Source organism: Dokdonella sp. (assembly GCF_035511235.1).
GTDB lineage: Bacteria > Pseudomonadota > Gammaproteobacteria > Xanthomonadales > Rhodanobacteraceae > Dokdonella.
On sequence record NZ_DATKFQ010000030.1, the window covers coordinates 1 to 56902 of the forward strand.

At 70.3% G+C, this 56902-nt stretch carries 48 protein-coding genes; 20 read left to right on the forward strand and 28 right to left on the reverse strand.

Going from position 1 to position 56902, the window contains the following annotated elements; all coding sequences use genetic code 11:
- Positions 1-300: 300 nt before the first annotated feature.
- Positions 301-2346: an Ig-like domain-containing protein gene (locus VMR06_RS12620; RefSeq protein WP_325376828.1), complete on the reverse strand. Its 2046-nt coding sequence runs from the start codon at positions 2344-2346 to the stop codon at positions 301-303.
- Positions 2347-2624: 278 nt separating this feature from the next.
- Between VMR06_RS12620 and grxD the strand changes: the two genes are divergently transcribed.
- The 7 genes from grxD to VMR06_RS12655 all read left to right on the forward strand — a co-directional run bounded on the left by grxD (position 2625) and on the right by VMR06_RS12655 (position 12942).
- The gene (gene grxD / locus VMR06_RS12625; protein WP_325376829.1) at positions 2625-3539 is read left to right on the forward strand and encodes a Grx4 family monothiol glutaredoxin; all 915 of its coding nucleotides are present in this window, start codon (positions 2625-2627) and stop codon (positions 3537-3539) included.
- Positions 3540-3828: 289 nt separating this feature from the next.
- Entirely contained in the window at positions 3829-6588 is a 2760-nt protein-coding gene (locus tag VMR06_RS12630) for a C25 family cysteine peptidase (protein WP_325376830.1), read from the forward strand.
- Between the two features lie 6 nt (positions 6589-6594).
- Positions 6595-7494, forward strand: a complete 900-nt coding sequence (locus tag VMR06_RS12635; RefSeq protein WP_325376831.1) for a UbiA prenyltransferase family protein — start codon at positions 6595-6597, stop codon at positions 7492-7494.
- Positions 7495-7505: 11 nt separating this feature from the next.
- Entirely contained in the window at positions 7506-8762 is a 1257-nt protein-coding gene (locus VMR06_RS12640) for a mechanosensitive ion channel family protein (protein WP_325376832.1), read from the forward strand.
- 110 nt (positions 8763-8872) lie between these two features.
- Entirely contained in the window at positions 8873-10030 is a 1158-nt protein-coding gene (locus tag VMR06_RS12645; RefSeq protein WP_325376833.1) for a PLP-dependent aspartate aminotransferase family protein, read from the forward strand.
- A 108-nt stretch (positions 10031-10138) separates the two neighbouring features.
- A complete protein-coding gene (locus tag VMR06_RS12650; RefSeq protein ID WP_325376834.1) occupies positions 10139-12232 on the forward strand; it encodes a hypothetical protein in 2094 nt (697 codons plus the stop codon).
- Positions 12229-12942 carry a class I SAM-dependent methyltransferase gene (locus VMR06_RS12655; RefSeq protein WP_325376835.1) on the forward strand — a complete coding sequence of 238 codons (714 nt, stop codon included), beginning with the start codon at positions 12229-12231 and terminating at the stop codon, positions 12940-12942. Before VMR06_RS12650 ends, VMR06_RS12655 begins: the two co-directional genes overlap by 4 nt.
- Positions 12943-13002: 60 nt before the next feature.
- On the opposite strand, the gene VMR06_RS12660 is transcribed toward VMR06_RS12655, so the two are convergent.
- From VMR06_RS12660 to VMR06_RS12690, 7 genes are all read right to left on the reverse strand, one after another.
- Entirely contained in the window at positions 13003-13770 is a 768-nt protein-coding gene (locus VMR06_RS12660; RefSeq protein WP_325376836.1) for a class I SAM-dependent methyltransferase, read from the reverse strand.
- Positions 13771-13864: 94 nt separating this feature from the next.
- Positions 13865-15040: an ABC transporter permease gene (locus VMR06_RS12665; RefSeq protein WP_325376837.1), complete on the reverse strand. Its 1176-nt coding sequence runs from the start codon at positions 15038-15040 to the stop codon at positions 13865-13867.
- On the reverse strand, positions 15037-15771 hold the full coding sequence (locus tag VMR06_RS12670) for an ATP-binding cassette domain-containing protein (RefSeq protein ID WP_325376838.1): 735 nt from the start codon (positions 15769-15771) through the stop codon (positions 15037-15039). Before VMR06_RS12670 ends, VMR06_RS12665 begins: the two co-directional genes overlap by 4 nt.
- Positions 15768-17306, reverse strand: coding sequence for an alpha/beta hydrolase (locus VMR06_RS12675; RefSeq protein WP_325376839.1), 1539 nt, complete (start codon positions 17304-17306; stop codon positions 15768-15770). Before VMR06_RS12675 ends, VMR06_RS12670 begins: the two co-directional genes overlap by 4 nt.
- Before the next feature lie 88 nt (positions 17307-17394).
- On the reverse strand, positions 17395-17820 hold the full coding sequence (locus VMR06_RS12680; protein ID WP_325376840.1) for a hypothetical protein: 426 nt from the start codon (positions 17818-17820) through the stop codon (positions 17395-17397).
- Between the two features lie 17 nt (positions 17821-17837).
- Positions 17838-18041: a helix-turn-helix transcriptional regulator gene (locus VMR06_RS12685; RefSeq protein WP_325376841.1), complete on the reverse strand. Its 204-nt coding sequence runs from the start codon at positions 18039-18041 to the stop codon at positions 17838-17840.
- Entirely contained in the window at positions 18038-18433 is a 396-nt protein-coding gene (locus tag VMR06_RS12690; RefSeq protein ID WP_325376842.1) for a hypothetical protein, read from the reverse strand. Before VMR06_RS12690 ends, VMR06_RS12685 begins: the two co-directional genes overlap by 4 nt.
- 248 nt (positions 18434-18681) lie before the next feature.
- On the opposite strand from VMR06_RS12690, the gene VMR06_RS12695 reads away from it, so the two are divergent.
- From VMR06_RS12695 to VMR06_RS12710, 4 genes are read left to right on the forward strand one after another with little or no spacing between them, the layout of a single operon-like run.
- Entirely contained in the window at positions 18682-19185 is a 504-nt protein-coding gene (locus tag VMR06_RS12695; RefSeq protein ID WP_325376923.1) for a spore coat U domain-containing protein, read from the forward strand.
- 18 nt (positions 19186-19203) lie between these two features.
- On the forward strand, positions 19204-19920 hold the full coding sequence (locus VMR06_RS12700; RefSeq protein WP_325376843.1) for a molecular chaperone: 717 nt from the start codon (positions 19204-19206) through the stop codon (positions 19918-19920).
- Positions 19877-22183: a fimbria/pilus outer membrane usher protein gene (locus VMR06_RS12705; RefSeq protein WP_325376844.1), complete on the forward strand. Its 2307-nt coding sequence runs from the start codon at positions 19877-19879 to the stop codon at positions 22181-22183. Before VMR06_RS12700 ends, VMR06_RS12705 begins: the two co-directional genes overlap by 44 nt.
- On the forward strand, positions 22174-23175 hold the full coding sequence (locus VMR06_RS12710; protein WP_325376845.1) for a spore coat U domain-containing protein: 1002 nt from the start codon (positions 22174-22176) through the stop codon (positions 23173-23175). The genes VMR06_RS12705 and VMR06_RS12710 overlap by 10 nt, the downstream gene beginning before the upstream one ends.
- 247 nt (positions 23176-23422) lie before the next feature.
- On the opposite strand, the gene VMR06_RS12715 is transcribed toward VMR06_RS12710, so the two are convergent.
- Positions 23423-24169, reverse strand: coding sequence for an FAD-binding oxidoreductase (locus VMR06_RS12715; protein ID WP_325376846.1), 747 nt, complete (start codon positions 24167-24169; stop codon positions 23423-23425).
- An 88-nt stretch (positions 24170-24257) separates the two neighbouring features.
- Here VMR06_RS12715 and VMR06_RS12720 point away from each other — a divergent pair, with 88 nt between their 5' ends.
- Together VMR06_RS12720 and VMR06_RS12725 are read left to right on the forward strand one after the other, a co-directional pair.
- A complete protein-coding gene (locus tag VMR06_RS12720) occupies positions 24258-25193 on the forward strand; it encodes an ABC transporter ATP-binding protein (protein WP_325376847.1) in 936 nt (311 codons plus the stop codon).
- Positions 25190-25972: an ABC transporter permease gene (locus tag VMR06_RS12725; RefSeq protein ID WP_325376848.1), complete on the forward strand. Its 783-nt coding sequence runs from the start codon at positions 25190-25192 to the stop codon at positions 25970-25972. The genes VMR06_RS12720 and VMR06_RS12725 overlap by 4 nt, the downstream gene beginning before the upstream one ends.
- A gap of 135 nt (positions 25973-26107) precedes the next feature.
- Here VMR06_RS12725 and VMR06_RS12730 read toward each other — a convergent pair whose 3' ends face one another.
- The 11 genes from VMR06_RS12730 to VMR06_RS12780 all read right to left on the reverse strand — a co-directional run bounded on the left by VMR06_RS12730 (position 26108) and on the right by VMR06_RS12780 (position 37537).
- Positions 26108-26818, reverse strand: a complete 711-nt coding sequence (locus VMR06_RS12730; protein ID WP_325376849.1) for a c-type cytochrome — start codon at positions 26816-26818, stop codon at positions 26108-26110.
- An 8-nt stretch (positions 26819-26826) separates the two neighbouring features.
- Positions 26827-29391, reverse strand: a complete 2565-nt coding sequence (locus VMR06_RS12735) for an MtrB/PioB family outer membrane beta-barrel protein (protein WP_325376850.1) — start codon at positions 29389-29391, stop codon at positions 26827-26829.
- 10 nt (positions 29392-29401) lie between these two features.
- Positions 29402-30466, reverse strand: a complete 1065-nt coding sequence (locus VMR06_RS12740; RefSeq protein WP_325376851.1) for a DmsE family decaheme c-type cytochrome — start codon at positions 30464-30466, stop codon at positions 29402-29404.
- A 328-nt stretch (positions 30467-30794) separates the two neighbouring features.
- Positions 30795-31388: a lysophospholipid acyltransferase family protein gene (locus tag VMR06_RS12745; protein ID WP_325376852.1), complete on the reverse strand. Its 594-nt coding sequence runs from the start codon at positions 31386-31388 to the stop codon at positions 30795-30797.
- Positions 31385-31810 carry an alternative ribosome rescue aminoacyl-tRNA hydrolase ArfB gene (gene arfB, locus VMR06_RS12750; protein ID WP_325376853.1) on the reverse strand — a complete coding sequence of 142 codons (426 nt, stop codon included), beginning with the start codon at positions 31808-31810 and terminating at the stop codon, positions 31385-31387. Before arfB ends, VMR06_RS12745 begins: the two co-directional genes overlap by 4 nt.
- An 18-nt stretch (positions 31811-31828) precedes the next feature.
- Positions 31829-32311: a YajQ family cyclic di-GMP-binding protein gene (locus tag VMR06_RS12755; protein WP_325376854.1), complete on the reverse strand. Its 483-nt coding sequence runs from the start codon at positions 32309-32311 to the stop codon at positions 31829-31831.
- 164 nt (positions 32312-32475) lie between these two features.
- Positions 32476-33240, reverse strand: coding sequence for a pseudouridine synthase (locus VMR06_RS12760; protein ID WP_325376855.1), 765 nt, complete (start codon positions 33238-33240; stop codon positions 32476-32478).
- A complete protein-coding gene (locus VMR06_RS12765) occupies positions 33237-33983 on the reverse strand; it encodes a hypothetical protein (RefSeq protein WP_325376856.1) in 747 nt (248 codons plus the stop codon). Before VMR06_RS12765 ends, VMR06_RS12760 begins: the two co-directional genes overlap by 4 nt.
- Before the next feature lie 11 nt (positions 33984-33994).
- Positions 33995-35653, reverse strand: a complete 1659-nt coding sequence (ubiB, locus tag VMR06_RS12770; RefSeq protein ID WP_325376925.1) for a ubiquinone biosynthesis regulatory protein kinase UbiB — start codon at positions 35651-35653, stop codon at positions 33995-33997.
- 5 nt (positions 35654-35658) lie between these two features.
- Positions 35659-36315, reverse strand: coding sequence for a ubiquinone biosynthesis accessory factor UbiJ (locus VMR06_RS12775; RefSeq protein WP_325376857.1), 657 nt, complete (start codon positions 36313-36315; stop codon positions 35659-35661).
- 226 nt (positions 36316-36541) lie between these two features.
- Positions 36542-37537 carry an NAD-dependent epimerase/dehydratase family protein gene (locus VMR06_RS12780; protein ID WP_325376858.1) on the reverse strand — a complete coding sequence of 332 codons (996 nt, stop codon included), beginning with the start codon at positions 37535-37537 and terminating at the stop codon, positions 36542-36544.
- A gap of 105 nt (positions 37538-37642) precedes the next feature.
- Here VMR06_RS12780 and VMR06_RS12785 point away from each other — a divergent pair, with 105 nt between their 5' ends.
- Positions 37643-39691: a hypothetical protein gene (locus tag VMR06_RS12785; protein ID WP_325376859.1), complete on the forward strand. Its 2049-nt coding sequence runs from the start codon at positions 37643-37645 to the stop codon at positions 39689-39691.
- A 115-nt stretch (positions 39692-39806) separates the two neighbouring features.
- Here VMR06_RS12785 and panE read toward each other — a convergent pair whose 3' ends face one another.
- The 3 genes from panE to VMR06_RS12800 form a co-directional block, all read right to left on the reverse strand.
- Positions 39807-40748 (reverse strand): 2-dehydropantoate 2-reductase, encoded by a 942-nt coding sequence (gene panE / locus VMR06_RS12790; protein ID WP_325376860.1) that lies wholly within the window; start codon positions 40746-40748, stop codon positions 39807-39809.
- 243 nt (positions 40749-40991) lie between these two features.
- Entirely contained in the window at positions 40992-41399 is a 408-nt protein-coding gene (locus tag VMR06_RS12795; RefSeq protein ID WP_325376861.1) for a DUF4156 domain-containing protein, read from the reverse strand.
- 62 nt (positions 41400-41461) lie between these two features.
- Positions 41462-44302 (reverse strand): pitrilysin family protein, encoded by a 2841-nt coding sequence (locus tag VMR06_RS12800; protein WP_325376862.1) that lies wholly within the window; start codon positions 44300-44302, stop codon positions 41462-41464.
- Positions 44303-44620: 318 nt separating this feature from the next.
- Between VMR06_RS12800 and VMR06_RS12805 the strand changes: the two genes are divergently transcribed.
- A complete protein-coding gene (locus VMR06_RS12805) occupies positions 44621-44770 on the forward strand; it encodes a hypothetical protein (protein WP_325376863.1) in 150 nt (49 codons plus the stop codon).
- 139 nt (positions 44771-44909) lie between these two features.
- Entirely contained in the window at positions 44910-45380 is a 471-nt protein-coding gene (gene trmL / locus VMR06_RS12810) for a tRNA (uridine(34)/cytosine(34)/5-carboxymethylaminomethyluridine(34)-2'-O)-methyltransferase TrmL (RefSeq protein ID WP_325376864.1), read from the forward strand.
- Between the two features lie 16 nt (positions 45381-45396).
- Here trmL and VMR06_RS12815 read toward each other — a convergent pair whose 3' ends face one another.
- The 3 genes from VMR06_RS12815 to VMR06_RS18210 form a co-directional block, all read right to left on the reverse strand.
- On the reverse strand, positions 45397-46404 hold the full coding sequence (locus VMR06_RS12815) for an NAD(P)H-dependent glycerol-3-phosphate dehydrogenase (protein ID WP_325376865.1): 1008 nt from the start codon (positions 46402-46404) through the stop codon (positions 45397-45399).
- A 7-nt stretch (positions 46405-46411) separates the two neighbouring features.
- The gene (gene secB, locus VMR06_RS12820) at positions 46412-46915 is read right to left on the reverse strand and encodes a protein-export chaperone SecB (RefSeq protein WP_325376866.1); all 504 of its coding nucleotides are present in this window, start codon (positions 46913-46915) and stop codon (positions 46412-46414) included.
- A 283-nt stretch (positions 46916-47198) separates the two neighbouring features.
- On the reverse strand, positions 47199-47930 hold the full coding sequence (locus VMR06_RS18210) for a rhodanese-like domain-containing protein (protein WP_414648129.1): 732 nt from the start codon (positions 47928-47930) through the stop codon (positions 47199-47201).
- On the opposite strand from VMR06_RS18210, the gene VMR06_RS12830 reads away from it, so the two are divergent.
- Together VMR06_RS12830 and VMR06_RS12835 are read left to right on the forward strand one after the other, a co-directional pair.
- Positions 47902-48807 carry an AEC family transporter gene (locus tag VMR06_RS12830; RefSeq protein WP_325376867.1) on the forward strand — a complete coding sequence of 302 codons (906 nt, stop codon included), beginning with the start codon at positions 47902-47904 and terminating at the stop codon, positions 48805-48807. The two genes, VMR06_RS18210 and VMR06_RS12830, sit on opposite strands and share 29 nt — an antisense overlap.
- A 202-nt stretch (positions 48808-49009) precedes the next feature.
- Positions 49010-51214, forward strand: coding sequence for a winged helix-turn-helix domain-containing protein (locus tag VMR06_RS12835; protein WP_325376868.1), 2205 nt, complete (start codon positions 49010-49012; stop codon positions 51212-51214).
- A 72-nt stretch (positions 51215-51286) separates the two neighbouring features.
- On the opposite strand, the gene VMR06_RS12840 is transcribed toward VMR06_RS12835, so the two are convergent.
- A complete protein-coding gene (locus tag VMR06_RS12840; RefSeq protein ID WP_325376869.1) occupies positions 51287-51976 on the reverse strand; it encodes a class I SAM-dependent methyltransferase in 690 nt (229 codons plus the stop codon).
- A 387-nt stretch (positions 51977-52363) separates the two neighbouring features.
- Between VMR06_RS12840 and VMR06_RS12845 the strand changes: the two genes are divergently transcribed.
- Positions 52364-53317 (forward strand): AraC family transcriptional regulator, encoded by a 954-nt coding sequence (locus tag VMR06_RS12845; protein WP_325376870.1) that lies wholly within the window; start codon positions 52364-52366, stop codon positions 53315-53317.
- 29 nt (positions 53318-53346) lie between these two features.
- Positions 53347-56418, forward strand: coding sequence for a TonB-dependent receptor (locus VMR06_RS12850; protein WP_325376871.1), 3072 nt, complete (start codon positions 53347-53349; stop codon positions 56416-56418).
- Between the two features lie 51 nt (positions 56419-56469).
- Here VMR06_RS12850 and VMR06_RS12855 read toward each other — a convergent pair whose 3' ends face one another.
- Positions 56470-56796, reverse strand: a complete 327-nt coding sequence (locus VMR06_RS12855) for a PGPGW domain-containing protein (RefSeq protein WP_325376872.1) — start codon at positions 56794-56796, stop codon at positions 56470-56472.
- Positions 56797-56902 lie beyond the last annotated feature (106 nt).

Sequence of the window (56902 nt, forward strand, 5' to 3'; positions counted from 1 at the left end):
CCACCCGCTCCAGGCGATAGCCGGTCCAGCAGCCCAGCGCCTGCAGCGTCTTGCGATCGAACACGTCCGACCCCCGACTCTGGCCAAGAAAGCACCAGGATAGGGCCTCAAACGGTCCACGGTTTTCTGCGATGAACCAAAAAAAAACCGTCACAGCTTGGGCGCGTCCGACTCCAATCCGCTGGAGCGCGCTTCGCCCTCGTCCGGCGAGAAAGCGGTACGGGCGTCGGGCTGAAATGAAAAAAGCCCGCGGCGCGAGCCGCGGGCTTTCGTGTCGTCGATGTGGCTGCCGCCGCCCGATCAGGGCTCCCACGGGAACTGCGTCACCATGACCTCGACGCGGCCGGTCGAGGAGATGCCGCGCGAGTCGGTCACCGTGTAGTCGAACCAGTCCAGGCCGACGTAGCCGGCGATCGCGCGGTACAGGACGCGGCTGTCGGCCAGGATCGACACCTCGCCGTGGCCGGGGCCGGTGTGCTGCACGTCGGTGATCGTCATCGCATAGCCGCCCGGCGAGACCACATGCGAGAGCACGTCGATGACGACCTCGCCGCGCTTGAACGCGCCGACCCGGAACGTCGTCGTGATCGGCGCGCCGTCGCCGCCGCCCGAGCCGACCGTGATGCTGACGGTCGCCGTATCGACGCCGCCGTGGCCGTCGCTGACGGTGTAGGTGAAGCTGTCGGCGCCGAGATAGCCGGCGCTCGGCGTGTAGCTGATCGCGCTGCCCGAGATCGCCGCGCTGCCGTGGGCGGGTGCCGACACCGTGGTGATCGTCAGCGGGTGGCCGTCCGGGCTCGAATCGTTGGCGAGCACGTCGATGCGGTTGTCGGCCGAGTTCTGCGCGACCTGGGCGCTGTCGTCCTGCGCGAGCGGCGGCCGCGGATCGTAGATCTTCGGGCCGAGCGTCGTCGTCGTGCTCGATTCCTCGTAGTGGTACACGTCGACGGTGCGCTTGTGCTCGGCCGGGTTGCGCAGCGCCCGATCGATCCAGGCCGGCGACGCCTTGACCGGCTCGCGGACCCATTCGACGACGCTGCGCGGTTCCGGCGCGGGCGCCGGCACGACGGTCTCCTCGATCGTCAGGAACTCGACGTCGACGCGGCGGTTCTTCTGCCGGTTCTCGGCCGTGTCGTTCGGGAAGCTCGGGTTGAGTTCGCCCTCGCCGCGCGCATCGATCTGGTCGGCCGGGATGCCATGGCCGGCCAGATAGTCGCGCGCGCTGGCGGCGCGGCGCTCGGACAGGCGCTGGTTGTAGGCCTCGCTGCCGATCGAGTCAGTGTGGCCGACCACGGCGATGCGGCTGACGCGCTGGTCCGAGCCGAGCTTGGCCAGCAGCGCGTCGAGCGCGGCGACTGCGTCGGGGCGCAGCGTCGAGGCGTCGAAATCGAAGAACGCGTCGCCGTCCAGGCGCACCTCGTTGCGGATCAGCTGCGGCTCGGCGGCCGGCGCCGCGTCGACCACTTCGCGCTGGACCTCGACTTCGCGGAACGGCTCGACCGGACGGAAGCTCTGCCCGCCGAAGGCGTAGCGCAGCATCAGCCAGCCGCGCGTGTCGTCGCGGTCGCGCTCGAACTTGCCGTCCTTGCGCAGGTATTCGCCGTCCAGCGACAGGCTGAAGCCGCTGTTGCGGAAATACTTGTCGAGGCCGATCGAAACGGTCTGCTGATCCGAATCGTGCTTGCCGCGTTCGTAGTCGAGACCGCCGCGCAGGCGCAGCAGCGGCTGCTCGAAGTAGCGGCCGAAGCGCGCGCCGATGCCGTTGTCGTAGGGCCGGTCGAAGAAGCGCGTGATCGTCTCGACGGTCTCCACCTGCGAGTAGCTGCCGTCGCCGTCGCTGCCGCGGATGATGTTCTCGACGACGTCGGTGGTGGTATTGACCAGGCGCTCGTCGGTGACCGCATGGCTGAGGTAGCCGTCGATGAAGAAATGTTCCTTCTCGAGGCCGAGGCCGATGCTGACCTTGCGGTCCTTCCAGCGGTTCTGGTCGCCGGCCGCGAACACCTTGAGCACGCCCTTGCCGTCGACGACGCCGTCCTCGCGCGTGGCGCCGTACAGCCAGTGGTAGCCGAGCTGCACGCCGCCGGCCCCGCCGTCGCCGAGCCAGAGCTGGCCGGCCCAGGCCGAGTCGTCCTTCTTGCCGAAGATGCCGAGCACCTCGCCGAGCATGTCGCCCTCGTCGTCGATGCCGAGCGACACGCGCGCATTGGTGCCGACGTAGGTCAGCGGAATCGTGGCCGAGCCCGTGGCGGGGGCGTCGGCGGGGGGCTGGGCGGCGACCGTCGCGGCGGCGAACAGGCCGCTCAGCGCGAGGCGCGACAACGGTGACACGAGACGCTGTTTCATGGGCTCCCTCTCGATATGACTGCGATACGTGTTCCGGAAACGAACGCCCCCGCGAGGCTCTCGCCGGACGGTCCAAGAAGACGACGCGCCGCGCGATGCGTGCACGGCCGCCGGTCATTCCCGGTGACCGCCGGCGGGCCTGGCCATGTACCCCGTACCGGGTGCACGCTAACCCCTTGAAACGATTATGGGCCAAGCATACGTCCCAAACCAAGCCGGACCGCACGCTTCGCTGCCGTATCATCCGCCGGCTCCCGCTCCCGTCCAGGATTCAGCCGATGTCCGCCGTCCGCACCCGTATCGAGGCCTTGCTGGCCGCCCACCCGGTCATTCTCTTCATGAAGGGCACGCGCGAGGCGCCGCGCTGCGGCTTCTCGGCCGCGGCCGTCGAGCGGCTCGACGAGGTGCTCGAGGACTACCTCGGCGTCGACGTGCTCGAGGACGAGGCGATCCGCCAGGGCATCAAGGAATACGGCAACTGGCCGACGATCCCGCAGCTCTACGTCAACGGCGAGCTGGTCGGCGGGTCGGACATCATCCAGAGCCTCTACGACAGCGGCGAGCTGCACCGCCTGTTCGGCCGGCCCGAGCCGGACCGCTCGCCGCCGGACCTGGCGATCTCCGACCGCGCGGTCGCGGCGATCCGCGAGGCGATGGCCGACGTCGGCGACGCCAAGCTGTTCCTGGCGATCGACGGCCGGTTCCAGCCGCAGTTCCAGTTCCGCGAGGCCGGCAGCGCCGACATCGCGGTCGAGGCCAACGGACTGGAGGTCCGCTTCGACGTCGCCAGTGCGCAGCGCGCACGCGGTGCGCGCATCGACTGGGTCGAGACCGAACATGGCAGCGGCCTGTCGATCCAGCTGCCGCTGGCACCCAAGGGCGTGCGCGACCTGGACGTGCATGCGCTGCGCGAGCGTCTGGCCGCCGGCGACATCACGGTGATCGACGTGCGTCCGGCCGCCGACCGCGCCGCCGCGCCGTTCGCGGCGGCCGAGGTACTCGACGCCGATTCACACGCGCGTCTGCTCGGCCTCGACAAGGGCACGCCGATCGCGTTCCTGTGCCACCACGGCAACTCCAGCCGCCAGGCCGCCGAATACTTCCGCGAACGCGGCTTCCGCGATCTGTACAACGTCAGCGGCGGCATCGACGCCTGGTCGCGCGAGATCGATCCGTCGATCCCGCGCTACTGAGGCCCGGGCCGGTCCAGCCGCCGCCGCGCGCGGCGGAACCCCGGCCGCGGCGCGCGGTCATGCCTCTGCGGTCCGGCCGCGACGGCGGTGCGGCGGTTGCCGCATCGCGCCACGGCCGGTAGCCTTGGCGGTCGGCCGGGCGCACCGGCCGCGGACGGCGAAGCGGGTTCACGGCCGTCGTGACGGTCCTGCCGGGCCGGACATCTTCGCGTACCCGACGCTCCGGACGAGCGCCGGCGTGCTGCGAGTCGTTTCCATTGCCGCCCCGCGGCACCAAGCGGTCGTCTTCATGCGTCCTATTCGTTCCATTCGCCGTTTCGGTCTCCGTCTGCTCGCCCTTTCGTGCCTGACCGCGCCGGTCGCCGCTCTGGCCTGTTCGGGACGCGCCCACATCGAGATCATGCAGTCGGGCGTCTATGCGCTCGACCACGCGGCCCTGGTCGCCGCCCAGCCGAGCCTGGCCGACTGCGCCGCCGACGATCTGGTGCTGATGCACCGCGACGGCGAGGTGCCGATCCGCATCGTCGGCGCGGCCGACGGCCGTTTCGGTGCCGGTGCACGGATCGAATGGGTCGGCCATCAGCTGCACGGACCGGAAAGCTGGAACGACGCCTACAGCATCCACAACGTCTATCTGCTCGGCGCGGCACCGGGCCCGCACCGGCGCATCGCCGACGCGGCACCGGCAGCGCAGAACGGTGCGAGTGCCGGCCTGCAGCGCACGCTGCACCTCGAGCAGGACAATCTGATGATCCGGCTCGATCCTTCGCAGCAGAAGCCGTGGCAGGAGCCCGACGTCTGGCAGTGGGCCAAGCTGACCCACGTCGATCCCGATCCGTTCAAGGCCGATTTCGATCTTCCGGACCTCGCCGCGCGCGGTCCGGACGTTGCGATGACGCTGAACTTCCGCGGCCTGTCCTCGCTGTTCGCGCCGATGAACCAGAAGGCCAACAAGCCGGCCGATCACCAGGTGGAGCTGCGCGTCAACGGCCGGCTGCTGACGACGCTGGACTGGAATTCGCGCGACGAGGTCCGCAAGGACCTGACCGTGCCGCTGAGCCTGCTCAAGGCCCGCGGCAATACGCTGGAGATGCGCATTCCGAAACGGCCGGTGCCGTGGCAGGCGCAGAACGACATCGTCGACGTGGTGATGTTCAACTGGGCCGAGCTGCGCTATCCGATCGCCGGCGATCTGGACGCCGGCGTGTTCGCGCTGTCGGTCCGCGACGGCCAGCACGGCGATCAGACGCTGCGTTTCGCCGGCGAGGGCACGCCGGTGCTGTTCGGCGACGACGGCGTGCGCCGGCCCGGCGTCGCGGCCGGCGATGCCTACCGGTTCGCCGCGGCGCCTGCCGGCGTCGACCAGTACCCGGCGCTGGACGGCCAGCTGGCCGCGCCGGTCGCGGTGCGCGCGGCGGCCGACCAGACCGATTGGCGCAAGCCCGGCGAAGGCTACGATTACCTGATCGTCAGCCACGCCACGTTGATGGATGCGGTGCGCCCGCTGGCCGAGTTCCATCGCCAGCGCGGCCTCAAGGTCGCGATGATCGATCCGCAGGAGGCCTACGATCAGTTCAACGGCGGCATCAGCCATCCGCAGGCGATCCGCCGGCTGGTCGACGTCGCCTGGAACGAATGGCCCGAGCCGCGGCCGCGTTTCCTGCTGCTGGTCGGCAAGGCGAGTTTCGACATCCGCCACGACACCTACGACGACGGCCGCTACGCGAAGTGGACCAATCTGGAGCTGCTGTACCCGAACCAGTTCGGCGGCATCGCCAGCACGGCCAATCCGAACCGGACCGAGAAGCTGGCCGACAGCAATCTGATTCCGACCTGGCAGTTTCCGTCGCCGGAGGGCCAGTCGGCGAGCGACAACGGCTTCGTCACGGTCGGCCGCGAGAAGCTGCCCAAGGGCGAGGAGGAATGGAAGCCGGTGCTCGCGGTCGGCCGCTTCCCGGTCGTCAAGCCCGAGGAAGTCACCGCGATCGTCAACAAGACGATCCGCTACATGACCGACCCGCCGATCGGCCGCTGGCGCCGCGAGGCGATGATGATCACCGACGACAGCACGTACTTCCACACGCTGTCCGATCAGCTCGCCGACGAGCTGGACGAGCTGGGCTTCGCGACCTCGCGCATCTACGCGCACAAGGAAGAGGAGCACAACGTCGCGCACCAGTCGGCGATCCGCGACGGCCTCAACGAAGGACAGCTGCTGGTGCACTTCATCGGTCACGGCGGTCGCTACATCTGGCGCACCGGCGCGCCGGACGTGCGCAAGAACCACGACCTGTTCACGCTCGACGACGTGTCGGGCCTGACCAACGGCGGCCGCCTGCCGGTGATCCTGTCGATGACCTGCTATTCGGCGCCGTTCGACAATCCGAGCGAGGACTCGATCGGCGAGCGCTTCCTGCGCGAGGCCGACCGCGGGGCGGTCGCGGTGTTCGCGGCGTCGTGGCGCAATACGCCGTCGGCGGCCTTCAGCAAGGCGCTGATGACCGAGATGCTCGAACCGGGCCAGACCATCGGCGAGGGCATCGTCAAGGCCAAGAACAGCATCAACAGCCGGATCCTGGTCGAGATGTACAACCTGCTCGGCGACCCGGCGCTGGTCATGGAGCTGCCGCGCGATCCGCTGCAGATCGCGCGCAGCGACGATCGCTGGAGCCGCGACCTGCTGATCTCGCTGCCGATGCAGCGGTTCGACGGCGAGATCGTCGTCGACTGGGTCGACGCCGACGGCAAGACGCAGACCAGCGCAACCTATCGCACCGATCAGCCGCGCTTCCGCCTGCCGATTCCGCGGCTGGCCGGCGGCGAGCCGGCGAAGCTGCGCGCCTATGCCTACGACACGACCACCGGCAAGGACGCGCTCGGCACGTTCGTTCTGCATGCACCGCCGCCCGAAGCGTCCGCCGATGCGGCACAGGCTGCCAAGACCGCCAGTGGCACGCCCTCGGTCGTGATCGGTCAGCCGGCGACCGGCGTCGCGCCGTCTTCGCCGTCGGCACCCGCCTCGGCGCCCGCGCCCGCGCCTGCGCGCTGAAGCGTCATGAGCGTCGCCGCGCGCGCCCGCTCTCGCCCCTGGCAGGCCGCGCGCGCCTTGCTCGAGCTGGCGCGGCCCGAGCAGTGGATCAAGAACGGATTCGTGCTGCTGCCGCTGATCTTCGCTCATGCGGCCTTCGATCCGGTCGCCGTGCGCGGTGCGCTGATCGCGGTCCTGGCGTTCTGCTTGGCTTCGTCGGCGGTGTACGCCGGCAACGATCTGGTCGACATCGAGCGCGACCGGCGTCACCCCGAGAAATGCCGGCGCCCGCTCGCGCGCTGCGCGATCGGACCTCGCCCGGCCCGGCTGTTCGCGATCCTCGCCGCCGCGGCCGGCCTGGCGGTCGCGGCGATCGACGGCTGGCCGCTGGTCGTGGTGATCGCGCTCTATCTGGCCCTGCAGGTCGCCTACACGCTGGCGCTCAAGCGCATCGCCTACCTCGACGCGATCGTGCTGGCCTGCGGCTTCCTGTTGCGCATCGTCGGCGGCGGCGTCGGCCCGGACATTCCGCTGACGCCGTGGATCGTCGTGGTCGGCTTTCTCGTCGCCCTGCTGCTGGCGCTCGGCAAGCGGCAGGGCGACCTCGCCCAGGCCGTCGATCCGGCCGCGCGCGCGACCCGCGGCTACCGGCTCGCATCGCTCAACCGCGCGCTGATCGTCGTCGCGATCGCGACGCTCGGCGCCTACGTGCTCTACACGCTGTCCGCCGACGTCATCGCGCGCCATGGCTCGCATCCGCTGTACGGGTCGACGCCCTGGGTCGCGCTGGGTCTGCTGCGCTATCTGTGGCTCGCGCTGCGGCGCGGCGCCGGCGGCAATCCGAGCCGTCTGGTGCTGCGCGACCGCTGGCTGCTGCTCGCGGTCGCCGGCTGGCTGGTCACGCTCGGGCTGATCCTCTACGGCTGAAGGAGGCGACGATGGACATCATCCAGTCACTGACCACGATCCCCGAGGCCCGCGCGGCCGCCGGCCTCGGCGCCCTGCTGCTGGCGGCCTGGCTGGCGGGCCGCCTGGCGCGGATCGCGGTGACGCGCGGCGCGCGCGCGATCGCGGCACGCACCGTCTGGCGCTGGGACGATGCGCTGATCGAGCGCGGCGTGTTCACGCGCGTCGCACAGATGGTGCCGACCGTGATCGTCCAGCTCGGCATCGGCCTGATCCCCGATCTGCCGCCGGCGGTGGCCGTGGTCGGACGCAACGTCGCGCTGGCCTGCACGATCCTGTTCGGCATGCTCGCCGCCGGCGGCGTTCTCTCGGCGGTGCAGGATCTGTACGAACGCAGGCCCGGTGCGAGCGGACGCTCGATCAAGAGCCACGTGCAGCTGCTGAAGCTGGCGATCTACCTGGTCGGCGCGATCATCCTGGTCGCCGCCCTGCTCGATCGCTCGCCGCTGCTGCTGCTGTCGGGCATCGGCGCCCTGTCGGCGGTGCTGCTGCTGGTGTTCAAGGACACCTTGCTCAGCTTCGTGGCCGGCCTGCAGATCAGTTCCAACGACATGCTGCGCGTCGGCGACTGGATCGAGATGCCCTCGGCGCATGCCGACGGCGACGTCATCGACGTCGCGCTGCACACGGTCAAGGTGCGCAACTGGGATCTGACGATCACCACGATCCCGACCTGGCGCCTGATCAGCGATCCGTTCAAGAATTGGCGCGGCATGTCCGAGGCCGGCGGGCGCCGCATCAAGCGGGCGATCGCGATCGACGCGGCCAGCGTCCGCTTCCTGTCGGCCGAGGAGGCCGCGGACCTGGGGCGCTTCCGGCTGCTGCGCGAGTACCTGACCCACAAGCAGTCCGAGCTCGCGCAATGGCACGAGCGCCAGGGCCAGGCGGCGCAGCTGCCGGTCAACCGGAGGCGCCTGACCAATCTGGGCACGTTTCGTGCCTACGCCCTGGCCTATCTGCGTGCGCATCCGGGCATCCATCAGGACATGACGCTGATCGTGCGCCAGCTCGAGACGCAGTCCGAAGGCGTGCCGCTGGAGCTGTACTGCTTCACGCGGACGACCGGCTGGGTCGACTACGAGGGCATCCAGTCGGACATCTTCGATCACCTGATCGCGATCCTGCCGGAGTTCGGCCTGCAGCTGTACCAGCGGCCCGGCGGCGGCGACCTGCGTCAGCTCCTGGCCGCGCCGGTGGCTGCCGCGCGCCGTCCGCAACGCGCCTCCTGACGGCACCGCCGACCGGCCCGGCAGCCGCGCCGGCGCGATTCAGTCCCTGTCGCGGGGATGCGATACTGCGCGGTCGCCGCCATCCGGGCGGCCAACGGACGCGACTCACGATGACCCACCGACGCCCCGCCATCGGCACCCGCGCCATCCACGCCGGCCAGAGCCCCGATCCGTCCACCGGCGCGATCATGGTGCCGATCTATGCGACCTCCACCTACGTCCAGGACGCGCCCGGCGTCCACAAGGGCTACGAGTACTCGCGCACGCAGAACCCGACCCGCATGGCCTACGAACGTTGCGTGGCCGATCTGGAGAGCGGCCGGCAGGGCTATGCGTTTGCCTCCGGTCTGGCCGCTGCCGCGACCGTGCTCGACCTGCTCGACAGCGGCAGCCACGTCATCGCGATGGACGATCTGTACGGCGGCAGCTACCGGTTGTTCGAGCGGGTCCGCCGGCGCTCGGCCGGCCTCGACTTCAGCTTCGTCGACCTCGCCGATTCGCGCGCGCTGGCCGCCGCGCTCAAGCCCAACACGCGGATGATCTGGGCCGAGACGCCGACCAATCCGATGCTCAAGCTGGTCGATCTCGATCGCGTCGCGGCGTTCGCGCGCAAGCACGGGCTGATCCTGGTCGTCGACAACACGTTCTGCTCGCCGATTCTGCAGCGTCCGCTCGAACGCGGCGCGCACCTCGTGCTGCACTCGGCCACCAAGTATCTGAACGGACACTCCGACATCGTCGGCGGCATCGTCGTGGCCGGCGACGACGCGGCGCTGGCCGAGCAGATGGCGTTCCTGCACAACTCGGTCGGTGCGGTCGCCGGCCCGTTCGACGCATTCCTGGCGATGCGCGGCCTGAAGACGCTGCACCTGCGGATGCGCGCCCACTGCGAGAATGCGCTGGCGCTCGCGCAGTGGCTCGAGCGGCATCCGGCGATCGAACGCGTGATCTATCCGGGCCTCAAGTCCCATCCGCAGCACCGCCTGGCGCGGCGCCAGATGGACGGCTTCGGCGGCATCGTCACGATCGAGGTCAAAGGCGGCCTGCGCAAGGCGCAGAAGATGCTCAAGCGCTGTCATCTGTTCGCGCTGGCCGAGTCGCTCGGCGGCGTCGAGAGCCTGGTCGACCACCCGGCGATCATGACGCACGCCTCGATCCCGCCGGCGCAGCGCAAGCGGCTCGGCATCAGCGACGGCCTGATCCGGCTGTCGGTTGGCGTGGAGGATCTGGCCGATCTGCGCGCGGAACTGGAAGCGGCGCTGGCCTGAGCCGAATCCAGCGCGACACCGCATTGTGACATCGCTCGGATGGTGTTCGAGCTCGTCGCGGAGACTCGGGTATCGGAGCCCTCCACGACGCGACCAGAAGGATAGGACATGAGCACACAGCCTGCCGCATGGAATAGTCGGGTCGACGTACGCTGGGAGCGCACGTCCGGCGCATCGATCCATGCGTGGTTTCGCTGTTTGGTCTTCCTGATCCTGCTTTCGACGACCGGCGTTCTGCTTCTCTACGTCGGCCATTTCTTCAAGCCGGATTTCAGCAGCGACGACGCCGTGCTCAATCTGCTCGCCGAAGCGATGCACGCGCAGGGCCGGCTGTTCCCTCATGGCTGGGTGACCAACAACGGCGATCTGATGGTGCCGTCCGGCGCGCTGCTGATCGCGCCGCTGCTGACCTGGTGGCCGAACGGTTTCGCGGTGCATGCGGTCGCCAGCGTCGTGCTCAGCTTGATGTTGCTGGGGATCGTCGCCTGGTTCCTCAGGGTCGCCCGAATCTCCTGGCTGGCGGTGGCGATCACGCTGACGGTCCTGGCGTCCGGGTTCACGATCTACTTCACCGCGATGGTGTTCGCCCAGACCACGTACTTCTGGTGGCCTGCCGGATTTATCGCGGGAGCCGCCCTGCTGACGCGACATCATCTATCGCGCGCGGCGGCAGATGGCGGTCGATCGCAGTGGCCGCTCGTGGCGCTGTTCGTTCTGGTGGCGTCGGTGGCGTTCGCCAATCCGGGTCGCGTCGGGGTGATGATGCTCCTGCCGTTGTACGCGTTCGATCGGACCTTGGCTTGGTCCACGGCGGCGCCGCCCGGTGGGCTTCGTTCCGCGTTGATGCGACTGCTGCCGTTCGCGACTGCGCCCATCGTCCTGATCGCGGCCTGGATGGTCGCTTTTGTGGTCTATCGGCTGCTGATGAATGCCGAGATCGTCGCCACGCGGCATTCGGTATCCCAGTTGCGGCTGACTGATTGGCCGGGCTTCGCCGACCATGTGCGGATATTCGCGAACGGCTGGTTCGACTACCTGGGCGGCTCGTCCTACGGCGTCAACCAGAAGCCCTGGGAACCTTTCATGCGCACGTTCCGTACGAGCCTGGCCGTCGCGATCACCGCAGTCGCCGTCGTCGAGCTGCGTGACCTGCGCCGGCAGCACGATCCGGTCTGCCGCGCGCTGTTCTTTGCGTTCCTCGCCGCGCTGTTGCCGGTGCTGGCGCTGTTCCTGGCGTTCGAGCCGCTGGCGCAGGATTCGAGCATCAGTCTTCGCTATTTCAGTGTTGCCTATTTCATCCTGTTGCTGCTGTGCGCCTGGACGATCGAGCGCTGGCTCAGGAACGCGTCGCGCTTAACGACCGGCTTGCTGGCAGCCGGCTGCGTCATGCTCGCCGTGAGCGCCGTGCACCGCATGATCCCGTTCGGCGAGACGTTCTGGATGACGCGCACGTCGATGACGATGCACCTCAGCCGCATCCTCCAGCGCGAAGGCCTGACTTGGGGCTACGCGACCTGGTGGAACGCGGGCGCGACGACGGTGCTGTCCGAAGGCGCGGTCCGCGTTCATCCAGTCGAGATGTATTCGCAGACGGTTCGCCCACATCCGGCCATGGTCGATCGGCACTGGTATGCGCCTTCGGCTCATCGCGGCAGGACCTTCCTGGCGATGAGGTCCGCGGAAGCCACGCCGGCGCAGCGGGCGCATCTGGAGGCGAGGTTCGGTCCGCCGGAGGCCGTGATCGAAGAATCGGACTACCGCATCCAGATCTATCCGCGCAACATCGCCGCAGACCTGTCGTGTGCCGAGGCGGTCGTGACGATCGATACGCCCCTGACCGAGCAGGAATTCGACCGGTTGCGGATTCTATCGGCCGAGCCGTTCGAGACCCGGCCCGGCGTCACCGGCCTGCGAGTGCGCATTCGCAACGACACCGCGCGAACGATCGCCTCCGCAGGCGCCCATCCGGTGACGATCGGCGTGCACCTGCACGACGCGCAGGGCGCGATGGTGTCCTACGACTGGCTGCACGCGCCACTCGACTGCGCGCTGACGGCGGGCGAAGAGCGCGTGCTGCTGGTGCATCTGCCCGAAGCCCCTCACGGGTCGTATCGGATGACCGTCGACCTGGTGCAGGAAGGCATCGCCTGGTTCGCCGACAAGGGCGCCGACACGATCACGCTGCCGCTGGAGACGCCATGAGCGACACCCCCGACAACCGCTGGGCGACCGACGCCTATCCGGACGAGTACAAGCAGGACATCGAGCGCGCGCTGGCATTCACCGGGCTCGAGATGGATCTGTTCACGCGCGGCAAGGCCGACAGCATCGTCGAGGTGCTCGAGCGCCTGCATCGGGGCGGCGCGAAGGCTGCCGACTGCCTCGACATCGGCTGCGGCATCGGCAATCTGCATCCGTTCCTGCGCACGCGCGTGGGCCGGCTGCGCGGGGCCGACATCTCGTCCGATGCGATCGCGACCGCGCGCCAGCTCAATCCGGCGATCGACTACCGCGTCTACGACGGACACCGGCTGCCGTACGACGAGAACACGTTCGACTTCTGCTCGACCGCCTGCGTGATGCACCACGTGCCGCCGCCGCAGTGGCCTCACTTCGTCGCCGACGCCTGGCGCGTGACGCGGCCCGGCGGCCTGTTCGCGGTCTATGAGCACAATCCGCTCAATCCGATGACTCGCATCGTGGTCTGCCGCTGCCCGTTCGATCACGACGCCGTCCTGCTGCGTGCCCGGCGCGTGCTCGCGCTGATGCGCGAGGCGGGCTTCGAGCCGGTGCTCAGGCAGTATCTGTTCTTCGTGCCGATCGATGCCCCGTGGGCGCGCCGCGTCGATGGTCTGCTCGGACGGCTGCCGATCGGCGCGCAGTACGTGGTGTGCGGGCGCAAGCCGGCCTGAGCGCGCGGCCGCCGATCGTCCGGCTGGCCGCGGCGCGGCCAGGACCACAGATGCGAGCGGTCAGACCCAGGCCGCGACCATCACGCGCTTGCGGTGGACCAGCTGCTCGTAGCCGTCCGCGGGTACCGGCAGCACCTCGACGCGGCTGAAGCCGATGCGCTCGAGGATCCAGCACAGCGCCTCGACGCTCGGCACCAGGCAGATGCCGGTGGTCGAGGCTTCCGGTCCGTGCGTCTCGCCGGTCTCGTCGATGATGCCGAAGCTGCCCTTGAGCGGACGCACGAAGCGGTAGCTGCCGTAGTCGACCCAGCCGGTCAGCCCCGGCACGACCTGGGTCTCGATCACGCACAGGCGCCGCGTCAGCGCACGGGCGACGCGCAGCGCGCCGACCGGATTCTCCAGGTGATAGATCAGGCCGAAGCACAGCACCAGATCGTGCACGCCGAGCTCGGCGGCGTTCAGCGCATGGACGTCGGACAGGTGCAGTTCGATCTGCGACAGGCCGAGCGCGTCGCGGATCAGGCTCGCATCGGCGACGTGCTCGGGGCGCGCGTCGATACCGACGACACGGCCGAAGCCGCTCTGCGCGAGCTGGGCCGAGAACCAGCCCTGGTGGCAGGCGAGGTCGACCGCGGACGAGCCGCCGCGATCGCCCGGGAACTCGCGTGCGAGCAGATCGCCGAGCATCTGCGTGCGCGTGTGATGGACCGCGTCGAGCTCGCCCTGGCCGTAGGTGGGCGTGACGCGGCCGGATGGCAGGCGAAACGGGTAGAACCAGGTCTTGGCAAGGGCCTGCGCTTCGAGCGCGGCGGGATCGGGCAGGGACATCGGAGGGAGGCGGGCCGCAGGGCGCGCCAGTGTAGCCGAGCCCTGCCGCGATGGCAGCCGGCGGCGCGAAGCGTACGCCGGCCGCCGGACCGTCTCAGGCTGAGATCGCGAGCCGCTCGCTGCGGTAGACCCGAGCCGTCACCAGATAGGCCAGGATCGCCACCGCCGCCGTCGCGACGAAGCACAGCGCGATCTCGCTCATCGCCACCGGATCGCCGCGCATCAGGCGCGTGATCGTGACCTGCTGGCCGACCAGCGGCACCGCGTACATCCAGGTCTGCGTCTTGAACGGGAACAGCGACATCATCAGCGTCGGGATGATCGGCACGAACATCAGCAGCGACAGATAGGTCTGCGCCTCGCGGTAGCTCTTCGCGAACGCCGCCGCCAGCGTCTGCAGCGACGCCAGCAGGAACACCAGTGGCAGCATCACGATCAGCGTCAGCAGCGCGAAGCGCGGACCGATCTGCAGGCTCATGCCGAGCTTGCCGGTCGGCAGGAACAGCGCGGCGACCGAGAACGCGAGGATGCTCAGCACCAGCGTCGTGAACGCGAAGCTGGTCGTCGCGCCGAGCTTGCCGAGCAGGATCTGCGAACGCGGCACCGGATTGGCGAACAGCGGCTCGAGCGACTGCCGCTCGCGCTCGCCGGCGGTGGTGTCGATCGCCAGCGCCATGCCGCCGATGAACGCGCCGAGGATGAAGAAGTACGGCAGCATCGCGAACATCATGCCGCCGCGCGCCTGCGCGGTGGACTGGTCGCGCGAGGCGACGACGACCGGCTTCATCAGCGTCGGCGACAAACCGCGCGCGACCACGCGCATCGTCGCGGTGCGCTGCCCGTAGCTTTCGAGCATGCCGCGCAGCCGCGCGACCGAGCCGCTGGCGTCGCGCTGGGACTGGTCGAAGATCAGCTCGACCTGGGCCGGCTCGCCCTTGCGCCAGGCCTCGGCGTAGCTGGCCGGAATCTTCAGCACCAGATCGGCGTCCTGCTCGCGCACGGCGCGCTCCGGATCGGCCGGCGCGTCCTTGATCTGCGCGCCCTGCTGCTTGAGCGCCTCGATCAGGTTCGGCGCGTGCTCGGCGCCGATGACCGGCACCGGCAGCGGCTTCTCGGCCTTGTCGAGCTCGCGAGAGATCACCGCGTTGATGATCAGCACGAACATCAGCGGCGCCATCAGCGGGCCGGTCAGCAGCGTGTTGAGCACGGTGCGGCGGTCGCGCAGGTTCTCGCGCACTTCCTTGAGGAAGACGGTCAGGATGGATTTCATGCGGCGAGCCCCTCTGCGGAACCGATGACCTTGACGAAGGCATCTTCGAGATTGTGGGTGCCGGCCTGCGCGCGCAGCGCCTCCGGCGAAGCGTCGGCGACGACACGGCCGCGTGCGATCACGACGATGCGGTCGCACAGCGCACCGACCTCCTGCATGATGTGGCTCGAGAACAGCACGCAGCGGCCCTCGTCGCGCAGGTGGCGCAGGAAATCGCGCATCGCGCGCGTGGCCATGACGTCCAGGCCATTGGTCGGCTCGTCGAGGATGCAGTTCTTCGGATCGTGGATCAGCGCGCGGGCGATCGCGGTCTTGACGCGCTGACCCTGCGAGAAGCCCTCGGTGCGGCGGTCGGCGATGTCGGCCATTTCCAGCGCCTTGATCAGCGCCTCGCGCCGTTCGGCGATCGCCGCCTCGTCCATGCCGTGCAGGCGGCCGAAGTAGTCGATGTTCTCGCGCGAGGTCAGCCGCTTGTACAGACCGCGCGCGTCGGGCAGCACGCCCAGGCGCCGCCGTACCGCGGCCGGGTCGACCGCCGCGTCGATGCCGTCGACCAGCACCTGACCGCTGTCGGGCTTCATCAGCGTATAGAGCATGCGCAGCGTGGTGGTCTTGCCGGCGCCGTTGGGGCCGAGCAGGCCGGTGATCTCGCCGTCGCGCGCGATGAACGAGACGCCGTCGACGGCCTTGACCTGACCGAACGCCTTGTGGAGGTCCTTCAGCTCGATCATGGGGCGGCTCCGTTGAAGTCGATGAAGAGGGGAGTCGGCCCGAACGCGTCGGCACAGCTCGCGTCGAGGCCGGCCGGGTCGAGGCGGTCCATGAACTGGCCGACCAGCTTGGGCAGGCAGCCGCGGCCCATGACCGAATGGCCCTGGCCCTTGGCGACGATCAGGCGCGCACGGCCGAGGTGCTCGGCGATCTGCTCGCCGTAGCGCGGCGGCGTGACCGGATCGAACTCGCCGGCCAGGATCAGCACCGGCGTGTCGCCCGAGGCCGGTTCGTTGAAGTCGGCGGGACGCTCGCCGCGCGGCCAGATCGCGCACTGGGTCCTGATCAGGTCGGTCATCATCGAGCCGAGCAGGCGGCCCGAATCGGCCGGATCGGGCACGATGCGGTCGGCATCCTCGGCGCAGATCACCGACAGCTGCATGCCGTTGCCGGCCAGTTCGGACAGCGAGTCGGTCATGATCTTGACCTGGCCCATCAGCGGCGCGTACTGGCCGTCGAGCGCGCGGCCGACCGACAGCGGGATCAGCGACGCGGTCTCGGGCGCATACGCGAACATGCGGACCAGTCCGGCCAGCGTGATCTCGTCCAGGCGCCGCTCGACGGTCTCGAAGCTGACCGGATCGGGGTAGCGCACCTCGCGCGGCTCGGCGCGCAGCGCGTCGCGCAGGCGCAGCAGGTTCGCGTAGGGGTCGCCGTAGGCTTTCGTGCAGGCCGGATCGAGATTGCAGCGTCCGAGCTGGGCCTGCAGCGAGTCCTCCAGATTGCGTGCGAACTCGCCGCCGAGCGTCAGCGCGTTCGGCACCGGGCTGTCGAGCACGACACTGCGCACGCCCTCCGGATAGCGTTTCAGATACTGCTGCGCCATCCGCGTGCCGTACGAGACGCCGACCAGATCGAGCTTCGGTCCGCCGAGCGCCTGGCGCAGTGCCTCCAGATCGCGCGCGGCGACGGTGGTCGTGTAGTAGCGCGGATCGGCACGCTCGCTGACCGCCTCCAGGCAGCGGCGCGTCGCCTGTTCGATGCGAGTCAGGTCGAGTGTGGCCACGTCGGCTTCGTCGCCGTCCGGACAGGTCAGCGCGTTGGAGCCGCCGGTGCCGCGCTGGTCGAGCAGCAGCACGTGACGGCGTTTGCGCGCCGGTTCGAACGCGGCGGCGATCTGCGGCCAGGTCTCGATCGCGGCCTGACCGGGACCGCCGGCGAGGAACACGATGAAGTCGTCGTCGGCGGCCTGGGCGCTCTTGAGCAGCGCCAGATTCAGTCGGATCTTGCGTCCGTCCGGCGCGTCCCAGTTCTCGGGCACCTCGAACGGCGCGCAGAACGCGGCCGTGGTCGCGGCGCTGCGCTTCTGCGGCAGCTCGCAGGCGCTGAACTCGAGCGTGCCGAGGCGAAAGCCGGCCGTGCCGGCCGGCACGGCGAAGCGTCCGGTCGTGCTCGGCGGCGCCTCGCTCGGATCGGGCCGGTCGCGGAACCGGCCGTAGGCGATCACCCCGAGGGCGACCAGCACCGCCACCGCGATGCGCAGATTCTTCTTCATGTCAGCCTCTACTTCCTTACGATGTGGAGCGAATGTCGGACGCGCCCGGCCGGTACCCGACGGACCGGTAATCCCGGCGACGCGTCGGTCACGACGGTTCGTCGCGATCCGATTGCAGCCATCCGTAGCGATAGCGCGCCCTGACCCAGATTTGCGCGCCGATCCAGCACGCGGCCATGACGAACGCCGCAACATGCAGCGGAATGTTCACGCCGCCGTGCAGGTCGAGAAAGACCAGCGCGACGACGACGGCGAACGAGACGCCGAAGCCGATCGTCATCGCCTCCAGCTCGATGCGCTGGCGCAGCTCGTCGCGGCGGCGCAGGCGCTTCCATTCGGCATAGGCCAGCCAGGCGATCGCCGGCACCGGCAGCGCGGCCACCAGCATCCGCCAGGGACCGGGCGGCATGCGCTGCGCGAACAGGGCCGAGCCCAGCACCGAGAGCAGATAAGCGAGCATCGGCAGGCCGACGTCGGCGAGATAGCGCGTCCATTGTCGATGGCTGATCCGCATCTGTCCTATGCCTTTCCTCACGACGCCCTGGCGTCCGGGTCGAAGATCGATTCGATCGTCATGGCGAACAGGCGCGCGATCGCGAACGCGAGCGGAAGGCTCGGATCGTATTTGCCGGTCTCGATCGCATTGACGGTCTGGCGCGAGACGCCGAGGCGTTCGGCCAGTTCGCCCTGCGACCAGTCGCGGGCCGTGCGCAGCTCGCGGACGCGGTTGATCATGAGCAGCGATAGCGCCACTGGATCCAGCACCGCACCACGCCGAAGACGCCGGCCAGAACCGGAAACACCCACAGCAGCACGTCGCCGCCGAGCACGATGACCTTGGCCGCCGCGAGAAAGCCCAATGCCATGCTGACCAGGCTGACTGCACTGGCCGAGATTGCCAGCGCCTCCAGATGCAGGCGGCGCTGCAGCTCGTCGCTGTCGCGCACGTGCCGGTAGATCGCACGCAGCATCAGGGCCGCCGGCAGCACCGGCAGCAGCGCCAGCACGGCGCGCAGGCTCGCCGCATCGGTGCGCAGCGCGAGCGGCCAGGCGGTCAGCATCGCCGCCACGTACAGCACCGCGGCCAGGGCCATCTCGCGGCCGTAGCGTCTTTCTAGGGCGTGCATCGAAACACCTGTCAAGTGAGCTTGACACAAGCCTACGGCGGCGAGATCGCACCTGTCAAGCGTCCTTTACATGACGATTTTCGGCTGAACGATTGACAGCGCGTGTAATAACCCGCCGCGAAAAAAATGAAACGGCGCGTCCGTTCAGATTCGTCCGTCGACTGTTTCGCATTTTCCATTGGCATGTCTTATGCGTAATGCCGGAATGGAAGTTTCTTCCACCTTTTAATCAGGAGATTAACGTGAACATGTTCAGGATTGCCCCGCTTGCCGCGATTATCGGTCTGACGGCCGCCTTCACCGCACCCGCGCAGGCCGATACGGTCACCAGCTCGTTCGAGGTGCGCATCACCATACAGAAGGCCTGCGACGTCACGACGACCGCGCCGACCGATCTGGACTTCGGCGCGCATTCGTCGCTGGCCACCGCGATCAGCGGCACCTCGACGATCAGCGTGACCTGTACGCCGGGCTCGGCGTATACGATCGGTCTCGATGCCGGGCTGCATCCGGGAACGGCCGGGGATATCGCCACGCGGCGCATGAGCGACGGCGCCTCGCACTACGTCGCCTACCAGCTGTACCAGGATCCGGGCCACACCACGCCCTGGGGACAGACGATCGGTACCGATACGCTGGCGGCGGTCGGCACCGGCGCAGCGCAGATCACCAGCGTCCATGGCCTCGTCGCGAGCGCGAACGCCCAAGCCGGCAGCTACGCCGACACGATCGGCGTTACCGTGACCTACTGACGGCCCGGAGCGCACGTCATGCTGCGCCTCCGCCCCTGGCTGGCCGTCCTCGCCCTGGGTCTCGGACCGGCGGCTTCGGCCGCCGGTCTCCAGGTCACACCGATCATGCTCGAGATCGCGCGCAAGGATGCCAGCGCGGTGCTCTGGCTCGCCAATACCGGCAGTGACGCGCTGCATGCGCAGGTGCGCGTCGTCGAATGGACGCAGACCGATCACGAGGATCGGCTCGACACCACGCGCGATCTGGTGGCCAGTCCGCCGCTGCTGGAGGTGGCCGCCGGCGCGCGCCAGCTGGTGCGCATCGTGCGTACCTCCGAGGCGACGCCGGACGCGCGCGAGCGCAGCTTCCGGCTGCTGGTCGACGAACTGCCCGGACAGGACCGGCGCGGCCAAGGCGGCGTGCAGTTCCTGATGCGCTACTCGGTGCCGGTCTTCATCGCAGCGGACGATCCGCAGCCGGCGCCGCGGCTCGAATGGCGCCTGCGCGCCGAGCCGCCCGCGCTCGAAGCCGTCAACACCGGCAGCGCGCGCGCGCAGCTCAGCGAGGTCGCGATCGTCGATGCGGCCGGCCAGCGCACCGTGCTGAGCGATGGTCTGCTCGGCTACGTGCTGGCCGGCGCGCAGATGCGCTGGCCGCTGCCGCCCGGTCGTCCGCTGCCGGCGGACGCGCGATTGCACGCAAGGATCAACGGTGAGCCACTGGATCGGCCGATCGCGATCGTGGACGGTCGCTAGCCTGCTCGTCGCGCTGATCGCCGCGGGAAGCGGCGCTGGTGCATCCGGGACCGCGCCGGCGGCCACGCTGTATCTGGAGGTCGTCCTCAATGGCACCGTCCAGCCCGGCCTGGTGGCGTTCGAACTGCGCGAAGGCCATCTATGGGCCGATGCGCAGACCCTGCGCGGCCTGCGTTTTCGTACCGAGGCCGGTCCGGATACGGCCTGGGTCGACCTCGGCGGCCTGCCCGGCGTGACGGTCGACTACGACGCCTTGCGCCAGCGCGTCGCGCTGGACGTGCCGGTGCGCCTGCTCGACCTCGCGCCGGCCGTGCTCGGCGCACCGACCGAGGCGGTCCCGACGGCGACCGCCTCGCCCGGCCTGTTGCTGAACTACGATCTGTACGCCTCGGCCGCACACGGCGGCATGCGCACGCTCAGCGGCTACGGCGAACTGCGCGCGTTCTCGGCCGGCGGCATCTGGAGTCATTCGGGTCTCGTGCAGGGCTCGGATCCGGACCGGCACTGGCGCCACGCGGCCGTGCGGCTCGATTCGGTCTGGTCCAAGGCCCTGCCCGAGCGCATGCTGGCGATCCATGTCGGCGACACGCTGACGCGCGGACCGGACTGGGCGCGGCCGACCTACATCGGCGGCATCCAGCTCACGCGCGACTTCAGCCTGCAGCCGTACCGGCTGACGATGCCGCTGCCGTCGTTCTACGGCGAGGCGGCCGCGCCGTCGGCGGTCGAGCTCTATGTCGATGGCATGCGCCAGTACGGCGGCCAGCTGACGGCCGGTCCGTTCCAGCTCAATGCCGCGCCGACGGTGTCCGGCGCCGGAATCGCCCAGATCGTGCTGACCGATGCGCTCGGGCGCGTCACGACGTTCGACTTCCCGTTCTACGCGACGCCGCTGCTGCTGCAGCGCGGACTGAGCGACTTCTCGATCGAGGCCGGCTTCGTGCGCCGCGACCGCGGCCAGACCTCGTTCGACTACGCCGGCGACCCGATGGCCAGCGGCCTGTACCGCTACGGCCTGACCGACCGCGTGACCGTCGAGGCCCACGCCGAGACGCGCGAGGGCACCACGGTCGCCGGCGGCGGCTTCAACCTGCTGCTCGGCATGGCCGGCGTGCTGTCGGCGTCACAGGCGCACAGCCGGCACCAGGGGCGCGCCGGATCGCTGACCAGCCTCGGCTACGTGCTGCGCGAACGGCGCTTCCAGTTCGGCGTGCAGGGCACCGTCACCGACGGCGCCTACCGCGACGTCGCCAGCGCGTTCGGGCGGCCGCCGCCGCGCACCAGCGCACGCGCGCTGCTCGGCCTCGACGCCGGCGCCGGCGGCAACTTCGGCCTCGTATACGCGCATCTGCGCTATCCGGACGAGTCCGCGTCACGCTACGCGAGCCTGTCCTGGTCGCGCTCGATCGCCGGCACTGCGGCGCTGAACCTCAATCTCAACCGCAACCTCGACGACGCGGCCGATCGCAGTGTCTTCGTCGGTGTCACGATGAGTCTGGGCCGTGCGCAGCTGGGCACCTCGTTGCAGCACGAGCGCGGCGCCGACACGCTCAGCGTCGACGCGACGCGGCCGATCCCGGGCGACGGCGGCGTCGGCTGGCGCGTCCAGGCGCGCGGTGGCGAGTCCGGCGGCGGCATCGCCGAGGTCGGCTGGCGCGGGCCGTGGGCACAGCTGCTGGGCGGCGTGCAGGCACTGGGCGACACGCGCTACGCCTACGCCGGGATGGGCGGCGCGCTGGTATGGATCGCCGGCCACACGTTCGCGACGCGGCGCGTCGACGATGCGTTCGCGGTCGTCTCGATCGCCGGCATGGCCGACGTCCCGGTCCTGCTCGAGAACCGGCCGATCGGCCGTACCGATGAGGACGGCGTGCTGCTGGTGACGCCGCTCAATGCGTATCAGCGCAATCGCGTCGGCATCTCGCCATTGAACCTGCCGGCCGACGTGCGCATTGACGATATCGAGCGCAGCGTCGTGCCGATGCGCGGTACCGGCACGCACGTGCATTTCGCGCTGGAAAGCCTGCACAGCCTGTCGCTGTCCCTGGTCGACGCCGCCGGCCGGCCGCTGCCGGCCGGCAGCCGGATCCGCCGCCAGGGCCGCGCGGACGGCGTGGTCGGCTACGACGGGCAGGTCTATCTGGAGCGGGTCGAGGCCGATGCGCTGCTCGAGATCGATCTTCCGAGCGGCCCCTGCCGCGTCCGCGTCGCGCGCCCCGCGCCGCCGGCGTCATCGATCGCGGAGCCGCTGACATGCCGCTGAGGCGCCTTTCCGCGCGGGCCTGCCTGCTCGCACTGGCCGTTCTGCCGCCCGTTGCGGCACACGCCGTGACGACCTGCAGCGCGACGATGACGAACCTCAGCTTCGGTCCGGTCGATCCGCTCGGCGGACTGGTCGACACCACCGCGACGATCCACTATCAGTGCACCTACAGCAGCGGCCTGCTCGGCAATCTGTACGGCGTCTATGCCCGGCTCTGCCTGAGCATCGGAACCGGCATGCAGGGCAGCAGCGTACAGCCGCGCCAGATGACCAGCGCCAGCGGCGACGCGATGACGTTCCAGATCTACCGCGATGCCGCGCGCAGCCAGGTATGGGGTTCGGTCGACACGCCCGGCACGCCGCCGCTGCAGCGCGATCTGCAGTTCACGATCCTGGGCGTCGGCACCACGCAGAGCGGATCGGCGACGGTCTACGGGCGCGTACCGGCCGGGCAGACCGGCCTGGGCATCGGCGCGTACGCCAACAGCTTCGGTGGCATCCACACGCGCCTGTCGTTCCGCTACAACGAGGCGCTGCTGAGCCTCGGCACGTATCCGTCCGACTGCGGCACCGCCAGCAACGGCAGCTTCGCGTTCACCGCGAGCGCCAGCGTCGCGCCGGCCTGCACGGTCAGCGCGACGACGCAGGATTTCGGCGCGGTCAGCGGCCTGCTGCGCGTGGCCCAGGACGCGACCTCCACGGTCAGCCTGCGCTGCACCTACCGCGCGCCGTGGCAGGTGGGCCTCGGCGCCGGGCAGAACGCGGCCGGCAGTGTACGCCGCATGACCGGCCCCGGCGGCCTGATCGACTACGAGCTCTATCGCGACCTCGGCCGCACGCAGCGCTGGGGCACGACGCTGAACACCGACACCGTGACCGGCACCGGCACGGGCGCCACGCAGAGCCTGACGGTCTACGGACGCGTCCCGGCGCAGGCACCGCGCACTGCCGGCACCTACACCGACACGATCGTGGTGACGGTCACGTATTGAGCGGACCACTCGGCGAGCGGTCCGATCGCGGCGCGCCGATGCTTCGCGTCCGCGACGCGCCCAGTGCATGGCGGTCCAGGCGACGGCTCGATCGCCCGGCTATCGCGACGCCGGCGCGGCGATGCGCCAGCCGCTCGAGGCAGGATCCGTGGATTCGGGCGGCATGTGGGACGCCACCGGTCGCGGCGGCGGCGACCGGGCAGGCGCCCGACGCTCGCCCTGATGCGAACGCGTCGAGGAGGTTTCGCTAGCGCGAGGACAGGTACTTCTCGCGACGGATCTGCCGCACCGGCAGGCCCGCCTGCTGCAGCAGCGCGAAGCTCTCGTCGACCATGTCCGGATTGCCGCACAGGTAGGCGATGTCGCGCAACGGATCGGGCGCCAGCTCGGTCAGCGCGGCCTGGACGCGCCCGGTGCGGTCGCCCGGCCGTGCCGGGTGGCGCGGCACCCGGCTGAAGCATGGATGGAAGCCGAACCCGGGCGTGCGCGCCGCGAACGCCTCGAATTCTCCGGCATAGAGCAATTCGGCCTCGCTGCGCGCGCCGTAGATCAGGGCGACCTCGCACGGCCGGCCGGCGATGTGGCGGGCCAGATCCGGCAGCATCGCCCGGTACGGCGTCACGCCGGTGCCGGTCGCGACCAGCAGATAGCGCGCGTTGCGGTCGGCGTCGTGCAGGCAGAAGCGGCCGTACGGCCCGCTGGCGTCGATCCTCTCGCCTTCGCGCAGCGCGGCGAGTCGTTCGGTAGCCGCGCCGCCGGCGACGTAGGACACCGCGATCTCGATCAGACCGGCCGTGGCCGGATCGTCGCGGCGCGTCGCGATCGAGTAGCTGCGCTTGGTCGGCGTGCCGTCGGCGTAGTCGAAGTGGAACTGGATGAACTGGCCCGGCACGAAGGCCGTCGCCTCGCCGTCGGCACGCTCGAACGCCAGATGCCGCACGCTCGGCGCGAGCATGCGGCTGGCGACGAGGCGCAGCGGAAACAGCCTGATCACGGCACGCAAACCCTCCGGCGGTCGCGCCGGCTATACTAGCAGGGCCATGTCGGCTCCCCTCGCTGCACCGCATCCCGCCCCGAATCCGATGACCTCAGTACCCGCGCTCGAGCTCACCGAGCTGCGCAAGATCTACGCGACCGGCGTCGAAGCGCTCAAGGGCGTGACGCTCAGCGTGCAGCCGGGCGACTTCTTCGCCCTGCTCGGCCCCAACGGCGCCGGCAAGTCGACCCTGATCGGCATCGTCAGCTCGCTCGTCAACGCCTCCAGCGGCCGCGTGCGCGTGTTCGGCACCGACCTGCACGAACAGCGCGGCGCGGCGATGCGGATGATCGGGCTGGTGCCGCAGGAAATGAACTTCAACCTGTTCGAGAAGCCGTTCGACATCCTCGTCAACTACGCCGGCTTCTACGGAATCGCGCGCGACGAGGCAGTCGCCTGCGCCGAGCAGGAGCTCAAGCGCGCCCAGCTCTGGGACAAGGCGCAGACGATGTCGCGCAACCTGTCCGGCGGCATGAAGCGGCGCCTGATGATCGCGCGCGCGATGATGACGCGGCCGCGTCTGCTGATCCTCGACGAGCCGACCGCCGGCGTCGACATCGAGATCCGCCGCGGCATGTGGCGCACGCTGCGCGAAGTCAATGCGGCCGGCACCACGGTGATCCTGACCACGCACTATCTCGAGGAAGCCGAGAGCCTGTGCCGCAATCTGGCGATCATCGACGGCGGGCGCATCATCGAGCAAGGGCCGATGAAGGCGCTGCTGGCCAAGCTCGACGTCGAAGGTTTCCTGCTCGACATCGACGGACCGCTGCCCGAGCGGCTGCCCGACATCGAGGGCGTGACCCTGATCGCCGCGGACAGCCACACGCTCGATCTGGAGATGCCGCGGGCGATGGATCTGAACCGCGTGTTCGCGACGCTCGACGCGGCCGGCATCCGGGTGCGCTCGATGCGCACCAAGTCCAATCGTCTGGAGGAACTGTTCGTGCGCCTGACCGGCCATCGCGAGGACGCGGCATGAGCACGCCGTCCCAGCATCCGAACTTCGTCGCGTTCTACACGATCGTACGGCGCGAGGTCGTGCGCATCCTGCGCATCTGGGGCCAGACCCTGGTCCCGCCGGCGATCACGATGACGCTGTACTTCCTGATCTTCGGCAGCCTGATCGGCCGCCGCATCGGCGACATGGGCGGGCACGACTACATGGATTTCATCGTGCCGGGCCTGGTCATGATGTCGATCATCCAGAACAGCTACGGCAATATCTCCTCGAGCTTCTTCGGCGCCAAGTTCGGCCGCCACGTCGAGGAGCTGCTGGTCAGTCCGATGCCCAATATCGTGATCCTGTCCGGCTACGTGCTCGGCGCGGTGCTGCGCGGCCTGATGGTCGGCGCGATCGTGCTCGCCATCGCGATGCTGTTCACGCACGTGCGCGTGCCGCACCCGCTGGTCACGCTGTCGACGGTGGTGCTCGGCGCGACGATCTTCTCGCTGGCCGGTTTCGTCAACGCGGTCTACGCGAAGAAGTTCGACGACATCGCGATCGTGCCGACCTTCATCCTGACGCCGCTGACCTATCTCGGCGGCGTGTTCTACTCGGTCAAGCTGCTGCCGGAATGGGCGCAGACGTTGACCTATGCCAATCCGATCTTCTACATGGTCAACGCGTTCCGTTACGGCCTGCTCGGCGAGAGCGACGTGTCGCTCGGCATCGCCTATGCGCTGATGATCGGCTTCACGGTCGCGCTGACCGCGCTCGGGCTCTGGCTGCTGCGCACCGGCACCGGCCTGCGCTCCTGAGCGCTGCCCGTCACGCGGCGCCCGATGCGGCGCCGCCGGATCGAGGCGCGTGATCGATGCATCCGCATCGGAAGCCGCGGCGCAATCGTCGCGCGCGGCATCGACGCGCTGCGGCCGCGAGCCGGACGCGGCGTCTCAGCGCGCCTGACGCTCGGCCGGCAGATTCCCGAGCCAGGCCGCCAGCGCGTCGATCGAGGCATCGTCGAGCCGTTGCGCGACCCCGGTCATGATGAAGTCGTTGCTGGTGTGCGCGAGCGCGCCGCTGCGATAGTCGCGCAGGCGCGTCGCGACATAGGCTGCATGCTGTCCGTACAGCAGCGGATAGGCGCGGTACGGCGACCTCGCCGTGGCGTCGGCGAGCGGATGGCCGTTCGCGTCGGCTCCATGGCAGCCCTGGCATGGCGGCACGCCGCGGCCCGGGTCGCCCTGGCGATACAGCGTGCCGCCGCGCGCGAGCAGGTCCGGTGCCGGCGGCTCGGCCGGTGCCGGCACGTTCGCGGCCAAGGCGGCATAGTGCACCGCCAGGTTGCGCAGATCGGCGTCCTCGAGCGGCTGCACCAGCGCGGTCATCGGCGAGTCGGGCCGGCTGCCGCTCTTGTAGCGCAGCAGCTCCTGATAGAGATAGTCGGCGCGCTGGCCGGCGAGGTTCGGGAACATCGGCACCGGCGAGATGCCGTCGGCGCCGTGACAGGCGAAGCACAGTGCCGCGGCCTTCTGCGCGCCGGCGGCCGCGTCGCCGCTGACCGGCTCGATCCGGCGCAGATCGACGAAATCGGCGGCGGCCGCCGGCGCGCCGAGCACCGCCAGGGCGAGCGCTTGCAGGACGATCAGGCGCAAGGTCTTCATCGGCGTTCTCACAGTTTGACCGTCAGCAGCAGGCCGACCAGGTTCGCCGCGTAGTCGTCCGGTCCGCCGTCGCTGTAGACGCGGTGATCGATCACGTAGCCCTGCTCGAATCCCTGGTAGTGCCAGTCGCTGACGCGGCCGCGCTCGTAGTAGTCGAATACGCGCAGCGACATCTGCTCGTTGATCGGCATCGTGATGCCGACGTTGAGCGAGTTGACCTTGTACTTGGTCGCCGGGAACGCATCACCCGTGTACGCGGCGACGTCCGGCCAGGCCAGCGCAAGTGCCGAGGCGTAGCGGTAGCCGGTGGTGCCGCGCGACCACAGCCAGTTCCACGCCAGGTCCAGCTTGAAGCGCCGGAAGTCGTGCGCGAACACGGTGCCGAAGCTGTGATTGCGCTGCCGATCGTCGACCCACCAGCGCCCGGCCTCCGGATAGGTCGCGCCGCCGAGCGCCGGATCGGTCTGCAGCGCGGTGCCGTCCTCGTTGACGTTGGCGATGCCGAGCGTGGAGCGGTCGTAGGCGTAGTAGACGCTCGCGTTGGTGCGCGGCGAGGGCTGCCATTCCCATTGCAGCGTCGCGCCGAGCGTGTCGAGCCGCTGCCGGCCGAGCCGCGCGTCGTAGTCGTTCCAGTCGCCGCGCAGCGAGGCGCTGAACGTCATGTCGGCGCGCGGCATGAACGTCGCCATCAGGTCGATCTTGTCCTGGTCGCGGCTGGCCATGTCGTACTTGCGCAGCGCCTCGACCGTATGCGCCGGCAGGCCGCCCTCGGGCTCGACGAAGCCGGGCAGGTGCTCGGAGAACGTGAAGCCGTACGGATCGTAGTCGTAGCGGTCGCCCGAGCGGCGCAGATGCACGAGGTTGGCGCGCAGCGTCAGCCAGTCGAACGCGCGGCTGGTCCAGTTGAGCTTGATCGAGACGTCGTCGACGCGGCTGCGCTCGCGATGCGAGGGCTCGTTGCGCGTGAAGCCGAGCGTCGCGCCGAGGGTGTCGCGCACGGACGGCCGCCAGTCGGCGCCGAACGTGGCCTCGGTGTTCTGCGTGTCGAGCGGCAGGCTGCTCACGCGGGTCAGGATCGACGCGCCGGTCAGCGGATTCCAGATGCCGGCCTCGCCGGGCACGACCGTGCCCTGCGATCCGTTCTCGGCGACGTAGCCGTACTCGCCGGTCAGCGGGTTGTAGGCCAGATACGTGTTGCGATAGTCCTCGCGGTAGAAGCGCAGGCCGCCGCGCCAGGTCAGGCGCTCGGTCGGCTGCAGCACGATGCGTGCGTCGACCAGGGTCGTGTCGATGCGCATGTCGGCCGAGCGCCGCGACAGCGAGGCCGGCGTGTTCCAGTCCGAGCACGCATACAGGAACGGATTGGCCGGGCCGACCTGTCCGTTGCCGACCAGGTCGATGCCGAACGTGCCGCTGCAGTTGACCGGCGCGAGCAGATCCTCGTCCTGACGCATGCTGGCGCCCGACACGGTCAGCGAGAACTGGCCGTTCAGCGGCAGGCTGCGGCTCAGCGTGCCGCGCAGGCTGTGGTAGTCGTTGTCGGGCTCGGTCGAGAACTGGCCTTGCGTCAGCTGCGAGTTGCGCACGCCCGGTCCGGTGACGACGTTCCACAGTGCGTACGGCTGCTCGTAGGTGAAGCTCTCGTAGCGATCGCGATAGAACGAGCCCGAATAGCCCAGATCCAGCCGCCAGCGGCTGCCGACGAAGCGCACGCCCGCATTGGTGTTGATCGTGCTGTCGTCGATCGGGCGGATCGTCTCGAAGATGCCGCCGTTGTCGGCGAACGCGAAATTGAAGAAGAACGGCCCGCCGAACGGCCGCGTGCCTTCGCGCTGCTCGTTGCTGACGTTGAGATAGCCGGTCCAGCGCGGGTCGAAGAAGTAGCTCAGGCCCAGGCCCTGCTTGTCGCGGTTGACCTGCAGCACGCGCGTCGGCGCCGCGGCCGAAACCGCGGCCACCTCGGCCGGGGTGCTCGCGCCCGGCACCAGGCCGCCGGCCAGCGTCAGATCGTTGCCGCCGACGCCGTTCCAGATCGAGCGCGCGTTGTCGCTGACGACGTTCTGCGTCGAGCGCGCGTAGGCCTCGACCTTGTAGTGGCCGGCGCGGCCGATCGTGCCCTTGATGTACTGGTCGTGCTCGCTGATGTGGCTGGCGCGCAGATCGATGTAGCTGCCGTCGGCCGGCCGTACGAAATGCAGCTCGAGCAGGCCGAGCACGAAACCCTGGTCCCAGCCGGCGTAGCGGCGCCACAGCGCGCTGTCGGCGTCGCCGCCGATCGCCAGATAGCCGAACTGGATCGAGGCGTCGTACTGCTTCCACGCGCCGCTGCCGTCGAGCCGCGGCGGCTCGGCCGGGCAGGCGTACAACGTGCCGGTCGGCGTGCGCTTCTCGCCGGACCGCAGCCAGCTCGTGCCGCGCGGATCCTTCGGATCGGCGGCCGCGCCGGCGCTGGGGTCGAACTTGTTGGCGATCCACAGATCGACGCCGACGCCGCTGTCGGCGGCGGCGCCGAGCGGCAGCGCGGCGGCGACGGCGAGGACGAGGCGACGCATGCGGTTCGGGCGGATGCGCATCGGAGACCTCCTACTTGTGCAGCCGCGGTCCGGACGGATTGTTCGAGCCGTGCACCTGCGCGTGGCAGGTGATGCAGCCGCGCCCCATGATCCGCTCGTCCGGATGCGGGCCGCCGGCCAGCGACTGCGGCGTCTGCAGATCGTTCGGATGGCGCAGATGCGAATGGCACTGCTGGCACAGGAACGGCACCGGCGCGACCAGCAGGCTCATCTGGTTGGAACCGTGCGGCATGTGGCAGTTGAGGCAGCTGCCGCGGACCGGCGCGTGCTCGAACAGGAACGGGCCCCGCTTCTCGGCATGGCACTGGTAGCAAGTCTCGTTGACGCTGTTGGTCTTGAGCAGCGGCGCGGTCAGCGAGCCGTGCGGATTGTGGCAGTCGGCGCAGGTCATCTGGCCTTCCGGCAGCGGCATGTGCGAGCGCCGGTCGAACTGGGCGCGGATGTCGCGATGGCACTGCGCACAGGTCTCGTTGATCGTCGTGCGCGCCATCGAGCCCTCCGGCGAGACCTTGCCCATCGGGTTGTGGCAGTCGCTGCACGACAGGTCGTTGCGCTGATGGACCGAGCCCAGCCAGTGGTCGCGCGGACCGCCCTGATGACAGGCCAGGCAGGTCTGCGTCTGCACGGCGACCGGTGTCTCGGAGCCGTGCGTGAAGCCGATGATCAGACCCTTGCGATCGGGCTGCGCCGCATGCGCCGAGCCCGGGCCGTGGCAGGTTTCGCAGACCGGCGCGCCGGGATTGGCCGCAGCGGCCGCGCGCAGCCCGAGCGCGTGCACGGTGTGGCTGAAGTGGTCGTTCTCGAGCGAATGACAGGCCGTGCAGACGGCCTCGCCGACCGCGGTCGCGTCCGGGGCGGCCGGATTGGCCGCGACCGCCGCATGCGCGAATCCGGGCGGTGCGTCGCCGGCGACCGGTCCCTCGCCGGACAGGTTCGTCGGCGGCAGCATGTCGGCCAGCTGCTGGCGCGTCTGCTGGGCCGGCAGCGGCGAGGGCATCAGCAGGGCGCCGAGGCTGCCGAGCAGCACCAGAGCGGCCAGCAGCACGCGCAAACGAATCGGTCCGGGCTGCAGCATGGCCGGTCAACTCCAGGAAGCGGAAGCGGGACGAAAGGCACCGGCCGCCGCGGAACGGGGCGGGAAGGCGGCAGCGGACAGGCCCGCCGATACGACGGCGGTCGATGCGTGCCGCCACGCGCATGCGCGGCGGAGCCGCGGCGCGGATGGTGGCAGGGCTGGCGACGGCTGGCCCAAGACGACACCCCTCTGTGGTCGTGACCAGGAGGTCTTGCACCTCATGGTTCGCCCGAAACTAAACCCGCCAGTTCACGCCGGTCAAGCAGATTCGATGCTGCTGCGCATCAGGCCCTGCCGCGCGAATGCGGCGGAGGCTCCTGCGATCGGGTCAGTTCGTACCGCGATGTCGTCCCTGCCAAGGCGCGTAGAACGCGTGCAGCCGGGCGAGGTCCGCGTCGATGTCGGCGCTCGGCGCCAGCAGCGGGCCGACGCCGATCGTCCTGTTTGGATAGTGGAAGTAGATCGGCAGGATCGGCACGCCGGCCTGGCGCGCGATATGCCAGAAGCCGCTCTTCCAGCGCGTGACGCGCCGGCGCGTGCCCTCCGGTGCGATGCCGATCCAGAGACGCTCGGCTTGGCGCAGGCGGTCCACGGTCTGTTCGACGACGCCATGCGTGGCGTCGCGTTGGATCGGTACCCCGCCGAGCCGGCGCAGCACGCTGCCGAGCGGAAAGAAGAACAGCTCGCGCTTGGCCATGAAGCTGATGTCCACGCCGAGCGCGACCTTGGCGAGCAGGCCCCAGACGCCGTCCCACCACGACGAATGCGGCGCGCCGATCAGCACCAGTTTCGGCAGGTCCGGCAGTTCGCCGACGAAGCGCCAACCGGCGACTCCGAACAGCCAGCGTGCCAGCCGTCGCGCCACGCCCGGTCGGAACTGCGGCACCGACGGCGGCAGCTCCGGCCAGTACGGCGCGCTCAATCGCCGCTCCAGTCGCGCCGGCCGCGGCCCTGCTTGATCGCGCCGCGCGACTTCTTCGCATCGACGCGGCGCGCCTTGGCTGCGCGGCTGGGCCGCGTCGCGATGCGCGCCTTGGGCACGTGCAGCGCGCCGCGCAGGATCTCGGCGAGGCGTTCGCGCGCGTCCTCGCGGTTCTTGGACTGGTCGCGGAAGCGGCTGGCCTGGATCACCAGCACGCCGTCGGCGGTCATGCGCCGGTCGCGCCGCGACAGCACGCGCTCGCGTACCGCCTCGGGCAGCGACGGCGAACGCGCCACGTCGAAACGCAGCTCGACCGCGCTGGCGACTTTGTTGACGTTCTGGCCGCCCGGCCCGCCGGCGCGCACGAAGCTCTCGATCAGCTCGTCCTCGCCGATCTGGATGCGGCCGTCGATGTCGAGCATGAGCGCCGCGCCGCCGGACTAGTCGCGGAAGTTGTCGAACTGCAGCGGCATCGCGATGTCGGCCGCACGCAGGAATGCGATCGCCGTCTGCAGGTCGTCGCGCTTCTTGCCCGACACGCGCAGCTTGTCGCCGTTGATCTGCGCCTGCACCTTGAGGCCGGAGTCCTTGAGGCGCTTGACGATGTCCTTGGCGAGCGGCTGATCGATGCCCTGCTTGAGCGTCACGCGCTGGCGCGCCCGTGCCAGATTGACCTCGGGGTCGGCGATCTCGGCGCAGCGGATGTCGATGCCGCGGCCGGCCAGCCGGATCTTGAGGATGTCGAGCATCTGCTTGAGATGGAACTCGGCCGGCGCCGACAGCGTGACGACGGTCTGGTCGAGCTCGAAGCTCGCGTCGCTGCCCTTGAAGTCGAAGCGCTGGCCGATCTCGCGATTGGCCTGGTCGACCGCATTGGTCAGTTCGTGCTCGTTGATTTCGGAAACGACGTCGAAGGAAGGCATGGCCGGATTCTAGCAGGCCGCCGTGCGGCGGCCGTCCGAACGCTGCCGGTCGCGCCGGGGCAAACGGCAGGCAGACGAGCGGGCGCTGCGGGTCGCGGTGCGCACCGGCACTGCGATCGCGCGCGGCCGCGGCGCGCCGCTCAGCGGGTGTCGATCGGCGTTTCCTACTGCGGCGTCGGCCCGGCCGGCATCGGCATCCACGCCTCGGCCTCGTCCGGTGACGCCCAGCCGAGCCGCGCGCACAACCGCAGCCAGTCCGCATCGAGCGGCGCGTGCAGGTCGAGCAGGCGATCGTCGACCGGATGGTGCAGGCTCAGGCGCCAGGCGTGCAGCAACAGCCGGTGCGAGCCCAGGTGCTGCCGGAACAGCCGGTTGTGCTCGCCGCGGCCGTGGCTGGTGTCGCCGATCAGCGGATGGTGGACATGCGAGAAGTGGCGGCGGATCTGCCGGTAGCGACCGGTTTCGGGCTCGACCTCGAGCAGCGCGTAGCGCTGCTGCGGATAGCGGCCGACCGCGATCGGCAGCTCGACGGTCGCCAGACGCCGCCAGCGCGTCACGGCCGGCTTGCGCGGGCCGTTCTCGCGCACGCCCGGCAGCGGATAGTCGATCTGGCCGCTCGCCTCGGGCCAGCCGCGGCAGACCGCGAGATAGCGCTTGCGGACCGTGCGCGCCATCAGCTGCCGCCCGAGCGCCGCAGCGATGTCGGGACTGCGTGCGACCAGCACGATGCCGCTGGTCGCGCGATCGAGGCGGTGCACCAGCTGCAACGGACCGTCGATCTGGGCGCGCAGCCGGTCGATCAAATAGTCCTCGTCGCTGCCGACCAGACGGCTGCGGTGCATCGCCAGCGCTGCCGGCTTGTCGATCGCCAGCAGATGCGCATCGGCATAGAGGATCGGCAGCGGCGCCTCGTCGGCGCCGGCGTTCATCGCTTGGCGTCGGCGGCGCGCTGCGCGTCGCTGACCAGGAGCTGCGCGCTGCGCACCTGCAGCTGCGCCGCCCGGGCCAGCGCCGACTGGCCCCAGCCGCTCTGGTTGGCGGTCTCCGCGCTCATCTGGGCGCGCAGTTCGCCGGCGCTCTGTACGCATTCGTTGACGCGCCGGGTCAGATCGGCATTGGCCAGGCCGGCGCGTTCGATGATCTGCCGCGCCTGCTGGCACAGATAGTCCATCTCCTCGGCGCTGCTGTTGAAGCGCTGCTCGACCGTCTCGCCGACCGGCGTGAACGTATTGGCCGGCGCTGCGGCGGCCGGGGCGGGCGCGGGAGGCGGCGTCGCAGCCGTCGCGTCCGGCTGTGCGTTCGGCAGGGCCGGCAGCGCGGCGAGCAGATCCATCGCGCGGCGCGTCGGCTTGGGCTTGGCCAGATCGGTGAACAGCAACTGCTGTGGATTGCGCGCCGGATCGTCGAGCCAGCCCTGCACGGTGCGACGGCACTCGTCCTTCTGATCGCCCTGGTAGGCGGCCGGCAGACCCTGCTGCAGCGACGCATCGCCCGACCACGCGCGCAGGCAGTCGACCGCGCTCGCGTCGACGCGATAGTCGGGCTGCCCGTCGGTATGCAGCAGCTTCGAGAGCTCGGCATCGGTCAGGCGGTCGGCCTTGCCGCTGCAGCCGGCCAGAACCAGGACGCAGGCGGCAATCGCGCTCGACAGGACGGGACGCAGGTGATTCATCGGACTCTCCATCAGGTATCAGTGGGGCGCAGGGCTGCGAAGAACGCGCCGATCGCGCCGAACAGGGCGGCCCAGGTCGGCCAGGATACGTCGCCGATGCGGGCCGGTGGATCCGGAAACGTGAACAGCAGCGCCGCGGCGACGATCAGCGCGGCGCCGAGCATGCGCCAGACGGCGCTGCGCCGGTCGCCGCGCGAGGCACCGGCCAGCCGCTTCAGATCGGCCGAGGCCAGCCGAAGTTCCAGGCTGCCGGTGGTGGCCTGCTCGAGCAGGCGATGGGTCAGGCTCGGCATGTCCGGCGCCGCGGCCAGCCATTCGGGGATGCGCTTACGCAGACGTGCCAGCAGCGCGCGCGGCCCGTGACGCCGGCGCCAGATCCGTTCGAGTACCGGTTTGGCGGTCGCCCATATGTCGATGTCCGGATCGAGCAGGCGGCCGACGCCTTCGATGTTGAGCAGGGTCTTCTGCAGCAGGATCAGCTGCGGCTGCAGGACCAGCTCGTAGCGCCGCGCGGTCTGGAACAGCTTGACCGTCACCTCGGCCAGCGAGATCTCGCTGAGCGGCCGCGTGAAGTACGGTTCGCAGACGGTGCGTACTGCCGATTCGAGCTCGTCGAGCCGTACGTGCGCGGGCATCCAGCCGGCGCGCAGGTGCAGCTCGGCGATACGCCGGTAGTCCTGGTTGAACAGCGCGATGAAGTTCTCGGCCAGCCAGTACTGGTCGGCCTCGGGCAGGGTGCCCATGATGCCGAAATCGAGCGCGATGAAACGCGGATCCTCGCGTCGCGTGGCGTCGACCCAGATGTTGCCGGCGTGCGCGTCGGCGTGGAAGAAGTTGTCGCGGAAGACCTGGGTGTAGAACAGCTCCACGCCCTTGGCGGCCAGGCGCCTGCGGTCGATGCCGGCCGCGTCGAGTGCGGCCAGGTCGTCGACCGGAATGCCGCTGACGCGCTCGAGCGTCAGCACGCCGGCGCTGCTGTGCGACCAGTGCACGGCCGGCACGTAGAGGTCGTCGGATCCGGCGAAATTGCGCCGCAGCAGGCTGGCGTTGGCGCCCTCGCGCTGCAGGTCCAGTTCGTTGACCAGGGTGGTCTCGATCTCGTCGACGACCTCGTGCGGACGGATCTTGTCGGCATTGGGGTGGTGGCGCGCGGCGACGTCGGCCAGCGCGCGCAGCAGGGCGACGTCGCGGGCGATGCGCGGCGCGACGTCCGGACGCAGCACCTTGACCACGACGCTGCGGCCGTCCGGCAGCGTGGCCGGATGCACCTGCGCGATCGACGCCGACGCCAGCGGCGTCTCGCCGAACGATGCGAACAGCGTCGTCACCGGGCGGCCGAGTTCGCGTTCGATTGCGGCCCGCGCCAGCACACCCGGAAACGGCGCGACGCGATCCTGCAGCGCGGTCAGCTCGTCGGCGATGTCGGGCGGCAGCAGATCGCGCCGCGTCGACAGGATCTGGCCGAACTTGACGAAGATCGGGCCCAGCTCGGTCAACGCCAGCGCCAGCCGCTCGCCGCGCGGCAGATGCGCGATCGCGGCGGACGGACCGGGCAGCCAACGGCGCAGCCAGCGCAGCGGCCGGCGGCCGTCGCTGCCGTCGGTCAGCTCGAACAGGCCGTGACGGGCGGCGACCAGCACGATGCGAAACAGCCGCGGCACTGCGCGCAGCCGCGTCACGAGGCGGCGCCTCCGGCGCGCTCGGCCAGCCGGCGCACGCGCGCGTGCAGCCGGTCGCTGCCTTCGCGCAGCGCGTCGACCTCGTCGAGGAAGCTCTCCATCTCGGCGCGCGCGACCAGCGAGCGGTCCTCCTCGACCAGATAGTCGGCACCGTCGCGCACCAGCGCCCGGGCCGCCGCGCGGGCCCAGCCGGCGCCGCGCCGCGCCAGGCGCGCCAGCTGGAATCCGGCCACGTCGCCGAACACGCGCGCGAACGCTTCGTCGGTATCGGGCGCGAAGCCGCCGAGGATCTGCTCGAGGCGGCGCGCCAGTTCGGCATCGCCGGCGATCTGGACGCGCCCCGGCGGCAGCACGCCGCCGCCGCGGGCGGCAGCCATCGCCAGCCAGGTACCCGGCGTCGCCTCCAGCTCCAGCTCGCTGGCTCCGTCGCGGGCCGGACCGATCTGCAGCCGGGCATCACGCACGGTCGCGCGCAAGGCCAGCGAGGTGCCGCGAAAACGCAAGGTGACGCTGCGCCCGTCGAGTGCGGCGACGCGGGCCCGGCTGTCGGGGTCGAGCGACAAGGCATGCTCGATCGCCGTCTCGAGCAGACGGCCGAGTGCGGACAGGGTGCGGCTGGGCGGGCGCGTGGCGCCGGCTGCGGAAGCGGACATGCGGCGATTCTACCGTGCGGCATGTGCCGGGCGGTCGGCCGTTGACGATCACGCGCCGCGCCGGATGTCCACGGGCCGCAACGTCATCAGCGGCGATCCTTGGCCTCGGCGTGGCCCGCAAAGGCCGCGCGCCGCTGCGGCACGCGGCCGGCGCAGCGCAGGACGGGCCGCCGCCGGACGGCAGCGGTCGCGATGCCGAAGCCAGGCGTTCCGCCTGGGAAGTGATCTATGCGGCGGCCTGGCCGCCGCCATGGCGCGCCTGACGCGCGAGCACGTCGCGCGTGGAGGTCTGCGGGGCAAAGTCGAGGTCGCGCCGCGCCGCGGCGATCGAGAACCAGGCGCTGCGGTCGGTCAGATTCAGCAGATAGCGGTCCAGCAGCGGCCGGCTGCCGCCGGGCAGACGCTGGCGCAGGCCGGCGCTAGCCGCCAGCCAGCGCGCCAGCCGCGGCGACAGGCGCCGCGTCGGCGACGGCAGGCCGTGCACGCGCAGGATCGCCGCGATCAGCGCTTCGACGCTGACCGGCTCGCCGTCGCTGATGAAATAGCTGCGTCCGGCGATCGGCGCGCCGGGCTCGAGCCGCTCGACCGCGAGCACATGGGCCAGCGCGGCATTGTCGACGTGACAGCAGTCGATCCGGTTGCCCGGCTGTGCGGTCAGACGCAGGCGGCCGCTGCGCGCCAACTCGACCAGGCGCGGCATCAGCCGCGCTTCGTCGGGTGCCCACAACAGGCTCGGCCGCAGCGCGAGCGTCGCCAGGGTCTGGCCATTGGCGGCCAGCACGCGCTGCTCGGCCAGCGCCTTGACGTGCGGGTAGACCGCCGGCCAGCGCGGCGGATACGCCAGCGCCTCGCCGCCGCCGTTGATGTCGGTGGCGCCGATCACGACACTCGCGCAGGAGGTGTACACCAGGCGCCGGATGCCGGCGAGCTCGGCCGCGGCGAGCGCGACCTCGGTCGTGAGCACGTTGGCCTCGTAGGCGGTCTCGATCGGCGCCAGCGGGTCGACGTCGCCGGCGCTGTGGACGATCGCGTCGCAGCCGGCGGCGACCTCGAGCATCGAATCGAGCGATTCGGCATGGCCCTGCCATTGCTCGACGCCGAGGGCGTCGAGCTCGGGTCGCGGCGTGCGCACCAGCGCGCGGACCAGATGGCCGCGGTCGACCAGGCGGCGCGCGATCGCGCGCCCGAGAAACCCGCCGGCGCCGGTGAGCAGAATCTGCATGGAGTGGTCCCGGAATGCAGGCGCGCGCCTGCAGCCGCCACACTTTAATGATTCGCTCAGCCGTTGCGGCATAAGTTCGTCACACTCTGTTGCGGGGATCCGTCGATGCGCTATTTGGCCTTGCTGTTGCTGCTGGTCGGTCTGGCTGCCCATGCCCAGGAGGAGACCAGCGGTACGACACCCTCGGGCGTGTGGTATCGCATCGCGGTGCCGGCCGGCTGGGAAGCCGGCGGTCCGCTCGTGCTGTTCCAGCACGGCTTCAACTTCTCCGAGGCCGACGGCCCACCCTCGCTCGGTCCGCTGCGCGACGTGATGCTGTCCGAAGGCTACGCGGTGGCCGCCTCGGCCTACGGCCAGCGCGGCTGGGCCGTGTTCACCGCGATCGAGGACAACCGCGAGCTGGTGGACGTCTTCACGGCCCGGTACGGTGCGCCGGGCGAGATCGTGCCGTTCGGCGGGTCGCTCGGCGGCCTGCTCGCGCTCAAGCTCGCCGAGGCGCCGGGCTTTCCGCCGGTGCATGGCGTCTATTCGCTGTGTCCGGCGGCCGCCGGCTCGCGTCTATGGGACCACGCCGTCGACATGCGCCTGGCCTACGACGTCGTCTGCGATGGATCGGGGAGCCTCCCGGAGGGGGACGAACCGCTGCCGTGGGCGCTCAATCTGGACGATATTCCGTCGGACCTGGACGACCTCGGCAACCAGGTCGAAGTGCTGCGCGCGCTGATTCCGTTGAACCAATGTACCGGTGTGAACCTGCCCGAGCCGCTGCGCAGCAGCGGCATGAAGGAGCGCCTGGCGCAGCTGATGGCGGTCGCCGGCACCGACGACGAGAACTTCTTCATCACCAACATGGCCTACGCGATCTACGCGCTCAGCGATCTGGTGCGTGCGCCCGACAAGCTCGGCGGCCGCAGTGCGATGACCACGCGCGGCGTGACCTATGCCGATCCCGAGATCGAGGCTGGCATCGCGCGCATCGACGCCGACCCGCTCGCGGCGCTGGAACTGCGCTGGCGTTCGGACGTGCGCGGCGCGATCGGCTCGGCCAAGGTTCTGTCGCTGCACACTTCCAACGACCAGCTCGTCGTGCCGGCCAATCAGGACGTGCTGCGGCGCCGCCTGCCGGCGCAGCAGCTGACCAGCGCGATCGTCGCCGAGCAGGCGCCGACCCATTGCGGTTTCACCGAGGTCGAGGGCCGCGCCGGCTGGGAGGCGCTGCGCGAATGGATGAGCAGCGAGCGTCAGCCGCGGCCGGACAATCTGCAGGCGCTGTGCCAGACGATGCAGGCAGCCGGCGTGTCGGGCGAGTGCCGCTTCGATGCGGCGGCGACGGTTCCGGCCCTGGACAGCGTGATTCCGCCGCGGCCTGCTTCGGCCGTGCCGGATGCGCGCTACAGCGGGCTGTGGTTCGATCCGGTGCGCGCCGGCGAGGGCATCTACCTGGAAATCCTCGATGCCGGCCGCGCGCATCTGTACTTCTATACCTATCCAGGCCAGGGCGTGCCCGGCGAGCAGGCCTGGTTGAATGCGGTCGGCCAGGTCGTCGAGGGCGGCCTCGTGTTCGACGAGGTGACGCGACCGGTCCGGTCCGCGACGGTCGGTGGCGGCCAGGCGTTCGTCCACGAGCCGTGGGGACGCATCCAGATCAGCTTCGAGGACTGCGACAGCGGCCACATGCGCTGGCAGGGCCCGGACGGCTGGGGTACCGGCGAGGTGCCGCTGACACGCCTGAGCGCATTGGAAGGGCTGAGCTGCGACTCGATCGGCACCTCGCCGCCGGCGCAGACCAGCGGTGCCTGGTTCGATCCGGCGTTCACCGGCAGCGGCTTCCTGGTCCAGCAGCTCGGCAACGGCCGCAGCTGGGTCGGCTGGTTCGACGCCGGCGCCAACGGCGTGCAGACCTGGGCCGAGAACACGATCGAACCCGGCGTCAGTCCGCTCGTGCTGTACCGCCGTCTCGGCACGCGCTTCGGCGCCGGTTTCGACCCCCAGCAACTGATCCAAACGCCGTGGGCGGACGTGGCCTTGCAGATCTCCTGCGGCGATACCGGCAGCGCGCAGGTCCAGGTCCGCGCCGGTCAGCCGACGCCCGCACCGCAGTTCGATCTGATCCGCCTGACCCGTCCGGCCGGTCTGCCCGGCTGCACGCCGTAGCGCGTGGGCAGCGCACGCCCGGCTCGCGCCGGCGTGCGCTGCCGCTCCGAGCCCGACGTGTTTCGTCGTGAGGCAGCGGCCGCAACGATAGCGGCCGCAAGGCAACCCGCAGCGCTCAGCCGCCCTGCTGCCGCAGCCGGTGCGCCTGCAGATGGATCCAGGCCACGCGCAGCAGCGGCGCTGCCACGCCGAACGCATCGGCGCGATGCACCAGGTCGCCGACGATGTGCGCGGCCTCGATCGGCTGGCCCGATTCCAGATCGCGCAGCATCGAGGCGGTCAGCGGCGAGCGCGGCTGCGTCAGCGCATTGAGCGCGGTGGTCTGGATCGGTTCGGGAATCGGTTGGCCGGCCGCCGCAGCGACCGCGACGCATTCGGCGTAGAGCGCGCGCATGAACGCATCGCCGCCGTCGGCGGCGACGATCACGCCGATGCTCGCACGCATCAGGCAGGTACCGGCCGCAAGCGCGGCCAGGAACGAGTACTTGACCCACATCTCGTGCGCGATGTCGCGCGCATGCACCGTGTCGAACGCGGCCGGCGCGAACGCCTCGGCGATCGCGCGACAGCGCGCACTGTCCGGATCGCCGCTGCGCTCGCCGAACGTGATCGACGCCACCGGACCCAGATGCAGGATCTCGCCGTCGGATCCCTTGGCGGCGCTGATGAAGCACAGGCCGCCGAGCACGCGCTCCGCGCCGAAGCGGCGATCGAGCGCCGGGTAGTGCAGCAGCCCGTTGAGCAGCGGCAGCACGGCGGCACCGGCCTCGACGGCCGGCGCGATCGCGTCCATCGAGCCGTCGAGGTCGTAGGCCTTGCAGCTCAGCAGGACCAGATCGTAGCCGCGCGCGGCCTCGCCGGTCAGCTGATCCTGGGTCACGCAGCGGACCGTCAGGTCGGCGTCGCCGGCGGCCGGACTGCGGATGCGCAGGCCGCGCTCGGCCAGATCGCGCGCGCGCGCCGGGCGCACCAGAAAGGTCACGTCGGCTCCGGCCTGCGCGAGCCGGCCGCCGAAATAGCCGCCGGTCCCGCCGGCGCCGAGTACGAGCATCTTCATCGTTCGAACGTCCTCTGCGCGCAGCGCGCGCGACTGCTCCCGCCCGCCCGCAGCATAGCGAGCGGTCCGCCGCGCTGCCACGGCGGCGCGATCAGGGAATCTCCAAACTTCGTCAGGGCGCGATTCGTTCGCGCCGCGATACGGGCTGCCGCGACGGCGCGTCGGGCGATGCCGGACGTTCCAGGCCTACCACCGTCCTGCGTGCGCCGGCTGACGCGATCGGCGGCAGGCACGCCGCCGGCGTCATTTGATCGGGTAGGTCTCGACCGCGCCCTGCTGCGCCGGCTCGGCCGGTCGCGTCGCCGGCTGCGCGACGGCCGCGCCGCAGCGATACGCGGCCCAGCTCTGCGCGCCGTCGCGCGGGTCGCCGAGCGGCCGGATCGTGTCCGCGCCGAGGCCGGCGGCCTCGTTGCGGGCCATGACCTCGAGCTCGTCGCGGACCTTGAGGTTGTTGCGGTCCATCGGACCGACACGGTCGAGTACCGATACGGTCACCTTGCCGCGTTCGGTGCAGCCGGCGACGTCGCCGTTCCAGGCGACGCGTACGTTGCGGCCGGCCGAGTCGAGCTTGATGCCCCAGCTGCAGCCGGCCAGCACGGCGCCGCCGGTCAACACGGCCGCGAGGCGCAGGCCGGAGATACGGATCTTCATCGGGTTCTCCGCAAGAAACGTCTGCGGCGCCGCCCGGACGAGCGGCGCCGCAGACGGCCGTTTCAGCGTAGCACCTTGCCGTCGGCGTCGATGACCTTGACCTCGCCGAGCTTCAGGTCGCGGACAGGCTGCTCGATCTTCGACAGGTCGCCGACGATGACCCAGGTCAGCGCGTCGGCGCGATACAGCGCCTTCGCGGTGGCCTGTACCTTGGCGTCGTCGAGGCTTTCGAGCTTGGCCTTCAGCGTCGGCACGTAGTCGTCCGGCCGGCCGTAGAGCTGGTTGCTCGCGAGCGCGCCGAGCACGCTGCTGGTCGCCTCGTAGGCGCCTGGCAGCGCACGCACGCGCTGTTCCTTGATCTTGCCGATCTCGGCATCGGTCAGCGGCTTGTCGCCGGCGATCTGGCGCACTTCCTTGAGCACTTCGGCGGCCGACTCGGCGGTCTTGTCGGTCTGCACCGAGGCCACCATCATCAGCGGCCGCTGGCCGATCGCATCCTGGATGATGCTCGACGCGCCGTAGGCCCAGCGCTTGTCCTCGCGCAGGTTCATGTTGAGGCGCGAGGTGAAGGTGCCGCCGAACGCGCCGTTCGCGGTCTGCACCTGCAGATAGTCCGGCGCGCGCGTCGACGGTGCGAGCAGGCCGGCCAGGATCAGCGACTGCGGCGAATCCTTGCGGTCGATCAGGAACACACGCGGCTTGGACTGCGCGGCGACTTCGGCGACGTTCTTCTTCGGCACCGCGCCGGCCGGGGCCTGCCAGTCGCCGAACACGCGATCGAGCTGCGGGATGATCGCCTCGAGCGTGGTGTCGCCGGCGACCAGGATGCGTGCGTTGTCGGGGCGGTAGAAGTCACGGTGGAACGCGACGAGATCCTCTGCCGTCAGCGCGCCGATCGCCGGCTCGGTGCCGCTGCCGGTGAACGGAATGCCGTAGGCATGGCCACTGCCGTACAGCAGCGGCGGCAGCGTGCGCATCGCCAGGCTGTTGGGCTGGGTCTTCTCCTGCGCGATGCCGGCCAGCCACTGCGCGCGGATGCGGTCGATGTCGGTCTGGCGGAACGCCGGGTTGCGCACCATGTCGGCGAACAGCGCGAGCGAGGGCTCGAGCTGGTCGTTGAGCGCATTGAGGCCGATCGACGAGCTGTCGAGGCCGGCGCCGCCGCCGATGCGCGCGCCGAGGCGTTCCTTGCGCTTGGCGATCTCGACCGAATCGAGCGTGCGCGTGCCCTCATCGAGCATCGCCGCGGTGAAGCTGGCGGTGCCAAGCTTGCGGCCAAGGTCGGCCGCGTAGCCGGCGTCGAACTGCAGCTGGATCTGGGTCACCGGAATCGTGTGGCGCTCGGCCAGGATCAGCTCGATGCCGTTCTTCAGCTTGCCGCGCTGTACCTTCGGGAAGCTCAGATCCGGGAACGTCGTGACCGCGGGCAGGCCTTTGCTGCGATCGAGCGTCGAGGCGACCGTGCGGTAGTCGCCGGCCGGCGTGCGCACCGCAGCCGGCTTGCCGTCGGCGGCCGGCAGGCCCTTGACCGCCTTGTCCTCGGCGGCCAGGTCGGTATCGGGCTTGGCCGGCAGCACGGTCAGCGTGTAGTCGCCGCGCGCCAGCCAGCGCCCGGCCGCGGCCTTGACGCTGTCGGAGGTCGCCGCGCCGATGCGTGCCAGGTCGATCTTGTAAGCGGCCGGATCGCCGCGGTAGACCTGGCCCTCGGCCAGGATCGTGGCCTTGCCGCCGAAGCCGCCGACCTTCTCGAGGCCGCGCACGAAGCTCGAGGTGACGCCGGTCTTGGCGCGCGCGAGTTCGTCCTCGGTCGGGCCCTCGGCGAGGAACCTGGCCCATTCCTCGGCGACGACGGCCTCGACGCGGGCCGGGTCCACACCGTTCTTGACGTCGGCGCTCAGCACGAACAGGCCGGCCAGATTGAACGTCTGCGCGCTGGCCGAGACGTCGTCGACCAGCTTGTCCTGGTAGACCAGGCGCTGGTACAGCCGCGAGGTCTTGCCGCCGCCGAGCGTGGAGGCGGCCAGTTCGAGCAGCGGCGCATCGGCGTCGGCCAGGCCCGGCGTGTTCCAGCTGCGGTAGATGCGGGTCTGCGCGACGTGGTCGTGCTGGATGCCGCGCGTCGACGCCGTGCGCGGCGCGGTCCATGGCTGCTGGCGCGGCACCGGCTGGCCCGGCGGGATGTCGCCGAAGAACTTCAGCGCCTTCTCGCGTGCGATCTCGGGCGTGATGTCGCCGGCGATCACCAGCGTGGTGTTGGTCGCGCCGTAGTAGTCGCGGAACCACTGCTTGACGTCGTCGAGCGAGGCCGCCTCGAGATCGGCCATCGAGCCGATCGCCGTGTGCTGGTACGGATGGTTGGCCGGAAACGCGTTCAGCAGCAGATTCTCGTAGACGCGGCCGTACGGGCGGTTCTCGCCCTGGCGCTTCTCGTTCTGCACGACGCCGCGCTGCGTGTCGAGTTCTTCCTGGCCGATCGCGCCGAGCAGATGGCCCATGCGGTCCGATTCCATCCACAGCGCCATGTCGAGCGCGGTCGTCGGCACGGTCTGGAAGTAGTTGGTGCGGTCGAACCAGGTCGTGCCGTTCATGTCGGTCGCGCCGACGCGCTCGAACGGTTCGAAATAGGTGCCCTTGCGATGCTCGGAGCCGGAGAACATCAGATGCTCGAACAAATGCGCGAAGCCGGTCTTGCCGGCCGGCTCGTCGGCCGAGCCGACGTGGTACCAGACGCTGACCGCGACGACCGGTGCCTTGTGGTCCTCGTTGACGACGACGGTCAGGCCGTTGGGCAGCGTGAAGCGCGTGTAGGGGATGTCGATCACGTCGGTTCCCGGGTTGGCGGACGCGGCGAGGCTCGCCGCCAGCAGGCCGGCGACGAAGACGGGGCGAAACGGTTTGCGCATGAAGGGATCCTTTCGAGTGTCGCGATCGCGGCCGGTGTCGGCGGGCCGGCGGTCGGTCGGGTCGCCGGGAACGGCGCGCCGCGGGAGGCGCAGATGGTACCGGATCGACCGCGGCGCGCCGCCGCAAGTTCGCCCCGCTGCCGGTCCGCGATCGGTGCCGGATTGTCCGCGCGGTCGGCAGCGGTCGTGAAAGCGGACAGATCGCGCTCCAACAGCATTATGTAGTTCCTTGTTTGGTAAGTGTTTTGTGTTTGGCACGCCAATTGCTTTACTGGGTGTGCGGGTAGCCGCCCGATTCCACAGACAAGGAAAGACACCATGAAAACCGAAATGATCGTTCTGCGCGGCCTGTTCGTGATCACGATGGCCACCGTCATCGCCGGCTTCGGCAGCTTCGTGCGCACGATCGACACCGCACCGGTGCAGATCGCGCAGACGCCGGTCGCGGCCGCCACGCATGCCGGCTGAGCGGCGCGTGCGTTCGCCGTCGCGGTCCGTGCCGACGCACGGCTGCACCGAACTTGCGATGTTTCACCCGGAGACGCGGCGCCGCGTCGATGCGGCGCCGCTCGCGCGGTGCTGAGGCGGGCTGACGCATAATGCGTCGGTGCTGCACGTCCTGCTCTATCAGCCCGAGATCCCGCCCAACACCGGCAACGTGATCCGGCTGTGCGCCAATACCGGCGCCACCCTGCATCTGATCCGGCCGCTCGGCTATGCGCTCGACGACGCCAGGCTGCGTCGCGCGGGCCTGGACTACCACGAGTATGCCGCCGTCGCCGTCCACGACGACCTCGACGCCTGCCTGGCTGCGATCGCACCGGCACGCCTGCTGGCGCTGTCCACGCGCGGCCGCCGCCGCTACGACGCGGTCGACTACCGCGCCGGCGACGCGGTGCTGTTCGGTCCGGAGACGCGCGGACTGCCGCAGCCGGTGCTCGACGCGGTGCCGGCCGAGCAGCGCCTGCGTCTGCCGATGCAGCCCGGCAATCGCAGCCTCAACCTGTCCAATGCGGTCGCCGTCGTCGTCTACGAGGCGTGGCGGCAGCTCGGTTTCGCGGGTGCGGCCGACGTCTGAGGCGCCCGGCGAGGACTCAGATCGGAAATTCCGGCTTCTGCTCGCGCGCCAGCAGCGCGCGCATGCCCTCCTCGGGCGTGATCTGGCCGTGCAGCACGCGCTGCACGCCCTCGCTGATCGGCAGGTCCACTGCGTGTTCGCGTGCCAGACGCATCACCGCGTCGACGGTGACGATCGATTCGACGACCTGGCCGATCTGCTGCACCGCCTCGGCGATCGGCACGCCGCGGCCGAGCGCGAGGCCGAGCCGGCGGTTGCGCGACAGATCGCCGGTGCAGGTCAGCACCAGATCGCCGAGCCCTGACAGGCCCATCAGCGTTTCGGCGCGCGCGCCGAGCGCGCCGCCGAGACGCAGCATCTCGCTCATGCCGCGGGTGATCAGGCCGGCGCGGGCATTGAGCCCCAGCTGCATGCCGTCGGCGACGCCGGTGGCTACGGCCAGCACGTTCTTCATCGCGCCGCCGAGTTCGGCACCGAGCACGTCGGCGCCGGTATAGGCGCGCAGCAACGACGAATGCAGCAGCTGCGCGATCGTCTGCGCATAGGCCGGATCGTCCGAGTGCACGGTCACCGCGGTCGGCAGGCCGCGCGCGACCTCGTGCGCGAACGACGGGCCGGTGACGACGGCGGCCGGATGCCCCGGAAAACGCTCGGCGACCAGCTCGTGCAGGAACCGGCCGGAGGCCGGATCGAAGCCCTTGGTCGCCCAGACGATGCCGGCGCCCGGCGCGACCCAGGGCGCGATCTGATCGATCGTCTCGGCGAAGGCATGGCTCGGCACGACGATCAGCACCGTGCCGGCGTCGCGCACGGTGGTCTCCAGCGCCGACGAGAGCTGCAGGCCGTCCGGGAACGGCAGGTCCGGCAGGTAGCGCGCGTTGGTACGCGTCGTCGCCATCTCGACGATCGCCGCGGCCGAGCGGCCCCACAGCGTCGTCGGTACCTCGTTTCGCGCGAGCAGCACGGCCAGGGCCGTACCCCAGGAGCCGGCCCCGATGACCGCGACCGGCGTGGTATCGCTCATCGCGCGATCAGGCGTTGAGGCCCTGGGTGGGCTGGTTGCCGCCTTCGCTGCGGCGGCGCAACTGCTCGGCGTAGAGCGCCTCGAAGTTGATCGGCTGCAGCAGGAACGGCGGGAAGCCGCCGTTCTGCACGAGGTCGGACACGACTTGGCGCGCATACGGGAACAGCGTGTTCGGGCAGTAGGTCGACAGCACCGCCTCGCGCGAGGCGTCGTCGAAGCCGCTGAGGCCGAAGATGCCGGCCTGCTGGACCTCGGCGAGGTAGGCGGTCTTGTCCTCGACCTTGCAGGTCACGGTCGCGCCGAGCACGACTTCGAACACGCCGTCGCCGAGCTGGTTGACGCGCTGGCTGAGGTTGAGCTCGATGTTCGGCTGGCCCTGCTGCTGGAAGATGTGCGGCGCGTTGGGCGCCTCGAACGAGGCGTCCTTGATGTAGATGCGCTGCAGGTTGAGCTGGGCGCCGCCCTGCGGCTGCGCTGCGCCGTTGGCCGCGCCGTCGATGTTCTCTGCCATGTGGTACTCCGGAAGCTGTTGCGAGGAGAAAAGGGGAATAAAGCAGCGGAAAAGATTCGGGATTATCCCACGCCGCCCGGATCGGCGCACCTTCGGCGCCGGCCGCGATGCCGTGGAACGGGCATCGACCCGGCGTTCGTCAGCGCCGCCGCGGGCCCGATCGGCGCCGGTCGGACCGCGCGAGCCGTACGTGCAGCGTGCCTGCGGGCAACCGTCGCCTGCGCAGCCGATGTGCGATCGCGCCCGTCACTGCATGGCACCGACCGGCCGGTTATCAAGCGCGTCAGCCGGTCGCGCGGCCTTTGACGACCGGCATCTGCGCTTCGATCCAGGCACCCAGACCGCCGTCGAGCCAGTACACCTGCTTGAAACCGGCCTTGACGAGTTTGCGCGCGGCCTGCGCCGAGGCCTGGCCGGTCTTGCAGACCAGCGCGACCGGCCGCTCGCGGGCCTTGGCCAGATCCTTGCCGTCCGGATCGAGCTGGCTCGGCGGCAGGTGGCGCGCGCCCGGGACGTGCCCCTTCTCGTAGTCCTGCACGCTCGACACGTCGATCAGCAGCGGGTTTTCGCGGTTGATCAGCAGGGTCAGGCCGGCCGGCGTGAGCGCGCGATAGCCGCGCGTGAAGCGATTGACCTCGGTGACGATCAGCGCGACGAGCACGCCGATGAAGCCGAACGAGAGCAGCGGATGGTGGCTGATGAACTCCGGGAGGCGGGCGAGGATTTCGGACACGACGGACGACCTGGGCGCGGCGCGGGGCGCCGGACGAGCGGCGGGCCGCGGATTATCGACGCGCGGCCGCTGCCATGCAAAGCCGGCCGCCGCGCGCAGGTGCGCCGCTGCCGGGCGGGTCGCGGCCGGCGGCCGCCCGACGGTGTTGCGTTGCAGCCCCGATGCACCGCCGCATCGCTTGCGGCGGCATGGCATTGTCGCGATGCAGCATGTGACAATCCCGGCGCCACGCCTCTTCGACGGTCTGATTCGCATGGCGATCGTGTCGGTCTTCGCATTCATCCTGGCGCTGCTGGCGATCGGCGCGCTGCTGCGCATCTGGCGTCTGGTGCCCGATACCGCACCCGAAACGCTCAACATCGTCGCGATCTACGTCTGCATGCCGGCGGCGATCCTGCTCAACGTGCCGCGGCTGTCGTTCGAGCGCGACCTGATCGGCCTGATCGCGATTCCGTGGATCTGCCTCGCCGTCAGCATCGCGCTGGTGCTGGCGCTGGCGCGCCTGCTGCGCTGGGACCGGCCGAGCACGGCCTGCCTGCTGATGGAGGTGCCGATGGGCAATACCGCCTTCATCGGCTACGCGCTGATCCCGGCGCTGGCCGGGCCCTCGGCGATGCGCTACGCGGTCGTCTACGACCAGTTCGGCACGTTCCTGATCCTGGCCAGCTTCGGCCTGTTCGTGCTGGCGCTGTACGGCGGCGGCGCGCGGCCGACGGTCGGCGCGATCGCGCGGCGCGTGCTGCGCTTCCCGCCGTTCCTCGCGCTGATGCTCGGGCTGACCGTGATGCCGGCCGAGCTGCCGGTCGCGCTCGCGCGGCCGCTGGAGACGCTGTCCGGCGCGCTGCTGCCGATCGTCGTGATCGCGCTCGGCATGCAGCTGCGCCTGAAGCTGCCGCGCCGCTATCTGGCGCCGCTCGGCATCGGCCTGGTCGCCAAGCTGGTCGCCTTGCCGCTGCTGGCGCTGGCGCTGTGCGCCGCGTTCGGCCTGAGCGGCGACCTGCGCGCGGTCGCGGTATTCCAGACCGCGATGCCGACGATGATGACGACCGGCGCGCTGCTGTCGATGGCCGGTCTCGCACCGGAGCTGGCCGCGGCGATGGTCGGCTACGGCACGGTGCTGTCGATCGCGACGCTGCCGCTGTGGCATTGGGTGTTGTAGCCGGCGTCTGAGCCGGTCGGCCGCGACGTCGCGCGGGGGCCGCTCGATCGCGCCGCGAACGGTGCGCATGCGCCGCCCGCAGCGCCGGTCTCACGCGGCGGCCGCGCCGCGCCGGCGGTACCCCCGACTTCTGGCGGTTGCCGATGCCGGCCACTTGCAGCGTCAATGATCGGATCCGGCGCCGTTTTTCGTCATGATGACCGTGAACGTCCTGTCGCTCCCTCCGCTGCACGATACGGGTTCCGCGTTCCCGTCGACCGGCATGCTGCAGGTCGGCGCGCATCGTGTGGACCTCGGCGCGCTGCGCGTGCTCTCGGACGACGAGCCGCCGGTGCGCCTGACCCTCAAGTCGGTGCAGGTGCTGATCCAGCTGGCGCGTCACCAGGGCGTCACGGTCAGCCGCGACCAGCTGCTCGACACGGTCTGGCGCGGCACCTTGCCGACGCCCGAAGTCGTCACGCAGGCGATCAAGGAGCTGCGCCGCGCGTTCGGCGACAGCCGCGACACCGCCGGATACATCGAAACGATTCCGAAGCTCGGCTACCGGCTGATCGCCGAGGCGCGCTTCGAGGACGAGCCGCCGCGCATGGAGACCGGCGCGATCGAGCCCGCCGCACCGGCAGGGCCCGGTACCGCGATCGGCGCGCCGCCGCAGCGCGGGCCGCGATTCGGCCTCGCGCTGCGCCGCGCGGCCCTGCTGGCGGCGGTGATCGGCCTCGGCGGCGCGATCGTCGCGTTCAGCACGCATGCCTGGTCGCCGCGCAAGGCCGGGCCGGCCTGGATCGCCGGCGCGCCATGGCTGGTGACCACCGACCCGGCGCTCGAGCTCGGTCCGGCGATCTCGCCGGACGGCACCCAGGTGCTCTATCACGTGGTCGACACCGCCGCGCAGGCCGGACGCGTGCGGCTGCAGAACATCACCGGCTCGCGCGCGCTGACGGTGCCGCAGCCGGCCGACGGCAGCGACCAGTATCCGTCGTGGTCGCCGGCTGCCGGCGAGATCGTGTTCACGCGCACGCAGGCGCAGACCTGCCGGATCCTGGCGATGCCGGCGCTCGGCGGGCCGGCGCGCGCGCTCGGGCCGTGCAGCGCCGATACGGTCGTGCGCGTGGACTTCTCGCCGGACCGGCAGTGGCTGGTCGGCATGGCGGCGACGTTTCCGGGCGGCGAGTCGCTCGGTACCGGCCTGGCGCGCCAGCCGGTCGGCGGCGGTGCGGCCGAGCCGTTCCCGTATCCGCATACGCCCGGCGACATCGATCTCAGTCCGCGCTTCTCGCCGGACGGGCGCCTGCTGGCGTATCGGCGCGGTCTTTTGCCGTACAGCGATCTGTACGTCATGGACGTGGACGCACCCGATACGCTGCGGCGGCTGACGCGGTTCGGCTCGCGCATGGTCGGCTTCGACTGGACCCGCGACAGCCGCGCCCTGGTGTTCTCGTCCGATCATGGCGGCGAGCCGGCGCTGTACGCCGTCGACGTGGCCTCCGGCGAGGTCGACGCGCTCGGCATCGCGCCGGCGGTCGAGCCGACGCTGGCGCGCGAGGCCGACGTCGGCGCCTATCGCGTGCCCGAGCACCGGTTCCAGTTCGCGCTGCTCGGCGCCGATGCGCCGGCCCGGCTGCCGGCGCCGTCGACGACCAGCGATCGCGAGGCGGCACTGTCGCCGGACGGCCGTCAGGTCGCATTCGTGTCGCGCCGCACCGGCCGCGACGAGCTGTGGATCCACGACCTCGAACACGGCGACGCCTACGCCCTGACGACGCTCGAGGCCGGCGTGCCGCGCCTGCCGGAATGGCGCGCCGACGGTAACGGCGTGCTGTTCGTGCTGCGCGGCGACGGACCCGGCCGCGCATTCGAAGTCGCGCTCGATACGCGTCGCCTGATGCCGCGCTCGCCGGCCGCGCTCGATGTGCATTACCTCAGCGCGGCGCCCGACGGCCGGCTCTATGCGGTCGCACTGGCCGAGGGCGAGCATGGCCTCTACGCGCTCGAGCCGGACGGCACCGCCGATCTGCTCGAACCGGGCGTCGCGTTCGCGCGTGCCGGCGACGCGGCGACCGGCCTGGTCTTCAATTACCTCGACCGCATCGGTCTGTATCGCTGGCGCGGCAAGCACGTGGCGGCCGAGCGCATCGGCGATGCGCCGTATTTCCGCTACGAGATGCCGTGGGCGCTGGCCGGCGCGACCGCATTCCAGGTCGTCGCCGAATTTCCGACCCGCCGCGTCGAGGCGATCGATCTGGCCAGCGGCGAGCGGCGGATGGTCGGCCGGGTCGGTCAGGGCCTGGGCATCACCGCGGTCAGCAGCGATGCCAGCGGCCGCCGGCTGCTGGTCTGGCTGCTCGACCGCGACGGCGGCGACATCGCCGCATTCACGTTCCGTCCGGCCGTCGCGGCCGCCGGCTGAGCGGGCGGTTCGCATCCGCGGCGTCGGCCCCGGCCGCCGTTCGCCGCGACCGGGTGCCTTCTCGGCCGTTTCTCATCGGCGATACGCGACCCAGCCGCGGAACGTGAGCGCGACGTAGAACAGCTCGGCATCGACGAAGCCGGCCTCGCCGAGCAGCGCGAGATCCTGCTCCGGCGTCAGCACCGGCAGGCGTGCCTTCAGCGCCGCGATGCCGCCATGGGCCTGCGCCTCGGGCGCGCCGGCCGCGACTGCATAGGCGGCGTAGCGCGCCAGCCATCGATCCTGCGCCGGCCCTTCGTTCGGAAAGCTGTGCTGCGCGACGACCAGAGGCGCGCCCGGCGCCAGCCGCTGCCGGATCTGCTCGAGCGTGCGGCGCCGCTCGTCGCGCGGCAGGAAATGCAGCGTCAGCAGACAGGTCGCCGCGTCGAACGGACCGTCCGGCGCGTCGTGGACGTAGCCCGCGTGCAGCCGTATGCGCGAAGCGAACGGACCGAGCCGGGCGCGGGCCAGATCGAGCATCGGCGGCGACGGATCGACGCCGTCGAAGTGCCAGCCGGGCTGACGCTCGGCAAACGCCTCGAGCTCCAGGCCGCCGCCGGCGCCGACGACCAGCACGCGCGCATCGGCCGGTGCGCGCTCGGCCAGCAGCACGCAGGCCATCGCGTGCAAGCCATGCAGTCCCGGCACGATCCGCGCGGTCCGCTCCGCATAGTGCGCAACCGCCGCGGCGTCGGAGAACGGCGCGCCATCGGCCTCCTTCATCGCGAGGCCTCGCGGCGGGCGAATGTCAGCGGGCGGCGGGCATGGTGTCGTCCATGCATCGATCGCCGCTGCCGCCGCCGGGATGCGGCTGTGCGCGCCGCGGTGTGCGGAACGTGCGGCATGCGCCGTGGCGGCCGGGAGACAGGCGGACTCTTCATGTAACTTACTATGTTACGAGTTGTCCCGCCGGTCAAGACTCCGCGCTCGGCGCCGGCCCTGAGAGCGATCGGCGGCTGATGCGCAGATTCGCACCGATTCGCCGACGATCCGGCACGTTGCGGCGCATCACGGCCGTTTCACGAGGATTTCGCGTCGATTTCCGCACGCCATCAGGACTGCCGCCGCCATGCCGGCTACACCGGAAACCCCGTCAACGAGGAGGTTTCCATGTTCGCTTCACAGTGGGTACCCGGCGGCCAGGCCCGTCCGGCCGCCGCAGCCACGCTGCAATGCCGCCATGTCAACGGGCCCGGCGACTGGGTCGGCGGCCCCGGCTGGGTCGTGGTGGCCTGCTTCGACGGCAGCGCCGAGATCCGCACCGCCGAGGGCCAGTGGGCGCTTGCCGCCGGTGAGGTCCAGGTCGTCGAAGGTCCGGTCGTCGTCTGTGCCGGTCGCGTCGCCGGCTCGGCCTGGGGCGTCGTCGCCGGCGGCCCGGCCGAGTGGATCTGGGCGCTCGGCGAGCTCGGTCTGCCGCCGGCGCGCCGCTTCGTGCCGACCGGCGACTACCGGCTGACGTCCGATCAGCTCGGGCGGCTGCGTGCGGCCTGCATGCTCGGCGGCTCGGTGCCGGCCCGGCGCGTGATGGAAACGCTCGGCGATCCGACGCGCTGGAGTGCGCACCTGATCGAGCAGATCGGCCGCTGCCCGGGCCGCAGCGCCAGTCAGCGCCGCCGCGTGCACGCTCGCCTGCAGCGCGCGCGCAACCTGCTGCGTGCGCGCTGTTCGCAAGGCCGCCACACCCGCCAGGCCGCGGCCGTGGTCGGCTACACGGTCGGCCATTTCCAGCGGATCTTCCATCGCGTCTTCGGCGAGACCGTGCAGGGCTTCGTGCTCGGCCGGCGTCTGGAACTGGCGCGCCAGCTGCTCGAGGGCACGCGCCTGTCGATCGGCGACGTCGGCCTGTCGGCCGGCTTCGAGTCGCGCTGGGCGTTCGCGCGGCAGTTCCGCCAGCGCTACGGCGTGACCGCCGGCGTGTTCCGCCGCCAGGCCGCGCTCGATCCGGCCTGGATCGCCAGCGCGCAGCCGCCGCTACCGACATCCGCGCGCGCCGCACCACGGCGGACCGCCTTCGTCCCTAACGTCATCGCATACCCCGACGCCGTGCGGCAGCCCGCCGCGTGACGCCGATCCCCAGCCCCGAGGCGACCCTCATGAACCGACACGCCCCATCCCGATCCGACCGCGCGCCCGCCGTGCGCCGCTCGCTGCTCGCACTCGCGCTCGGCCTCGCGCTCGCGCATACGGTGCAGGCCCAGGAAACCGCCGGCTCCATCTTCGGCCGCGTGCCCGATGGCCAGGCCGGCACCGTGGTGATCGAAAACACCGAAACCGGCCTGCGACGCGAGATCACCGTCGACGGCGAGGGACGGTTCCGCGTCCCGGGTCTGCCGAACGGCCGCTATCGCGTGCATCTGGCGCGCGACGGCCAGGTCGTCGCCGAGACCGCCGTGCTGGTCACCGCCGGCGCCGGCAGCGAGGTCCAGCTGCTGGCCAGCCAGCCCTCGGAGCTCGAGACCTACGTCGTCACCGCCAGCCGCGGCAATGCGATCGACGTGACCACGGTCGAGTCGCCGGTCGTGATCACGACCGAAGACCTCAAGAACATGCCGATCGCGCCGAACCTGACCGCGATCGCCCTGCTCGCGCCCGGCGTGATCCCCGGCGATTCGGCCTACAGCGATCCGCCGCGCTTCAGCGCGCTGCCGAGCTTCGGCGGCTCGGCGGTGTCGGAGAACGCGTACTACATCAACGGCTATCCGGTCACCAATCCGCTGACCAGTCTCGGCTACAGCGAGCTGCCGTTCAATGCGATCGACCAGATCCAGCTGTCGACCGGCGGCTACGGCGTCGAATACGGCCGCGCCACCGGCGGCGTCGTCAACGTCATCACCCGGCGCGGCAGCAACGAATGGGAGGCCGGCGGCCAGGTGATCTGGCGCCCCGAGGGCCTGATGGCGGCGCCGCGCAACATCTACTACGGCCAGAACGGGCGCGCGTTCGGCCAGCCCGGCGACGCCGGCCGGCTGTACCAGTACCGCAACGAGAACCTCTACAGCACGCGCACCGCATCGGCCTACGTCGGCGGTCCGATCGTCAAGGACACGCTGTTCTTCTACGCGGCCGGCGAGTTCGTGCGCCAGGAAGGCGGCGGCACCGATTCGTACGCCTCGTCGAACGCCGCGATCGAGGCGGCACGCAGCAACGGCTGGCGCGACTACACCTATCGCACGCCGCGCTGGCTCGGCAAGCTCGACTGGAACATCACCGGCAATCATCGCCTGGAGCTGACCGGCCTGTCCGACCGCGCCAAGCAGAGCGTGGACCTGACCGGCTTCGACTACGCGACTTTCGAGCGCAACCACGTCAAGACCGGCGGCCAGTACCGCGACGACAAGACCAATACCTGGATCGCCAACTACACCGGCTATCTGACCGACGCGCTGACCGTGACCGGCATGTTCGGCCGCTCGCGCACCGACCACGTCAACGAGCCCTACCAGTACGATCCGAACTGCCCGACCGTCTCGGTCGCGCCCGGCGCCGGCATCGCCGGCTTCACCTATCCGACCTGCCAGTACGCGACCGAGACGCTGACGCCCGAAGGCGCCAACGATCAGACCCGCAACGGCCGCCTGGACCTGGAGTACCGGATCGGCGACCACACGCTCAAGGCCGGCTACGACTACAGCAAGGCGCGTTCGCTGATGGGCGAGGAGTTCTATCCCGGCGGCGAATGGTGGGAATACCTGCGCAGCAACGATCCCGACACGCCGGTCGCGCCGGTGTTCGGCGTCGGCTCGCCGGCCTCCGGCGGCGGCTACGGCGCCGAGGGCTACTACGTGGTCCGGCACGTCAACTTCGGCCGCTCGAACCTGGAGGTCGAGCAGAAGGCGCAGTACGTCAAGGATCTGTGGCAGGTCACCGACACCGTGCTGCTCGAGATGGGTCTGCGCAACGAGCAGTTCGCCAACTACAACAGCGCCGGCGAGGCCTTCGCGAAGAAGAACCGCCAGCTCGCGCCGCGCTTCGGCGTGACCTGGGACGTGCGCGGCGACTCGACGCTGAAGGTGTTCGCCAATGCCGGCCGCTACCACCTCGCGCTGCCGAGCCAGGTCGCCTATCGCGGCGCCGACGGCATCGTCAACACGCAGGAGGCCTTCGTCTACACCGGCGTCGATCCGGTCACCGGCGCGCCGACCGGGCTGACGCCGCTCGGCCCGCGCTGGTCGGAGAACAACGAGTTCGGCCAGCCGAAGGATCCGCGCACGGTCGCCGCGACCAATCTGCGCTCGCACTACCAGGACGCGGTGACGTTCGGACTCGAGCAGGCGATCAGCGGCTTCAACGTCGGCGCCAAGGCGTCCTACCGCACGCTGCGCAGCGCGATCGACGACACCTGCGACGCACGGCCGTTCCGCCGCGCCGCACTCGCTGCCGGTCTGGATCCCGACGCGGTCGAGGATTGGCAGTTCCAGTGCGCGCTTTTCAACCCGGGCTATGCCAACACGTTCTACCAGGACGTCGACGGCGACGGCACGCTCGAGCGCTACGACCTGTCGGCCGCCGACCTCGGCTACGACAAGGCCAAGCGCAAGTACTACGCGATCGACCTGTTCTTCGAGCGCCCGTTCGACGGCGTCTGGTATGCGCGCGTCGACTACACGTTCTCGCGCAACTGGGGCAACACCGAAGGCCAGCTGCAGTCCGACTACGGCCAGGACGACGTCTCGCAGACCGTGACCTGGGACTATCCGGAGCTGATGGAGCACGCCAACGGCCTGCTGCCGAACCACCGCAAGCACCAGCTCAAGCTGCGCGGCTACTGGCAGCTCAGTCCGGAATGGATGCTCAGCGGCAGCTTCATGTACGCCTCCGGCCGCAAGCGCAACTGCATCGGCCACTATCCGGACCCGGAGAACGAAGGCGGCGGCTACGGCTCGTACTACTACTACTGCGACGGCCGGCCGGCACCGCGCGGCAGCTACGGCACGCTGCCCTCGTTCCAGCGCCTCGACCTCGGCGTGCGCTATGCGCCGCGCTGGGCCAAGGGCCTGAGCTTGAGCGCCGACGTGTTCAACGTGCTCAACCGGCAGTCCGCACAGAACGTCGTCGAGAACCGCTATCTGCAGACGTCCTCGACCACGGTGAGCTCGGCCTGGGATCGCGTGCGCAGCTACACGCCGCCGCGCTACGTGCAGTTCAGCGCCCGCTACGACTGGTAGACACCGTTCCCCTCGTGCCGGCGCGCAGGGACGCGCCCCGGCACATCCGCCTCAGCGTGAAGCGCGGGCCGCGCGCGCGGCCCGCCAGCGCCGCACCCGGCGCGTCAGCAGCAGATCGATGCGGTCGAGCAGGCGTGCGATCAGCAGCGACTCCTCGGCGAACAGGCCCGCGCCGATCACGATGACCAGCAGGCCCGGTCCCGGCAGCACCAGCAGCAGCAGGCCGATCAGCACCAGCAGCGTCGCCAGCGCGAATATCAGCGACTTGCGCACGATGCCGCCGGGCCGCTCGGTGCGGCGCCGGTAGCGCTGCTGGAAGCGCGTGCCGCTGCGATCGGCGACGAACTGGCGGAACTGCGCGCGAAAGGATTCGAACATCGAGGGCTTGCTTTGAAGAACGGACGTCGAGGACTCGTACATAGCCTATCCCGCTCGGGGTTACGGCGCGCAGTCTGCCGAGCGCGGGCTGAACGCCGCGCGCCGG

What these genes read in the sequence shown, in the direction of transcription:
- VMR06_RS12650 (WP_325376834.1), top strand. Translation starts at nt 10,139, where the DNA reads ATGAGCACACAGCCTGCCGCATGGAATAGTCGGGTCGACGTACGCTGG.
- VMR06_RS12710 (WP_325376845.1), top strand. Translation starts at nt 22,174, where the DNA reads ATGCCGCTGAGGCGCCTTTCCGCGCGGGCCTGCCTGCTCGCACTGGCC.
- VMR06_RS12660 (WP_325376836.1), bottom strand. Translation starts at nt 13,770, where the DNA reads ATGTCCCTGCCCGATCCCGCCGCGCTCGAAGCGCAGGCCCTTGCCAAG.
- VMR06_RS12635 (WP_325376831.1), top strand. Translation starts at nt 6,595, where the DNA reads ATGAGCGTCGCCGCGCGCGCCCGCTCTCGCCCCTGGCAGGCCGCGCGC.
- VMR06_RS12855 (WP_325376872.1), bottom strand. Translation starts at nt 56,796, where the DNA reads ATGTTCGAATCCTTTCGCGCGCAGTTCCGCCAGTTCGTCGCCGATCGC.
- VMR06_RS18210 (WP_414648129.1), bottom strand. Translation starts at nt 47,930, where the DNA reads ATGAATGCGAAGACCGACACGATCGCCATGCGAATCAGACCGTCGAAG.
- VMR06_RS12740 (WP_325376851.1), bottom strand. Translation starts at nt 30,466, where the DNA reads ATGCTGCAGCCCGGACCGATTCGTTTGCGCGTGCTGCTGGCCGCTCTG.
- secB (WP_325376866.1), bottom strand. Translation starts at nt 46,915, where the DNA reads ATGGCAGAGAACATCGACGGCGCGGCCAACGGCGCAGCGCAGCCGCAG.
- grxD (WP_325376829.1), top strand. Translation starts at nt 2,625, where the DNA reads ATGTCCGCCGTCCGCACCCGTATCGAGGCCTTGCTGGCCGCCCACCCG.
- VMR06_RS12675 (WP_325376839.1), bottom strand. Translation starts at nt 17,306, where the DNA reads ATGAAGAAGAATCTGCGCATCGCGGTGGCGGTGCTGGTCGCCCTCGGG.
- VMR06_RS12735 (WP_325376850.1), bottom strand. Translation starts at nt 29,391, where the DNA reads ATGCGCATCCGCCCGAACCGCATGCGTCGCCTCGTCCTCGCCGTCGCC.
- VMR06_RS12845 (WP_325376870.1), top strand. Translation starts at nt 52,364, where the DNA reads ATGTTCGCTTCACAGTGGGTACCCGGCGGCCAGGCCCGTCCGGCCGCC.
- VMR06_RS12680 (WP_325376840.1), bottom strand. Translation starts at nt 17,820, where the DNA reads ATGCGGATCAGCCATCGACAATGGACGCGCTATCTCGCCGACGTCGGC.
- VMR06_RS12655 (WP_325376835.1), top strand. Translation starts at nt 12,229, where the DNA reads ATGAGCGACACCCCCGACAACCGCTGGGCGACCGACGCCTATCCGGAC.
- VMR06_RS12640 (WP_325376832.1), top strand. Translation starts at nt 7,506, where the DNA reads ATGGACATCATCCAGTCACTGACCACGATCCCCGAGGCCCGCGCGGCC.
- VMR06_RS12805 (WP_325376863.1), top strand. Translation starts at nt 44,621, where the DNA reads ATGAAAACCGAAATGATCGTTCTGCGCGGCCTGTTCGTGATCACGATG.
- VMR06_RS12720 (WP_325376847.1), top strand. Translation starts at nt 24,258, where the DNA reads ATGACCTCAGTACCCGCGCTCGAGCTCACCGAGCTGCGCAAGATCTAC.
- VMR06_RS12765 (WP_325376856.1), bottom strand. Translation starts at nt 33,983, where the DNA reads ATGAATCACCTGCGTCCCGTCCTGTCGAGCGCGATTGCCGCCTGCGTC.
- VMR06_RS12620 (WP_325376828.1), bottom strand. Translation starts at nt 2,346, where the DNA reads ATGAAACAGCGTCTCGTGTCACCGTTGTCGCGCCTCGCGCTGAGCGGC.
- VMR06_RS12850 (WP_325376871.1), top strand. Translation starts at nt 53,347, where the DNA reads ATGAACCGACACGCCCCATCCCGATCCGACCGCGCGCCCGCCGTGCGC.
- VMR06_RS12780 (WP_325376858.1), bottom strand. Translation starts at nt 37,537, where the DNA reads ATGCAGATTCTGCTCACCGGCGCCGGCGGGTTTCTCGGGCGCGCGATC.
- panE (WP_325376860.1), bottom strand. Translation starts at nt 40,748, where the DNA reads ATGAAGATGCTCGTACTCGGCGCCGGCGGGACCGGCGGCTATTTCGGC.
- arfB (WP_325376853.1), bottom strand. Translation starts at nt 31,810, where the DNA reads ATGCTCGACATCGACGGCCGCATCCAGATCGGCGAGGACGAGCTGATC.
- VMR06_RS12730 (WP_325376849.1), bottom strand. Translation starts at nt 26,818, where the DNA reads ATGAAGACCTTGCGCCTGATCGTCCTGCAAGCGCTCGCCCTGGCGGTG.
- VMR06_RS12690 (WP_325376842.1), bottom strand. Translation starts at nt 18,433, where the DNA reads ATGCACGCCCTAGAAAGACGCTACGGCCGCGAGATGGCCCTGGCCGCG.
- VMR06_RS12785 (WP_325376859.1), top strand. Translation starts at nt 37,643, where the DNA reads ATGCGCTATTTGGCCTTGCTGTTGCTGCTGGTCGGTCTGGCTGCCCAT.
- VMR06_RS12685 (WP_325376841.1), bottom strand. Translation starts at nt 18,041, where the DNA reads ATGATCAACCGCGTCCGCGAGCTGCGCACGGCCCGCGACTGGTCGCAG.
- VMR06_RS12760 (WP_325376855.1), bottom strand. Translation starts at nt 33,240, where the DNA reads ATGAACGCCGGCGCCGACGAGGCGCCGCTGCCGATCCTCTATGCCGAT.
- VMR06_RS12840 (WP_325376869.1), bottom strand. Translation starts at nt 51,976, where the DNA reads ATGAAGGAGGCCGATGGCGCGCCGTTCTCCGACGCCGCGGCGGTTGCG.
- VMR06_RS12725 (WP_325376848.1), top strand. Translation starts at nt 25,190, where the DNA reads ATGAGCACGCCGTCCCAGCATCCGAACTTCGTCGCGTTCTACACGATC.
- VMR06_RS12645 (WP_325376833.1), top strand. Translation starts at nt 8,873, where the DNA reads ATGACCCACCGACGCCCCGCCATCGGCACCCGCGCCATCCACGCCGGC.
- VMR06_RS12695 (WP_325376923.1), top strand. Translation starts at nt 18,682, where the DNA reads ATGTTCAGGATTGCCCCGCTTGCCGCGATTATCGGTCTGACGGCCGCC.
- VMR06_RS12755 (WP_325376854.1), bottom strand. Translation starts at nt 32,311, where the DNA reads ATGCCTTCCTTCGACGTCGTTTCCGAAATCAACGAGCACGAACTGACC.
- VMR06_RS12775 (WP_325376857.1), bottom strand. Translation starts at nt 36,315, where the DNA reads ATGTCCGCTTCCGCAGCCGGCGCCACGCGCCCGCCCAGCCGCACCCTG.
- VMR06_RS12830 (WP_325376867.1), top strand. Translation starts at nt 47,902, where the DNA reads ATGGCGATCGTGTCGGTCTTCGCATTCATCCTGGCGCTGCTGGCGATC.
- VMR06_RS12815 (WP_325376865.1), bottom strand. Translation starts at nt 46,404, where the DNA reads ATGAGCGATACCACGCCGGTCGCGGTCATCGGGGCCGGCTCCTGGGGT.
- VMR06_RS12700 (WP_325376843.1), top strand. Translation starts at nt 19,204, where the DNA reads ATGCTGCGCCTCCGCCCCTGGCTGGCCGTCCTCGCCCTGGGTCTCGGA.
- VMR06_RS12670 (WP_325376838.1), bottom strand. Translation starts at nt 15,771, where the DNA reads ATGATCGAGCTGAAGGACCTCCACAAGGCGTTCGGTCAGGTCAAGGCC.
- VMR06_RS12630 (WP_325376830.1), top strand. Translation starts at nt 3,829, where the DNA reads ATGCGTCCTATTCGTTCCATTCGCCGTTTCGGTCTCCGTCTGCTCGCC.
- VMR06_RS12800 (WP_325376862.1), bottom strand. Translation starts at nt 44,302, where the DNA reads ATGCGCAAACCGTTTCGCCCCGTCTTCGTCGCCGGCCTGCTGGCGGCG.
- VMR06_RS12665 (WP_325376837.1), bottom strand. Translation starts at nt 15,040, where the DNA reads ATGAAATCCATCCTGACCGTCTTCCTCAAGGAAGTGCGCGAGAACCTG.
- VMR06_RS12795 (WP_325376861.1), bottom strand. Translation starts at nt 41,399, where the DNA reads ATGAAGATCCGTATCTCCGGCCTGCGCCTCGCGGCCGTGTTGACCGGC.